At 70.8% G+C, this 57,130-nt stretch carries 49 protein-coding genes and 1 pseudogene (1 of these 50 cut by a window edge); 21 read left to right on the forward strand and 29 right to left on the reverse strand.

Annotation, left to right across the window (positions count from 1 at the left end; genetic code table 11):
- The first annotated feature begins 337 nt into the window (after positions 1–337).
- Positions 338–955 carry a hypothetical protein gene (locus AB0G10_RS40030; protein ID WP_360934641.1) on the forward strand — a complete coding sequence of 206 codons (618 nt, stop codon included), beginning with the start codon at positions 338–340 and terminating at the stop codon, positions 953–955.
- Positions 956–1,106: 151 nt separating this feature from the next.
- Here AB0G10_RS40030 and AB0G10_RS40035 read toward each other — a convergent pair whose 3' ends face one another.
- Both AB0G10_RS40035 and AB0G10_RS40040 read right to left on the reverse strand, forming a co-directional pair.
- The gene (locus tag AB0G10_RS40035) at positions 1,107–2,138 is read right to left on the reverse strand and encodes a sporulation protein (RefSeq protein ID WP_360934644.1); all 1,032 of its coding nucleotides are present in this window, start codon (positions 2,136–2,138) and stop codon (positions 1,107–1,109) included.
- Between the two features lie 115 nt (positions 2,139–2,253).
- Positions 2,254–3,042, reverse strand: a complete 789-nt coding sequence (locus tag AB0G10_RS40040; RefSeq protein ID WP_360934647.1) for an SAM-dependent methyltransferase — start codon at positions 3,040–3,042, stop codon at positions 2,254–2,256.
- Positions 3,043–3,126: 84 nt separating this feature from the next.
- Here AB0G10_RS40040 and AB0G10_RS40045 point away from each other — a divergent pair, with 84 nt between their 5' ends.
- Positions 3,127–3,591 (forward strand): hypothetical protein, encoded by a 465-nt coding sequence (locus tag AB0G10_RS40045; protein WP_360934650.1) that lies wholly within the window; start codon positions 3,127–3,129, stop codon positions 3,589–3,591.
- Here AB0G10_RS40045 and AB0G10_RS40050 read toward each other — a convergent pair.
- On the reverse strand, positions 3,575–5,653 hold the full coding sequence (locus AB0G10_RS40050) for a glycoside hydrolase family 15 protein (protein ID WP_360934653.1): 2,079 nt from the start codon (positions 5,651–5,653) through the stop codon (positions 3,575–3,577). The two genes, AB0G10_RS40045 and AB0G10_RS40050, sit on opposite strands and share 17 nt — an antisense overlap.
- A gap of 15 nt (positions 5,654–5,668) precedes the next feature.
- A complete protein-coding gene (locus tag AB0G10_RS40055; protein ID WP_360934656.1) occupies positions 5,669–7,981 on the reverse strand; it encodes a PAS domain S-box protein in 2,313 nt (770 codons plus the stop codon).
- Positions 7,982–8,043: 62 nt separating this feature from the next.
- Between AB0G10_RS40055 and AB0G10_RS40060 the strand changes: the two genes are divergently transcribed.
- The gene (locus AB0G10_RS40060; RefSeq protein WP_360934658.1) at positions 8,044–8,826 is read left to right on the forward strand and encodes an SAM-dependent methyltransferase; all 783 of its coding nucleotides are present in this window, start codon (positions 8,044–8,046) and stop codon (positions 8,824–8,826) included.
- Positions 8,827–9,008: 182 nt separating this feature from the next.
- Here the strand turns inward: AB0G10_RS40060 and AB0G10_RS40065 are convergent, their stop codons facing one another.
- Together AB0G10_RS40065 and AB0G10_RS40070 are read right to left on the reverse strand one after the other, a co-directional pair.
- Positions 9,009–9,245, reverse strand: coding sequence for a hypothetical protein (locus AB0G10_RS40065; protein ID WP_360934661.1), 237 nt, complete (start codon positions 9,243–9,245; stop codon positions 9,009–9,011).
- Between the two features lie 19 nt (positions 9,246–9,264).
- Complete coding sequence (locus AB0G10_RS40070) at positions 9,265–9,801, reverse strand: hemerythrin domain-containing protein (protein ID WP_360934664.1); 537 nt, start codon at positions 9,799–9,801, stop codon at positions 9,265–9,267.
- Positions 9,802–9,913: 112 nt separating this feature from the next.
- On the opposite strand from AB0G10_RS40070, the gene AB0G10_RS40075 reads away from it, so the two are divergent.
- Positions 9,914–10,228, forward strand: a complete 315-nt coding sequence (locus AB0G10_RS40075) for a DUF3817 domain-containing protein (protein ID WP_360934668.1) — start codon at positions 9,914–9,916, stop codon at positions 10,226–10,228.
- Positions 10,229–10,275: 47 nt separating this feature from the next.
- Here AB0G10_RS40075 and AB0G10_RS40080 read toward each other — a convergent pair whose 3' ends face one another.
- From AB0G10_RS40080 to AB0G10_RS40100, 5 genes are read right to left on the reverse strand one after another with little or no spacing between them, the layout of a single operon-like run.
- Positions 10,276–11,235, reverse strand: coding sequence for a cyclase family protein (locus AB0G10_RS40080; protein ID WP_360934671.1), 960 nt, complete (start codon positions 11,233–11,235; stop codon positions 10,276–10,278).
- Positions 11,232–12,374 (reverse strand): alpha/beta fold hydrolase, encoded by a 1,143-nt coding sequence (locus tag AB0G10_RS40085; RefSeq protein WP_360934674.1) that lies wholly within the window; start codon positions 12,372–12,374, stop codon positions 11,232–11,234. Before AB0G10_RS40085 ends, AB0G10_RS40080 begins: the two co-directional genes overlap by 4 nt.
- A gap of 3 nt (positions 12,375–12,377) precedes the next feature.
- Positions 12,378–13,310 carry a fumarylacetoacetate hydrolase family protein gene (locus AB0G10_RS40090; protein ID WP_360934677.1) on the reverse strand — a complete coding sequence of 311 codons (933 nt, stop codon included), beginning with the start codon at positions 13,308–13,310 and terminating at the stop codon, positions 12,378–12,380.
- A 3-nt stretch (positions 13,311–13,313) separates the two neighbouring features.
- On the reverse strand, positions 13,314–14,255 hold the full coding sequence (locus AB0G10_RS40095; protein ID WP_360934680.1) for a VOC family protein: 942 nt from the start codon (positions 14,253–14,255) through the stop codon (positions 13,314–13,316).
- 28 nt (positions 14,256–14,283) lie between these two features.
- Positions 14,284–15,414 (reverse strand): FAD-dependent monooxygenase, encoded by a 1,131-nt coding sequence (locus AB0G10_RS40100; protein ID WP_360934683.1) that lies wholly within the window; start codon positions 15,412–15,414, stop codon positions 14,284–14,286.
- Between the two features lie 112 nt (positions 15,415–15,526).
- Here AB0G10_RS40100 and AB0G10_RS40105 point away from each other — a divergent pair, with 112 nt between their 5' ends.
- Positions 15,527–16,456 (forward strand): LysR family transcriptional regulator, encoded by a 930-nt coding sequence (locus AB0G10_RS40105; RefSeq protein ID WP_360934686.1) that lies wholly within the window; start codon positions 15,527–15,529, stop codon positions 16,454–16,456.
- Between the two features lie 110 nt (positions 16,457–16,566).
- A complete protein-coding gene (locus AB0G10_RS40110; RefSeq protein ID WP_360934689.1) occupies positions 16,567–17,757 on the forward strand; it encodes an MFS transporter in 1,191 nt (396 codons plus the stop codon).
- Positions 17,758–18,019: 262 nt separating this feature from the next.
- Here AB0G10_RS40110 and AB0G10_RS40115 read toward each other — a convergent pair whose 3' ends face one another.
- A complete protein-coding gene (locus AB0G10_RS40115; RefSeq protein WP_360934692.1) occupies positions 18,020–18,580 on the reverse strand; it encodes a DUF2087 domain-containing protein in 561 nt (186 codons plus the stop codon).
- 152 nt (positions 18,581–18,732) lie between these two features.
- Between AB0G10_RS40115 and AB0G10_RS40120 the strand changes: the two genes are divergently transcribed.
- A complete protein-coding gene (locus AB0G10_RS40120; protein ID WP_360934695.1) occupies positions 18,733–19,146 on the forward strand; it encodes a hypothetical protein in 414 nt (137 codons plus the stop codon).
- A 202-nt stretch (positions 19,147–19,348) separates the two neighbouring features.
- The gene (locus AB0G10_RS40125) at positions 19,349–20,392 is read left to right on the forward strand and encodes a lytic polysaccharide monooxygenase (RefSeq protein WP_360934698.1); all 1,044 of its coding nucleotides are present in this window, start codon (positions 19,349–19,351) and stop codon (positions 20,390–20,392) included.
- Positions 20,393–20,923: 531 nt separating this feature from the next.
- On the opposite strand, the gene AB0G10_RS40130 is transcribed toward AB0G10_RS40125, so the two are convergent.
- From AB0G10_RS40130 to pcaH, 6 genes and pseudogenes are all read right to left on the reverse strand, one after another.
- Positions 20,924–21,790, reverse strand: a complete 867-nt coding sequence (locus AB0G10_RS40130; protein ID WP_360934700.1) for a hypothetical protein — start codon at positions 21,788–21,790, stop codon at positions 20,924–20,926.
- Positions 21,791–21,836: 46 nt separating this feature from the next.
- Positions 21,837–22,226 carry a 4-carboxymuconolactone decarboxylase gene (gene pcaC / locus AB0G10_RS40135; protein ID WP_360935197.1) on the reverse strand — a complete coding sequence of 130 codons (390 nt, stop codon included), beginning with the start codon at positions 22,224–22,226 and terminating at the stop codon, positions 21,837–21,839.
- Between the two features lie 15 nt (positions 22,227–22,241).
- Positions 22,242–22,964 (reverse strand): annotated as a pseudogene (locus AB0G10_RS40140) (alpha/beta hydrolase); the annotation flags it as partial.
- A gap of 3 nt (positions 22,965–22,967) precedes the next feature.
- Positions 22,968–24,164 (reverse strand): lyase family protein, encoded by a 1,197-nt coding sequence (locus AB0G10_RS40145; protein ID WP_360934703.1) that lies wholly within the window; start codon positions 24,162–24,164, stop codon positions 22,968–22,970.
- A gap of 28 nt (positions 24,165–24,192) precedes the next feature.
- A complete protein-coding gene (pcaG, locus tag AB0G10_RS40150) occupies positions 24,193–24,756 on the reverse strand; it encodes a protocatechuate 3,4-dioxygenase subunit alpha (protein ID WP_360934706.1) in 564 nt (187 codons plus the stop codon).
- Positions 24,753–25,496 carry a protocatechuate 3,4-dioxygenase subunit beta gene (pcaH, locus tag AB0G10_RS40155; RefSeq protein WP_360935200.1) on the reverse strand — a complete coding sequence of 248 codons (744 nt, stop codon included), beginning with the start codon at positions 25,494–25,496 and terminating at the stop codon, positions 24,753–24,755. Before pcaH ends, pcaG begins: the two co-directional genes overlap by 4 nt.
- Before the next feature lie 75 nt (positions 25,497–25,571).
- Here pcaH and AB0G10_RS40160 point away from each other — a divergent pair, with 75 nt between their 5' ends.
- On the forward strand, positions 25,572–26,312 hold the full coding sequence (locus tag AB0G10_RS40160) for an IclR family transcriptional regulator (RefSeq protein ID WP_360934709.1): 741 nt from the start codon (positions 25,572–25,574) through the stop codon (positions 26,310–26,312).
- 40 nt (positions 26,313–26,352) lie between these two features.
- Positions 26,353–27,519, forward strand: coding sequence for a 4-hydroxybenzoate 3-monooxygenase (locus tag AB0G10_RS40165; RefSeq protein WP_360934712.1), 1,167 nt, complete (start codon positions 26,353–26,355; stop codon positions 27,517–27,519).
- On the opposite strand, the gene AB0G10_RS40170 is transcribed toward AB0G10_RS40165, so the two are convergent.
- Together AB0G10_RS40170 and AB0G10_RS40175 are read right to left on the reverse strand one after the other, a co-directional pair.
- Positions 27,502–28,278, reverse strand: a complete 777-nt coding sequence (locus tag AB0G10_RS40170) for a hypothetical protein (protein WP_360934715.1) — start codon at positions 28,276–28,278, stop codon at positions 27,502–27,504. The two genes, AB0G10_RS40165 and AB0G10_RS40170, sit on opposite strands and share 18 nt — an antisense overlap.
- A gap of 1,349 nt (positions 28,279–29,627) precedes the next feature.
- Complete coding sequence (locus AB0G10_RS40175) at positions 29,628–30,974, reverse strand: TIGR04013 family B12-binding domain/radical SAM domain-containing protein (protein WP_360934718.1); 1,347 nt, start codon at positions 30,972–30,974, stop codon at positions 29,628–29,630.
- A 90-nt stretch (positions 30,975–31,064) separates the two neighbouring features.
- On the opposite strand from AB0G10_RS40175, the gene AB0G10_RS40180 reads away from it, so the two are divergent.
- The 4 genes from AB0G10_RS40180 (at position 31,065) to AB0G10_RS40195 (ending at position 34,785) form a co-directional block, all read left to right on the forward strand.
- Entirely contained in the window at positions 31,065–31,298 is a 234-nt protein-coding gene (locus tag AB0G10_RS40180) for a hypothetical protein (protein WP_360934721.1), read from the forward strand.
- 123 nt (positions 31,299–31,421) lie between these two features.
- Positions 31,422–32,522: a M14 family zinc carboxypeptidase gene (locus AB0G10_RS40185; RefSeq protein WP_360934724.1), complete on the forward strand. Its 1,101-nt coding sequence runs from the start codon at positions 31,422–31,424 to the stop codon at positions 32,520–32,522.
- Between the two features lie 82 nt (positions 32,523–32,604).
- Positions 32,605–32,991, forward strand: a complete 387-nt coding sequence (locus AB0G10_RS40190; protein WP_360934727.1) for a DUF6394 family protein — start codon at positions 32,605–32,607, stop codon at positions 32,989–32,991.
- 9 nt (positions 32,992–33,000) lie between these two features.
- Entirely contained in the window at positions 33,001–34,785 is a 1,785-nt protein-coding gene (locus AB0G10_RS40195; RefSeq protein ID WP_360934730.1) for an NAD-binding protein, read from the forward strand.
- A gap of 509 nt (positions 34,786–35,294) precedes the next feature.
- Here the strand turns inward: AB0G10_RS40195 and AB0G10_RS40200 are convergent.
- A complete protein-coding gene (locus AB0G10_RS40200; RefSeq protein WP_360934733.1) occupies positions 35,295–35,876 on the reverse strand; it encodes a hypothetical protein in 582 nt (193 codons plus the stop codon).
- Positions 35,877–36,045: 169 nt separating this feature from the next.
- Here AB0G10_RS40200 and AB0G10_RS40205 point away from each other — a divergent pair, with 169 nt between their 5' ends.
- Positions 36,046–38,148 (forward strand): AIPR family protein, encoded by a 2,103-nt coding sequence (locus tag AB0G10_RS40205; RefSeq protein WP_360934736.1) that lies wholly within the window; start codon positions 36,046–36,048, stop codon positions 38,146–38,148.
- A gap of 689 nt (positions 38,149–38,837) precedes the next feature.
- Here AB0G10_RS40205 and AB0G10_RS40210 read toward each other — a convergent pair.
- Positions 38,838–40,607, reverse strand: a complete 1,770-nt coding sequence (locus tag AB0G10_RS40210; protein WP_360934739.1) for a CocE/NonD family hydrolase — start codon at positions 40,605–40,607, stop codon at positions 38,838–38,840.
- 56 nt (positions 40,608–40,663) lie between these two features.
- On the opposite strand from AB0G10_RS40210, the gene AB0G10_RS40215 reads away from it, so the two are divergent.
- Positions 40,664–42,661 carry a M6 family metalloprotease domain-containing protein gene (locus tag AB0G10_RS40215; protein WP_360934741.1) on the forward strand — a complete coding sequence of 666 codons (1,998 nt, stop codon included), beginning with the start codon at positions 40,664–40,666 and terminating at the stop codon, positions 42,659–42,661.
- 18 nt (positions 42,662–42,679) lie between these two features.
- Here the strand turns inward: AB0G10_RS40215 and AB0G10_RS40220 are convergent, their stop codons facing one another.
- From AB0G10_RS40220 to AB0G10_RS40235, 4 genes are all read right to left on the reverse strand, one after another.
- The gene (locus AB0G10_RS40220) at positions 42,680–43,792 is read right to left on the reverse strand and encodes a hypothetical protein (protein WP_360934744.1); all 1,113 of its coding nucleotides are present in this window, start codon (positions 43,790–43,792) and stop codon (positions 42,680–42,682) included.
- Complete coding sequence (locus AB0G10_RS40225) at positions 43,792–44,289, reverse strand: SigE family RNA polymerase sigma factor (protein WP_360934747.1); 498 nt, start codon at positions 44,287–44,289, stop codon at positions 43,792–43,794. Before AB0G10_RS40225 ends, AB0G10_RS40220 begins: the two co-directional genes overlap by 1 nt.
- Positions 44,290–44,364: 75 nt before the next feature.
- On the reverse strand, positions 44,365–46,944 hold the full coding sequence (locus tag AB0G10_RS40230; protein ID WP_360934750.1) for an FtsX-like permease family protein: 2,580 nt from the start codon (positions 46,942–46,944) through the stop codon (positions 44,365–44,367).
- A complete protein-coding gene (locus tag AB0G10_RS40235) occupies positions 46,944–47,708 on the reverse strand; it encodes an ABC transporter ATP-binding protein (RefSeq protein WP_360934753.1) in 765 nt (254 codons plus the stop codon). Before AB0G10_RS40235 ends, AB0G10_RS40230 begins: the two co-directional genes overlap by 1 nt.
- Before the next feature lie 127 nt (positions 47,709–47,835).
- Here AB0G10_RS40235 and AB0G10_RS40240 point away from each other — a divergent pair, with 127 nt between their 5' ends.
- The 5 genes from AB0G10_RS40240 to AB0G10_RS40260 are packed head-to-tail and all read left to right on the forward strand — an operon-like array spanning position 47,836 to position 54,253.
- Positions 47,836–49,230: a hypothetical protein gene (locus AB0G10_RS40240; protein WP_360934756.1), complete on the forward strand. Its 1,395-nt coding sequence runs from the start codon at positions 47,836–47,838 to the stop codon at positions 49,228–49,230.
- Positions 49,227–50,597 carry a radical SAM protein gene (locus tag AB0G10_RS40245; protein WP_360934759.1) on the forward strand — a complete coding sequence of 457 codons (1,371 nt, stop codon included), beginning with the start codon at positions 49,227–49,229 and terminating at the stop codon, positions 50,595–50,597. Before AB0G10_RS40240 ends, AB0G10_RS40245 begins: the two co-directional genes overlap by 4 nt.
- Complete coding sequence (locus AB0G10_RS40250; RefSeq protein WP_360934762.1) at positions 50,594–52,456, forward strand: ferritin-like domain-containing protein; 1,863 nt, start codon at positions 50,594–50,596, stop codon at positions 52,454–52,456. Before AB0G10_RS40245 ends, AB0G10_RS40250 begins: the two co-directional genes overlap by 4 nt.
- 10 nt (positions 52,457–52,466) lie before the next feature.
- Complete coding sequence (locus AB0G10_RS40255; protein WP_360934765.1) at positions 52,467–53,567, forward strand: hypothetical protein; 1,101 nt, start codon at positions 52,467–52,469, stop codon at positions 53,565–53,567.
- Positions 53,564–54,253 (forward strand): GNAT family N-acetyltransferase, encoded by a 690-nt coding sequence (locus AB0G10_RS40260; protein ID WP_360934768.1) that lies wholly within the window; start codon positions 53,564–53,566, stop codon positions 54,251–54,253. The genes AB0G10_RS40255 and AB0G10_RS40260 overlap by 4 nt, the downstream gene beginning before the upstream one ends.
- 7 nt (positions 54,254–54,260) lie before the next feature.
- Here AB0G10_RS40260 and AB0G10_RS40265 read toward each other — a convergent pair whose 3' ends face one another.
- The 3 genes in view from AB0G10_RS40265 to AB0G10_RS40275 are tightly spaced (at most 13 nt apart) and all read right to left on the reverse strand, a layout consistent with a single transcriptional unit that may run on beyond the window.
- A complete protein-coding gene (locus tag AB0G10_RS40265) occupies positions 54,261–55,757 on the reverse strand; it encodes a tripartite tricarboxylate transporter permease (protein ID WP_360934771.1) in 1,497 nt (498 codons plus the stop codon).
- 1 nt (position 55,758) lies between these two features.
- Entirely contained in the window at positions 55,759–56,184 is a 426-nt protein-coding gene (locus AB0G10_RS40270; RefSeq protein WP_360934774.1) for a tripartite tricarboxylate transporter TctB family protein, read from the reverse strand.
- 13 nt (positions 56,185–56,197) lie between these two features.
- On the reverse strand, positions 56,198–57,130 hold the 3' portion of the coding sequence (locus tag AB0G10_RS40275) for a tripartite tricarboxylate transporter substrate-binding protein (protein WP_360934777.1). It continues 60 nt past the right edge of the window; only the last 933 of its 993 coding nucleotides appear in the window; its start codon lies off the right edge, out of view; the stop codon is at positions 56,198–56,200.

The following is a 57,130-nucleotide window of genomic DNA, read 5'->3' on the forward strand; positions in this document are numbered from 1 at the left end:
CCCACCCATCCCGAAGGACAGGCCGGGGTATTGCCATAATTGGCACTGGCTTATCAAGCACCCTGTTGAGTTCTCAAAGAACAACCGCACACCATCGTCATGACTGGGGCCATTTGTTCGACCCGCAGAACTGTACACGACCCGAAAGCCGCGATCATTTCTGGGGTTCCTCCAGGACGGCCGCTCCGGGCCTCTTTCGAGTCCCGCTCGCTCGCCCGTCTCCCTGGCGGCTTGGAAAACATTACAGGACCGTGGAGCGAACGCCAACTCGGGGCACCGGCGACCCGCGTCACAACAGTGATCGCGCGGAAACGCTAAACCGCGTATAACGAGGTCCATGCGCACAGACGAGCTCGCCGAGATGATCCAGGAGGTGCCGGGGACCGAGGTGTCCTACGGCCCCGGCCTGGTCACGGTCCACGTGCCGGCGATCGGCGACACCGTCCGCCTCGCGTTCCGCGATGTGCTCGATGCCGATTGGGTTCACGTACCCACGGGAGCTCCGGCCGTACAGATCGATCTTCGGGTCAAACAGGGCCGGAAACACGAGGCGATTCCGCTGATCGTCACGGTCGACGACGTGGTCTTCACCCCGGCCTACGCCGATGATCTCGTGGATCCCGAGGACGAGCTGCTGGTGCCGGCCATGCCGAACCTCATCTCCTACTCCGAGATGCACCGCGACGTGCGCGCCCTCGGCAAGGCCATCGACGACGGCGAGATCGAGCTGGAGCCGGAGATCCTCGCGGCGACGCTGCTGGCCCACCGCTGCTTCATCGCGGGCGCCGTCCGCGTCGGCCTCTGGCCGGTCCGGGTCGCGGCCTGGTGGGAATACACGTCGGCCCGCGCCGCCACCGAGATCCGCCTGGCCCGCTTCCGCGACGACCCGCGCTGGGACGAGCTCATGGCCGCCGTGACCGAGGCGCGGCGGCAGTCCACCCCCGCCGAGATCTGAGCGATCCGCCGCCGGCTTTCGAAAGACCTTCATCGGTACGGGAAACCGGCCGCACCCCGGCAGTTCGAGCCGTCCCCGGTCCGGCGGGCACGGGCCGGGCGAGTTCGGCGAGAAGAAAGGGGCGCGGAGAGCGCCCCTTTCCGAGTACCTGTTACTCCTCGCCCTCGAAGGCGTCGCCGATCTCGTCGAAGACCTCACCGGCGACGTAGCCGGCCGCGAGACCACCGGCGATGCCCATCGCCATGCCGCCCATGCCACCGCCGTGGTGGCCGTGGCCGTGACCCCGGTAGTGGCCGTGGTGCCCATAGCCGGGCTGACCGTAACCGGGCTGGCCGTGACCGGGCTGGCCGTAACCGGGAGCGCCGTACGCCGGCTGGCCGTAGCCGCCGCCCGGGGGAAGGAACGACTTGCGCTTGTCCAGCGCCTGCCGCACCCAGCCGTCGACGACGGCGCGCCAGTCGGTCGTGTCGGCGTCGTGGTGCGACACCGAGTAGCGCCCGTAGGTGTCGTGGCCCTGGGTAAAGAGGCCGCCGCGCTTGTCGAACTCGAGGACGACCTCGACCGAGTGCGGGCTGGTCACGAACGTCAGCTCGACCTCGTTGATGCCGTGCGCGTACTGCGCCGGCGGATAGTATTCGATCTCCTGGTAGAACGGCAGCGTCTGGTGGACGCCGTAGATCTGGCCGTGCTCCAGGTCGGCCGACTTGAATCGGAAGCCGAGCTGCGAGAACGCGTCCAGGATCTTCTGCTGGATCGGCAGCGGGTGCACGTGGACCGGGTCGAGGTCGCCCTTGTCGACCGCGCGGGCGATCGCCAGCTCGGTGCGCACGCCCATCACCATGCCGCGCAGGTTCTGCCCGTAGACCGTGGTGATCGGGGTCTCCCAGGGCATGTCGATGCGGAACGGGATCGACAGCTGCTGGCCGGGCGCGAGCCGCGTCGGGCCGGCCACGGTCACCCGGAAGAAGTCCGCGACGGTCGAGTAGTCGTTGCCGCCGGACTCGACCTCCATGCGGGTCACCAGGCCGAGGGTGATGTGCTCGATGTCGGCTTCCTGCGTCCCGCCGACCACGTTGACCTGGCCGGTCAGCGGGGCTCCGGGGTAGGTGCTGGGGTTGGACAGCACGGTGTCCACGCTCGGACCGCCCACGCCGAAGGCGCCCAGCAACTTCTTGAAGACCACTCTTATCTCCCAGTGAGGAAAACCAGCTTGATCGGAAAATTACCAACGCAGGCTGAAGGAACCCTGAGAAACGGTACGGCTCAGGTGCAACCTCATGGGACGAGTTGCCGTTCTGTCACCGGGGCTTGACGCCCACCGCCCCGTACATCGAGACCTCGGCGGCGCTGGGCCGGTCCTCACGATCCGGCCGCCATTCGCTGATCGCCACGATGCCGGGGTCGACCACCTCGAGGCCGGTGAAGAACGACCCGAACACGTCCTTGTCGCGCGGCCACGCGTCGACGTGCCCGGCCGCGAGCATCTGGTCGTAGACGGCGGCGACGTGCGGCGGCACGAAGTCCTTGGTCGAGTTCGTGGCGACCAGGTAGCTGCCGGGCGCCGCCGCGTCGAGCAGCTCGGCGACCACGGCGCGGGCCTTGTCGTCGTCCGGGATGAAGTGCAGGACGGCGATGAGCAGGATGCCGATCGGCTGTTTCAGGTCGAGCGTCTCGCGCAGCTCGCCGGACTCCAGGATCGCGGCCGGCTCGTTCAGGTCGCCGTGCACGAACGTCGTGGTGCCGGCGCTCATCAGCGCGCGGGCGTGGGACAGCACCATCGCGTCGTTGTCGGCGTAGACCACCTTGCTGGCAGGCTGAATCCGCTGGGCCACCTCGTGGGTGTTGTCCGGGGCGGGCAGGCCGGTGCCGATGTCGAGGAACTGCCGGATGCCGGCCTCGGCCGCGAGGAAGCGGATGGCCCGGTTGTGGAAGGCGCGTCCCTGCTGCGCGGCGGTGCGCACGGCCGGGTACGCCGCCGCTATCCGGTCACCGGACTCCCGGTCGACCTGGAAGTGGTCCTTGCCGCCGAGCCAGTAGTTCCACCGGCGCGCGGGCGAGACGGTCTGGTCGTCCACAGAGGGGGTCACGGCGGCAGTCTATCGAGATCCGCCGTTCTCATGGGGTCCACTTCGGACATTGAACCGGCCGCGAGTTCCGGCATATCCTGCCTCGTGGCCACGCAAGCACCGCCCTATCGCCCGGTCCTCCCCGGCTTCCCGCCGGACGATCCGGCGCGCGGCGACGGCGGCTCCACGATCGCGGTGACCATGCGGTACGCGCCCCTCGCCTTCCTGCTCGGCATGTTCACCCCGGTCCTCGAGATCGACGGCCAGGGGGTGCCGGCGATCTGGGGGCGGGTGGCCACGTCGGTGGCGCTCGGCGAGCACCACGTGCACGTGCACGTCCCCTACCTGATGCCGGCCCGGATCGGGACGGCCGAGACCACGGTGCTGGCCGTGCCGGGGCGCACGGTCGAGCTGGAGTACCGCGCTCCCCTGCTGTCGTTCCTGCGCGGCAACCTGGGGGTGCCGCCGCAGCGCTACCCGGGGCTGGCCGCCGCGGTGGCCCTGCTGCTGCTCGCGGCGACCCTGCTGGCCTGCGGCTGCGTCGGCATCGTGATCAGCGCGACGTCCTGAGATAGCGCTGTGCCACCACGTCCGGCTGCTCCAGGATCCGACCGGCCTCCAGGTTCGCGGCGAGGCGCAGGTACTGCGCGTGCGTCCAGGTCAGCGGCGTGGCCGAGGTGGTCGGCGTGCCGGCCGGGCGGTACGGCGGCTCCCTGTCCCAGACCTGCTCCGGCAGGACGCCGGAGGGGCCGGCGGCGCGGGCCATCAGGATGAGCTGCCGCCGCGCCTCCCGCTTCTGCCCGGAGGCCAGCTCGAACTCGCCGCGCTCGCCGTTGAGCAGCGGCCACAACCGGCCACGGGTGATGCGGGAGTCGGCCGGGAGCGGATAGTCCCACTGGCTGCCGTCGGCCTTCTCGCCGTAGCCGTCGAACGAGGCGCGGTACCAGTAGAGGCCGCCCCGCACCGGCACGCCGAGCTGCTCGTCGATCACGTCGAGGCTGTCCGCGATCACCGGGTCGCCCGCAGGCAGCACGCCGAGCCGGACGAGCTCGAGGAAGCCGGGGTCGACGACGCGGCGCTGGTCCACGCCGGAGGGGCCGCTGTCGCCGATGTCGTAGGTGGTGCCGCTGTCCGGCTTCCCGTCCTTGGTGAGCCGCAGGAAATAGGGCTTCGCCGAGTACGGGCCGGTGCTCGTCACCGTCCATTCCTTCACGTTCGCCCGCCATGCGTCGGCGGTCCGCTCATAGCGTTCCGCCGACGTCGCATCGCCATTGGCGCGGACGATGGCGGCGGCACAGACCAGGCCGGCGATGGAGGCCGCGATGGTGGCCGGCGAATAGCCGGACTGGTTCTCCCACCGATCCTGCGGCGACGACGGCGCGTCCGGATATCCGGCCAGGAAATCGGCGGCCTTCTTCACGCCGTTCCCGATCGGGCCGTCGGTGCGGCCGAGCTGATGAGCCAGCACGATCGGCAGCGCCACCTCGTCGAGCTGCAGGCCCTCCCAGACCGGCGTGCCGTCGAGGCGCGAGTTCTGCGGGAACGAGCCGTCGTCCTTCTGCTGCACCAGGAACAGATAGTCGAGCGCGCGATTCGCTCCGGCCACGTCGCCGGCGGCCAGAAGACCGGTCGCGATCTGATAGAGGTCCCGCGACCAGACCAGGTGATAGGGACCCGAGGGATCGTCGCGGCCGAATGCCCACGGCGCGGCCGGCGCGGCGATGTAGGCGCCGCGATGCGTCTTGTCCTCACTCGCCGCGAGAATCATCGCCGAGGCGTTCCAGAGGCGCTCGTCGGCCGCTGACGGCGGCCGATTCAATTTCTCCAAATACCGGGACCAACCTTTTTCGTACGCACGGAGCACCCGGTCGTGGCCGCGGGCCAGCACCGAGCGGGTCCCGCGGAGAGCGGCGGCGGACGACGTGCCGAAGCCGAGCGCCAGGGTCGCCGACGATCGCGTCTCGGCGGTCTGCACGAGGCTGCCCGGCGCCGCCTCGGCGTACCGCCAGTCCATCCGGCCGTCGGCGAGCAGGTCGGTCAGCCCGTCACTCACCCCGGCGTAGCCGCTGGACGTGGCCGTGAACGAGGGCGACGCCACGAGCGCGCTGCCGACCGGCCCGTCCGTGGCGAGCAGGGCGTCGCCGTCGGTGCGGCCGGCGTCACCGCCCCGGCTGTTGTTCAGCGCCGGGTCGAAGACCGTGTAGAGCCGGTGGCCCTCCCCGGTGAGCCGCACCTTCACCAGCACGACCGCTCTCGCCGGGTCGACCGTGTAGTCGGTGACCAGCTGCCAGCCGTCGCCCGCGTAGGTCTGCCGGTAGCTGAGGCTGCGGTCGCTGGTCATCTCGGTGCGCGGATCCACGGCACGGACGGCCGGCCCGGACGGCGGCGCCACCACGAATTGCAGGGCGCGGGCGCTCGGCGTACCCAAGTCGGGGTAGAAGATCTCGCCGCTGCCGCCGCCTCGCTGCAGGGTGACCCACACCTTGCTGCGTGGGTCCGCCGCGGTGAGCAGGGCGGCCTTGTCGGCGGGGAGATATTGCTGATCCCTGCCGGGAGCGCCGGGTGCTGCCGGTCCGCTCGGCACGGCCAGGGTTGCGGCCGCGACCAGTGTTGCCACCATCGGGTACGCCATGAGGTCCGTCTACCCTCAGGGCCGGGCTTGAAGCTCGTCGTGGAGCGCCCGCATCAATTCGGCACTCGTGAATGGCTTCTCGAGCAGGTGGACGTCGGCCGAGAGGGTGCCGTGCGTGGTCAGCACCGGCTGGGCATAACCGGACATGAACAACACCTTGGTCCCGGGCGAGCCGCGGAGGATCGCGGTCGCCAGGTCGCGGCCCAGCATCCCCGGCATGATCACGTCGGTGAGCAGGACGTCCACCTCGTTCTCGGCGGCCAGCCGCAACGCCTCGTCGCCGCTGCTCGCCACCAGCACGGTGTAGCCGCCGCGGCGCAGAATCCGGCTGGTCACCTCGCGCAGCGCGGCCTCGTCCTCGACGACGAGGACCGTCGCGCCGTGGCCGGTCAGCCCGGCCGCCGACTCCTCGGGCGCGGCCGCCTGCGCCTCCGCCTCGGTGGCCGGCAGCAGGATCGTGAACGTGGTGCCGATGCCGGACTCGGAGTAGATCTGCACGGTGCCGCCGGCCTGGGTGATGATCCCGTAGACGGTGGCCAGGCCGAGACCGGTCCCCTGCCCGCTGGGCTTGGTCGTGAAGAACGGCTCGAACGCCTTGTCGATCACCTCCTGCGGCATGCCAGTGCCGGTGTCCGAGACGCGCAGCCGCACGTAGTTGCCGGGAGTGAGGGCGATCCGGCCGGCGTACTCGCCGTCGACCCGCACGGGCGCCGTGTCGATGGTGAGCCGGCCGCCGGTCGGCATCGCGTCCCGGGCGTTGACCGCGAGGTTGACCAGGACCTGTTCGAGCTGGCCCGGGTCGGCCATCACCGACGGCAGGCCGGCCGTGGTGCGCACGGTCAGCGCGATGTGCTCGCCGAGGGACCGCTCCAGCATCTGGTGCACCTCGGTGACCACGACGTTGAGGTTGAGCGGGCGCGGGCGGATCACCTCCCGGCGGGCGAACGCGAGCAGCTGGTGGGTGAGGTCGCTGCCGCGCCGGGCGGCCCGGGCGATCTGCTCGGCGTCGGCGGCGGGCGGGGTGCCGGCCGCGTCCTCGACGATGAACGAGGCGTAGTTGAGGATCACGGCGAGCAGGTTGTTGAAGTCGTGGGCGATGCCGCCGGCCAGCTGGCCGAGACTCTCCAGGCGCTGGGCCTGCTGCATCCGGGCCTCGAGGCGCTGCCGGTCGGCCTCCTCGCGCAGCCGGCGGCGCTCCTTCTCGGCGGCGAGGCGCTCGGTGATGTCGCGGACCACCACGACGACGACCACGCCGCTGTCGGTGTGCAGCGAGCTGCAGGCGATGTCGACCGGGATCTCGGCGCCGCCGCGGCGCACCGCCCGGCGCTTGGCCCAGCGCTGGTCGGCCGGCTGGGCCGGATCGGCGGTGGCCCGGACCGTGTCGAGCGGGGTGCTGTCGCCGCCGGTCCGCAGCACGGCCGAGACCGGGGGCAGGCCGTCCGGCAGCAGCACCGGCAGCGGCATGTGCAGCAGGTCGTACCGCGGGTGGTCGAAGAGCCGCTCGGCCTCGGCGTTGACCAGCACCACCTCGCCGGACTCCGCCACCCCGAGCATGGCGTCCGGCGCGGCGTCGAGGATCGCCTGCACGCGCGCCTCGGCCCGTTCCCGGTCGCTGATGTCCCGGGTGATCGTGGTCGTGCCGATCATCGTGCCGTGCTCGTCGAGCAGCGGCGAGATCAGCGTGGAGACCGCGATCATCTCGCCCTTCGCGGTGAGCCGGATGCTGCGGTACCGGTCGACCCGGCCGCCGAGCCGGACCAGCAGCCGGACCTGCTCCTCGTCGCCGCGCCGCTCGACCGGGATGATCGCGTCGATGGACTTGCCGACCATGTCGCTCGCCGGGTGGCCGTAGAGCATCTCGGCGCCCGGGTTCCAGGACAGCACCACGCCGTCCAGGTCGGTCGTCACGATGGCGTCGTGCGAGGACTGCACCACCGAGGCGAGCAGCGCCCTGGTCCGGGCCGCCTCCCGCTGCGCCGTGTCGTCGCGGAGCACCGCGGTCACGTACGTCTCGTCGCCGGCCGTGACCGCCGAGAGCGACACCTCCACCGGGAACACGCTGCCGTCCCGCCGCTTGCCTCGCAGCGGCAGCCGGCGCAGCGGGGTGGGCCCGCCGTCGATGTACGCGGCGCGCTGCTCGGGATGCCGGTCCCGCACGTCGTCCGGGACCAGGTCGTCGACGGAGCGCCCGACGAGCTCGCCGGCCGGGTAGCCGAACATGTCGTGGGCCCGGCGGTTGGCCAGCGTGATGAGGCCGTCCGCGCGGCTCACGACGATGGCGTCCGGGGCGGTGTCGAGCAGGAGCCCCGGGATCCCGGCTGACTCCACCGATCCATCCCTCCCACCCTTAAAGTACGTCGTTTCATTGCGAAATCGGTCATTATTTCGTGATGAGTACACCGGCCATCGACCCGAACCGGGCGAGCGCCGCGCGGATCTACGACGCGTTGCTCGGCGGCACCCACAACTTCGCCTCGGACCGGGCGATAGTGGCCCGCACCCTGGAGCTGGTACCGGACATGGCGGTGATCACCCGCGCGAACCGGCTGTTCCTGCACCGGGCCGTCCGGTTCGCCACGGCGCAGGGCATCCGGCAGTTCCTCGACCTCGGCTCCGGCATCCCGACCGAGCAGAACGTGCACGAGATCGCGCCGGACGCCCGGGTGGTCTACGTCGACGTCGACCCGACCGCGGTGCTCTACGCCCGCCACCTGCTCGGTGACGATCCGCGGGTGGCGGTCGTCCACGGCGATCTCCGGCAGCCGGCGCTGCTGCTGGAGGACCCGGCGCTCACCGGGCTGCTCGACTTCCGCGAGCCGGTCGGCGTCCTCATGGTCGCGGTGCTCCAGTTCATCCCGGACAGCCCGGCCCTCACCGAAGCCCTGAGGGTCTATCGCGACGTGGCCGCGCCGGGCAGCGTCCTCGCCGTCTCGCACGCCACCCTCGACAGCCGGGCCGCCGAGCTGGAACGGGTGGCCGACCTCTACAACCGGACCGGGTCGTCGCTGCTCCCCCGCGACGCGCCGCAGGTGTCCCGCTTCTTCGACGGCTGGGACCTGGTCGAGCCCGGTCTCGTCCCGCAGCCGCTGTGGCGCCCGGATCCGGACGCCGCCACTCCCGACCCCAGCACCTTCCTCATGCTCGCCGGCGTGGCCCGGCGCCCCGCGACCTGACCCCGCCTGACCTTCCAGCCGACCACTCCCACCGGCGCCATCACCGGCCCCTTCACCGGCGCCGCGCCTCCAGCAGTGGCGACGCGCTCAACAACGGCCGCGACTTCACCGGCGCGGCGGCGCGCTCACCGGCGGCGGCGGCGCGCTCACCGGCGGCGGCGCGTTCAGCGGCGGCGGCGCGTTCAGCGGCGGCGGCGGGCTGAGATCGGGATGCCTCGGTCGGCCGGGCGGTCCCAGCCGTCGCACTCGTCGTCGGGCTCCACCTCGATCAGGTCGAAGAGGTCCGGCCCGGCGTGCCCGGTGTCCACCGTGCCGCCGATCAGGCCGAGCTGGGCGGCGCAGTTCCTGCCGTACCCCTGGATCATCCGATCCACCCGGGTCGGGTGACCGCACCGGCGGCAAGGGCGCATCCGTTCCATGCCGTGATTATCCGATCCCTCAGCTCTCGCCGAGTGCCTCGGCCAGCTCCTCCTTCGACATGTGGGAGCGGCCGGGGATGTCCTGCTCGCGGGCCAGGTCGTAGAGCTCGCTCCTGGTGTGCGCCTCGGGCAGCTTCCCGGTGGTCGCCTCGACGAAGCGCCGGCCCAGTTCCTCGCGCTCCTCGGCGGACAGACCCTCCAGGATCGGGAGCAGTTCCTCCTCTTCCTCCTGGATGTGGTGGTGCAGCTCGCCGATGATCGCGGCGAGGGTGCCGTCCCAGCCGGGCTTGTCCGGGTCGGAGCGCAGCAGGTTCTGCATCATCTCCTCGACCTGGTGGTGCTCGACCGCGCCGTCGACCACCTCCTCGCCCGCTTCGGCCGCGAGCTGCCGGATCCTCGGGTAGACGAAGTCCTCCTCCGCCTCGGAGTGCGGCAGCAGCATGCGGTGCACCTCGTGCAGGAGGTCGGCCTTGTCGACGCCGTCGTGGGTCGCCTCCTCGAGGAGTTCGTCGACCTGGCGATGCTGTTCTTTGATGACGTCCACGATGTCCGGCACTATGCCCCCTTTTATACTCAAAAATCAGCCTAAGGTGTTGTACCCCTCCTGTCAGCAAACACTCATCTTTAATCGCGTACGGTCGGCGTCGCCGAAATCGAGGGGGAGACACGTGCAACCGTTCCGGATCTTCAGGATCACCGCGATCGCCGAGGCGTTCTCGTGGACCGGGCTGCTGGTCGGCATGTACTTGAAACACGTCACCGAGACCACCGAGGCGGGCGTCTGGCTGTTCGGCCGTCTGCACGGCGCGCTCTTCGTGGCATATCTGGCGGCGACCCTCTGGGTGGCCCGCTCGGAGCGCTGGTCGATCTGGCGGACCCTCTTCGGTCTGGCCGCCTCGATCCCCCCGCTGACCACCCTGATCTTCGAACGCTGGGTGGCCAAGCGCCGCCCGGCAGCGGAGCCGGCGGCCGCCACCGCCTAGCTCTGCACAGGATGCGGGGCGCGCTTCTCGGAGTGCGCCCCGCATTCTCATTTCACCGCTATCGGATTGACCGGCGAGCCGACCGCGCCCGTGATCGGCAGCGGCGCCGCCGTCAGCCAGAACTCGTGGACGCCGTCCTCGGCGCAGTCCGCCGCCAGCGCTTCCAGATCCCACATCTCGCCGAGGAACAGCCCGATGTGCGGGATCGCCACCTGGTGCAGCGGCTGGAACGCGTCCTCGAACTCGTTCGGCCGCACCTCGAAGCCCCACGTGTCGGTGGCGATCGCGGCGATCTCGGTCCGGTGCAGCCAGTCCGCCGTGGTGAAGGACAGCCCCGGCGCCGGCCCACCGGCGTAGTCGCCCCAGCCGTTCCGGCGCACCCGCGCGAGCTGCCCGGTCCGCACCAGCACGATGTCGCCCCGGCCGACCTCGACCCGCTGCGCGGCGATCGTCGCGGCGAGATGTTCCTCCGTGATGGCGAACCCGTCCGGCAGCTCGCCGTCCGTCCCGATCGCCCGGCCCACGTCGAGCAGCACGCCGCGGCCGGCCACCACGTCGGCCACCGTCTCGATGCCGGTCGTCAGGTCGCCGAGGCTGGTCACCACCCGATCGGCGGGCCGGCCGTTCCAGGCCATCCCGTGGTCGAAGATGTGCCCGAGCCCGTCCCACTGCGTCGAGCACTGCAGCGGCATCGCGATGACGTCGTCGGCGCCGCCGAGCCCGTGCGGGAAGCCCTGCACGCCGGTGACCGCGTCGGTGCCGGTGTCGAGCATCGTGTGCACCGGATTCGTGCGGCGGCGCCAGCCCTTCTGCGGCCCATCGGCGTCGAATCGCTGCGACAGCGAGAACGAGACCCCGCGTCGCACCAGCTTCGCGCCCTGCGTGCGCTTGTCGGGGGTCAGGAAATTCATGGTGCCGCGTACGTCGTCAGCACCCCACCGCCCCCAGTTGGAGCACCGTTTCGCGGCCGCCGCGATCGCGCCCTCCGGGTCCTTCGGATCGATCATGCGAACTCCTTCTCGACCCAGTCGGCGATGAACGTCTGCACGTGCGCGAAGTGGTCGAGGCCGATGTGCTCCGCGCCGCCCTCCTCGGCCGTGAAGATCCGCAGCTCACGCTTCGGGCTGTTGACGGCCTGCTCGTAGGACCGATGCGCGTAGTGCAGCGGGATCTGCCGGTCGTTCTCGCCGTGCGCGATCAGGAACGGCACGGTGATCTGCTCAACCACGCCGTCCAGGTTCACCGCCTCGGCCTTGGAGATGAACGTGTCGAGGTCGGTCTCGCCCCACACCCAGAGCACGTGGTCCCAGTAGTGCGGGACCGGGTTCTCCCCCTCGCGCTCGAGGCGGCGCTTCTGCACGGCGCCCCAGTCGTGGTTGGCGCCCCAGGCCACGCAGAGCGCGAGCCGCTTCTCGAACGCGGCGGCGCGCGGGGCGTAGTAGCCGCCCAGCGACCAGCCGATCAGCCCGATCTTGGTGCTTTCCACGTCGTCGCGGGTCAGCAGGTAGTCGACGCAGGCCTTCGCCCAGTCCTCGGTCTCCACCCGGGAGGTCAGGCCGAGGAACCGCAGCGCCTCACCGCTGCCGGGGCAGTCCACCATCAGCGTGTTGATACCCCGCGCCGCCATCTCGTGCGCGAACCCGGAGGCGTACATGTGCTCCTTGGTCGAGTCGAGCCCGTTCCACAGGATGATCGTCGGCGCTGGTCCGCCGGTCTCGGCCTTCTTGAAGTAGGCCGGCAGCAACGCGCCCTCGAACGGGATCGCGACCCTCGTGGTGGCCGGGTCGATCAGGTCGAACGCTTTCTGCTGGAGGTCGAGCAGGCGCTGGTAGAACGCCGTGCGGTCGGGCGACTTGGCGCTCTGCATCCGCTCGGCCTGGGCCAGGTAGTTGGTGGCCCGCTGGTATTTCTGCCCGGCCGTGCGCAGGTTGCCGGCCTTCTCGTCGGCCGCGGCCTGCGTCGCGAGGTCTTCGGCGACCCTCGCCCAGGAGGCCATGAACTCCTTGGTCCCGACGTCGGAGCCCTGCGCCGCGAGGTCACGGATCGGGCGGCAGGCGCGGTCGACCTCGTCGATCAGGCCGCCGCTGTTCAGGGTGGCGACGACGCCCAGGTTCCAGACGTAGTTGCCGGGGAAGTACTCGAACATCCCTTACTGCCTCTCGTTTCGTGCCGTGGCCGGGTCGCGGCGCCGCACGGCCGGTAGTGCGTCCGTCGCCGGTCCGGAGATGACGGTGTTGGTCAGGCTGCCGATGCCCTGGACGGTCAGCGTCACCACGTCGCCGTCCCGCAGCGGCGGCGGCTCCTGCCGTCCGTTGCGGCCCCACAGCTCGGCGAGGCAGCCGCCGTTGCCGACCGTGCCCGACCCGAGCACGTCGCCGGGTCGCACAAGGCTGTCCCGGGCGGCGTAGGCGAGCATCGTCTCGAACGTCCAGCCCATGTTGCTGAGCAGGTCACGGCCCACCTCGGCGCCGTTGACCGTGACGCTGCACCAGAGGTCGAGGAAGCCGCCGGCGTCCTTGAACGGCTCCAGCTCGTCGGCCGTGACGATCCACGGGCCGAGACTGCTCGCGAAGTCTTTGCCCTTGGCCGGCCCGAGGTTGACCTGCATCTCGCGTTTCTGCAGGTCGCGCGCGGACCAGTCGTTGAGGATCGTGTAGCCGAAGATCGTCTCGTCCGGTCCGGCGACGGCGGCCACCTCGAGCTCGAAGTCACGGTTCACGCTGGCCGCCGGGAACGGCACCTCGTCGCCAGGCCCGAAGATCCGGTGCGGGTTGGTGAAGTAGAAGGTCGGTGCGTCGAACCACGCGTCGGGCACGCCGCCGGTGCCGTCGATGCTGCGGCGCACGCCTGCGACGTGCTCTTCGAACGCGACGAAATCGCGGAGCGAGGCCGGGTGCAGCGGCGCGAGCAATCGCACACTTTCCATGGGTACGATCTCAGCGCGCTCGCGCTCGTGAACGGCGTCGTGGCCGTCCGCGACGATCGCCTCGATCGGCGGGGAGCCGGCGAACACCCGTACCCCATCGCCTTTGATCTCTCCGGTCTTGATCTTTCCTTCGTGCCGGAAGCGTGCGATCCGCATGGCTCAGACCGGCGGAGCGACGAACACGCCGCGGTCGACGTCGTTGAAGGACTGCTTCGCGACGAACTCGTTCATCGGGTTCGCGGTGCCCCACTGGTCACTGACCGTCGGGTCGGAGAAGTCGTACAGATGAGGATGCCAGGTGTCCTCGTCCAGCTCTTCCAGCTCGGTGGTGTATTCGATGGTGTTGCCGTGCGGGTCGAGGAAGTAGCTGAAGGTGTTGTTGCCCGCCATGTGCCGGCCCGGGCCCCAGACCTTCTCGACGCCGCCGCGCAGCAGCCGTCCGGTGCCGCGCATGTATTCGTCTATGCCGCGCATCTCGAACGACGCGTGGTGCAGCGAGACGTGCGGGCCGCGGGCGATCGCGAGGCTGTGGTGCCACCGGTTGGTCCGCAGGAACCACATCATCTCGCCCATCCGCGGGTGCATCAGGGTGTCGGAGAGCGCGAAGTTGAGGTGCTGGTGGTAGAAGGCGACGGTGGCCTCCGGGTTCGGCGAGTTGATCACCACGTGCGAGAGCTTGACCGGGACCGACTCGCCCTCCTCCAGCCTGCGGTGCTTGCGGACGGCCACGTCGGAGGAGACCTCCACGGTCCGGCCGTCGATGTCGAAGAACCGGAAGCCGTAGCCGCCGCCCGGCGTCCGCAGCCTGCCCGGCTCGCTGACCAGCGTGACGCCGGCCCGGCCGAGACGCTCGGCGAGCGCGTCCACGTCGGCCTCGCTCGCGGCGCCGAACGCGATCAGGTCGAGCCGCTTCTCGGCGGCCCTGCGCAGGCGGACCGAGTATTGCTCGGGCGAACCGGCCGCGGCCAGGAACGCGATGCCCTCGTCGTCCGTCTCCGCGTCGAGGCCCCACATGTCGGTGTAGAACTCGAGCTGCTTGTCGTAGTCGGGCACCGCCAGATCGACGTGCCGCAGGTGGGTGATGAGTCGTTCGTCGTTCATCGCTGTTCCTTTCGGGCGGGCTGACGGCTCACGCCGGCTCGGCGACGAGCCGGGAGACGCGGGCCATCAGGCCGGGGACGTCTCCGCGCTCGTGGGCGAGCTGCCACGCGGCGAGTTGCAGGGAGGCCTCCACGACCGCTGTCGCCCGCGGGAGGCGGCGGCCGGTGAAGTCGGACCAGAGCGTTTCGGTGAGGCTGCCGCCCGCGAGCAGCAGCTCGGCCAGCACGGACGCGTCCTCGAGGGCCTGCGCGGCGCCCTGGGCCAGGGTGGGCGGGCAGCTGTGCGCGGCGTCGCCGATCACCACGACCCGGCCGCGGTGCCACGGGCCGTCGAGCACGTGGCTCTCGAACGCGGTGTAGTTGACCCGGCCCGGGTCGGTGAGGTGCTCGCGGATCTCGTCCCACGGCCCGTGGTAGGCCAGCGACAGCCGGCGCATGGTGGACAGGGCCTCCTCGGGCGTGAGGCGGAACCGGTCCTGGGCGTCCTCGACCAGGTAGGCGTAGAGCGTGTCCGCGCCGGTCGGGCAGTAGCCCGCGATGTAGCAGGGACCGCCGTAGATCAGGTCGGTCCGGGTCACGCTCGCCGGCCGTTTCGTGAAGGTGCGCCAGATGCCCATGCCGACCGGCTGCGGCTCCAGGTCGATCCCGATCTGCCGGCGGGTCCACGACCGGATGCCGTCGGCGCCGATCACCAGGTCGTAGCGCCCGTCGGTGCCGTCGGCGAACCGCACCAGGACCGAGTCGCCGTCCTGCTCGAGGCCCTCCGGGCAGGCGCCGAAACGGACCTTCACCCCGGCCGCGCCGGCGCGGTCGATCAGGATCCTGGCGAGGGCCGGGCGGTACATGCCCAGGGTGGCCGGCAGGTCGGGCCCGCCGGTCCGGATGTCGGTGAGCTCGGCGACGAGGGTCCCGGCCGGGTCGGGCGCGCGGATGCCGAGCGTGTCGAACGCGAACCCCTCGGACCTGACCTGGTCCCAGACGCCCAGCTCGCGCAGCACGCGCAGCGCGTTGCCCTGCAGCGTGATCCCGGAGCCCAGGGCGGCGACGTCGGGCTTCACGTCGACCAGATCGACGGCCACGCCACCCTCGGCGAGCAGGATCGCCGCCGCGGCGCCGGCCGCGCCCCCACCGACGACCAGTACGTTACGAACTGCCGGCACGGCCGTTTCCCCTCTGTTTCGCGTTGTGATGGGCACCACTGTGACCCCTGCGGTGGTATCAGGGAAGCTCGACTTGGTGATGCCTGCCATAGGTCATGCTTATAGTGGCCGCATGGCCGTCGATCGCGTGCTCGCGAACCTGGATCTGAACCTGCTGGTGACCTTGGACGCCCTGCTCAGGGAACGGAACGTGACCCGTACCGCCGAGCAGCTCGGGGTCAGCCAGCCGGCGGTGAGCGGCGCGCTGAGCCGGCTGCGCCGCCACTTCGGCGACCAGTTGCTGATCCGGGTCGGCAACCGGTACGAGCTCACCCCGCTGGCCGCCCGGGTCGCCGCGCTCACCGGACCGGCGCTCGCCGGCGTCCGCCGGGTCTTCGACGCCACCAGCGACTTCGACCCCTCCGACCTCGATCGCGAGTTCACCCTGGTCTCGTCGGACTACGCCGCCGCCATCGTCGGGCCGCTCATCGCGAAGGCCCTCGCCGAGCAGGCGCCGAAGGCCCGCCTCCGCCTCCAGCAGACCACCCCGGACGCCGTCGACCACGCCGCCGACACCCTGCGCACCGCCGACGGCCTGCTGATCCCGCACGGCTTCGTCACCGGCCTGCCCTACGTGGAGCTCTACGAGGACCGCTGGGTCTGCATCGTCTCCGCCGACAACGAGACGGTGAAGGAGGCCGTCTACATGGAGCACCTGGCGAAGCTGCCGTGGGTGGTCCTCTTCGACCGCCCCACCGCGTACGCCCCGGCGCTCCGGCAGCTGCGCCTGATCGGTATCGAGGCCCGCGTCGAACTGGTCGTCGACGGCTTCCTGCAGATGCCCTTCCTGGTCGCGGGCACCCGGCGGATCGCGCTCATCCAGGAGAAATTGGCCACGCTGATGGCGCCGATCGCGGGCATCCGCATCTGCGAGGTCCCGTTCGAGGTGGTGTCGCTGCTGGAGTGCCTCTGGTGGAACCCGCTGCACACGAACGACCCGGTGCACGCCTGGTTCCGCCGGCTGGTGCAGGGCGCGGCCGACGAGCTGTGGCCATCAATCTGAGTGATGGGTGGCATCAGCTTTTTCGCCTTCCGCTCTTGGGCCGCCGCCGCCCATAGTCACAGCCACCTCCTGTGACCTGCACCACCACTTCTCTCGTGGAAGGCCGCTCCATGTCCTCCATCACCGACGCACCCCCGCGTCAGGCCGGCCTCGCGCAGCTGATCCTCCTGCTCGCCGGCAGCTGCCTCTCCGTCCTCGGCGCCGTGCTGATCGCACCCGTGCTGCCGCAGATGACCGACCACTTCGCGTCGGTGCCCGGCGCCGACGCGCTGGTGCCGATCGTCCTCACGGTCCCCGCCCTGATCATCGGCCTGACCGCGCCGTTCGCCGGGTTCATCGCCGACCGCATCGACCGCAAACGGGTCCTCATCGTCGCGATGGTCGGCTATTCGATTTTCGGAACCGCCCCGCTCCACTTGGACTCGCTGTCCACGATCATCGGCAGCCGCGTCCTGGTCGGACTCTGCGAGGCCGCGATCATGACCTGCTGCACCACGCTGATCGCCGACTACTGGTCGGGTTCGCGGCGGAGCAGATACCTCGGCCTGCAGACGCTCCTCGCCTCGGTCTCGGCGACCGTGTTCCTCGGCATCGGCGGCGCCCTCGGGTCCTCCGGGTGGCGCACGCCGTTCTGGCTCTACACGGTCGCGGTGCTCCTCGCCGTACCCATGGCGCTCCTGATCTGGCAGCCGGCTCGCGCCGCCTCGGCGGCCCTGCCACCGATCCCCTGGCGCAGGCTGCGCGTGCCGTGCCTGGTCACGCTGGCCGGAGGGGTCGTCTTCTACGCGCTCATCGTCGAGCTCTCGTTCGTCCTCGACGAGGTCGGCGTCACCGCGACCGCGACCATCGGCGCCCTGAGCGCCCTGATGTCGCTGGCCACGGCGGTGGCGGCGGGCTCGTTCGCGAAGCTGTCCCGCCAGACGCCGCACACGCTGCTGCCGATCGCTTTCGGACTCGCCGCGGCCGGCTTCCTCGTCATCGCCGCCACTCCCTCGGTCCCGGTGATCACGTTCGGCGCGGTGCTGACCGGCGCCGGCACCGGCCTGCTGCTGCCGACGCTGCTCACCTGGGCGACGAACGGGCTGTCCTTCGAGGAGCGCGGCCGGGGCACCGGGCTGTGGACCGGCACGCTCTTCATCGGCGAGTTCCTCTCCCCCGTCCTGATCACCGGCGTCGGCGCGGCGGTGGGCGGGCTGCGCCCGGCGCTCGGCCTGCTCGGCGTCGTGGCCGCGATCCTGGCGGTGGCGATGCTGGCCGTGGTGCCGCGCGACGCCCCGCGCCTGGACGTCACGCACGGCTGACGGTGTTCGTCGTCGCGGTGCCGCCGACGGTCGAAGGCCGCGATTCTGCCGGCGGTGGTCGCCGGCTGCCGGCTGTTGCCGCCGTGCTCGAATCCGCGATCTTGTGACTTCGCGCAGGGACGGCCCTGCCGACCTTCACAAGATCGAGGGCAAGCGTCGCTCGCCGGCCGCGGCGCTGCCGCCTGACTGCTCGTACGTTCGCCGGTGCGGCCTCTCGCTCTCCTGCTGGACGCGGGACGGCGCGAGGCCACGGCGCCGCGTGTCAGGCTTCGGTGGGGACTCGGGCGGAACCGTAGGAGGTGCCCGCCCTGTCCCTCTCCAGCCAGCCTGTTTCGACGAGCATGCGGCGGACCGCGGCCACGTCGTCGGCGGCTACCGCGATCTTCGCGTTCACCTCGTCCTCGGTCAGCACGCCCTCGATGGCCAGGAAGCGGGCGAAGAGCTCGGCCGTCTGCTGGTAACGCTCGCTCATCGTCGGCGGGAGGCTGGTCAGGCGACCGTGCGCGAAATATGACTTGAGCTGCGGAAAACCGGCCAGCAGCGGCGCGATCGGCTGTGTCCTGTCGAGCGCCTGGGCGGCCTCGCGGAGGATGTCGGCCCGGGCGCGGTAGTAGCCGTCGCCGCTGCCGGTCGCCAGGCCCGCGCCGACGAGGCGGCCCAGCAGTTCGCCGGTCTGCGGCTTCGTCAGGTCCAGGCGGTAGGACAACTCGCCGATCGAGGCGCCCTGGTCGCCGAGGCGTACCAGTTCGGCGAAGGCCTGCAGCCGGGCCGGGTTGGACAGCTGCATGAGGAGGTCGGCGGCGTGCGCGGCGGGAACGGACATCCCGCCACCGTAGGCGCGGACCGCCGCACCGGCATCCGAATAACCGGCTTCGTTTCTCCGGGCTCGTGCCGGGTATTTCTCATATGAGCGCTTCCCTCCGGTTGGGGCGACGCGGCGGACCGGCCGCGGCGTATCGGCACGATCTGGGAGGCATGATGAAGCGCATTCCGATCCTCGCCGTGTTCACGGCCGTGGCGCTGCTTCCGGGCGCCGGCCCGGCCGCCGCGGAGGGCGATCGCGCGGGCGGGCGCGGGCTCGATGCCGTCGCTCGGGTCTTCGATCCGGACAGCCGGGTGGTGGCACTGGCCCGGTTCGTCGCCGAGGGGGATCGCTTCGAGCTGACGAAACGGGTGGACGGGGGCGGGCGGGCCTATCTGCAGTACAAGTACATCCGCACGGACGGCACGTTCCAGGGCGGGGAGCACTGGGGGCTTGCCGAGGCCGGCGGGACGGTCGTGTTCGATCACGACTTCGGGGAGGGGCGCAAGGTGCTCTTCCGGGTCTGCGCCGGCGCGCTCTGCAGCGGCACGAGTTCCGGGGAGAACTGGACCATTGCGTACGCCTGACGTCGATTGACTTTGATGAATTCATAAAGGAGGCTGTGGGCCAGCACTAGCCGCCGGAGCCACGCGGTCACGGGAGCATGGGCAGCTCCCGGCGAGTCCCCGCAGTGCGGCCGTCAACAGGTGACGGCCCGAGCTTCCGGAGTGCTGATCGCACATGACTTCCCCCGTACGCAAAAAGCTCTTGATCTCCGTTTTCTCCGCAATGATCCTCGCGGCTCTCGCCGTGCTCGTGGCGCCGAGCAGCCCGGCAGCGGCACACGGCAACGTGGTCGGCCCCGCGTCGCGCAACTACGGCTGCTTCGAGCGGTGGGGCTCGAAGTTCCAGGACCCGGCGATGGCGACCGAGGACCCGATGTGCTGGCAGGCCTGGCAGGCCAACCCGAACGCCATGTGGAACTGGAACGGCCTGTTCCGCGAGGGTGTGGCGGGCCAGCACGAGACCGCCATCCCGGACGGTCAGCTGTGCAGTGGCGGGCGCACCGAGGGTGGCCGCTACAACGCCATGGACACCGTGGGTGACTGGAAGGCGACCTCGATCGGCAACTCGTTCACGGTGTCGCTGTTCGACGGGGCGCGGCACGGCGCCGACTACATCCGCGTCTACGTGACGAAGCCCGGGTTCAATCCGACGACGACCGCGTTGAAGTGGTCGGATCTGCAACTGATCAAGACGGTGCCGAACACGCCCGCCGCGCAGTGGACCCAGCAGCTGTCGAACGGTGTGCAGATGGAGATCCCGGTGAGCGTCTCCGGGCGTTCCGGGCGGGCCATGGTCTACACGATCTGGCAGGCCAGCCACTTGGACCAGTCGTACTACTTCTGTAGTGACGTCAACTTCGGTGGCAGCCAGCCGTCGACGCCGCCGTCCTCCTCGCCGTCGTCGTCGCCCTCGTCGTCACCGTCCGTGTCGCCTTCGGTGTCTCCGTCCGTGTCGACTCCCCCGGTCACCGGCTCCTGCGCGGCCTCCTACGCGGTGACCTCGCAGTGGTCCGGCGGCTTCCAGGGCGAGGTGAAGGTGACCGCCGGCAGCGCGGCGATCAAGAGCTGGACGGTGGCTCTCACCTACCCCGGCACGCCGCCTGTCCAGCAGGCCTGGAACGCGACGATCACGACGAACGGCAACACGGTCAGCGCCGTGAACGCGGCCTACAACGGCAGCGTGGCGGCGGGTGCGAGCACGAGCTTCGGCTTCCTCGGCTCGGGGACCTCGACGACGCCGACCCTCACGTGCAACGCGACCACATGACATCTCGCGCGACGCATTGAACTTTGTTACATTGGCGTTAATGGGAGCGCTCCCAGGTTGTTGGACAGGTAGCTGAACCGTCCCCATCACCATCCCCCGAAGAATGGAGGCGAACACCACCCGCGTGGCACGGCTCCGTCCACGCCAGTGCTGTGACTCCAGACGGGAATGAGGATGCCCCGCCCATTCCCGTCAACCAATCCCCATAGGCGTGACTCGATGCGGCGTTTTCCACGTCGGCAGTCGGGTGCGCCCGCTCCGAAGCGCTGTGGCCCGGCCCCCTCCATCCGGTCGGGCCACAGTGCTGCACCCAACCCGGCCGGTCCGGTCGAGGCCAGCGGCGCCCCCACCGCGGCGAAAGCGGGCCGGTCAGGACGGCCGGCTGCACGCCAGGGCTGTCTTCGCGCCCGAAATGTCGCCCGCTGGTACAGCCAGGCCCGACTGGCTGAACCACAGGGCTGCCTGAGCGCCCGAAATGTCGCCCTCCCGTAACAGCCGAGGGCTCGGTGAGGACGAACGGCGAGGGGTCGGTCAAGGGCGGGGACTCAGGCCCAGGGTGCTCTGGCGGGGCAGGACGCCGGAGGCCGCTATCTCCCCCGCGAGCGGGCCGGCCAGCTGGACGAAACGACCCACGTCGGTGCCGAGGGCCTTCCACGGGCCGGCGGCGAGTTCGCTGGTGCGCTGCTCCAGCTCGGCCCGGGCCTTGACGCCCTGGTCGGTGGCGGTGCCGTCGGGGTGTACCCAGCCCCGGGTGAGCAGGCGCTCCCGGGCCGCGTCCCACTCGTCCGGGGTCCAGCCCCGGCTCGCGAAGACCGACTCCGGCGCGGCGCCCACGGCGGCGAACGACACGAGCAGCTCGCAGGGATCGAACCCGGACACCAGCGCGGCCGCCACGTGACCGTCGCCGCGGTGCTCGCGCAGGATGGTCGCCGCCTGCCAGAGCACGAGGTGGGGCCGGCCGGGCCAGGGCAGGTCGGCGTTCGCGGCGGCGAGCGGACGGCCGGCCGTGTCCGCCGCCGAGGCCGCCCGGCGGGCCAGCGCGGCCACCTCGCCGAGGGACGCCACCCGTTCGTCGCCGAGGAGGGAGCGCAGGGCACGGTCGACGGCCACGAGGCGGCGCTCCAGCAGCACCCCGGGCGCGGCCACCTCCCACGCCGCCGGCACGTGGGCGGCGACCACGCGCGGGCTGAAGCTGTAGAACGCCGAGGTCACGGCGGTCGCGCCGACCGAGCCGAGCGGGGCGGCCCGCCAGGCGAAGTAGCTCGGCCAGCGGGTGTCCACGTCGTATCCGAGCTTCGCCGCCTCCTCGGACACCTCCGGCGCGTAGTAGAGGATCGCGTGCAGCGGCTCCACGATCCGCCAGAGCTGTCGTGCGAGGCCGTCCACCGCTGCATTCATGGCGCCGATCAAAGCACAGGAATGCGACAGCCGCCCGCAACAGATGTCATCCGTCGATGTCGGTCAGGACCTTCTGCGCTATCCGGAAAGCCGTGTTCGCGGCCGGGACGCCGCAATAGATGGCCGTCTGGAGAATGAGCTCCTTGATCTCCTCGTTCGAGAGGCCGTTCGTCCGTGCCGCCCGCACGTGCATCGCCAATTCCTCGTGATGTCCGAGAGCGATCAGAGCGGTCAGCGTGATGAGGGAGCGGTCGCGGCGGGCCAGGCCGTCCCGGGTCCAGATCTCGCCCCAGGCGTACCGGGTGATCAGATCCTGGAAGTCGCGGGTGAAGGCGGTGGTGCCGGCCGTGGCGCGGTCCACGTGGGCCGGCCCGAGCACCTCGCGGCGGACCGCGATGCCGGCCGAGCGGGTCGGGTCGAAGTGCTGGTCGAGCAGGAACGCGACGACCTCCGGGGACTCGGCGGGCGCCAGGTGGGCGACGTCGTCGAGGACCACGAGGCGGCCGTTCACCACGGTGTCGGCGATCAGTTCCAGTCCTGAGGGCGGCGTCGGCTTGTCGTGCGCCCCGGCCACCGCGAGGACCGGCGCGGCGATCTCGGACAGCCGATCACGGACGTCGAAGGACGCGAGCGCCTCGCAGGCCCGGGCGTAGCTCTCGTCGTCGGCGGCCCTGAGCGCATCCAGCAATTCGCCCGAGACGTCCGGGGAGGAAGCCACGAAACCGGGCGCGAACCACCGCTCGATCGACCCGGAGACCACGGCCTCGGTGCCGGACGCCCGGACCAGCGCCGCCCGCTCGTGCCACGCCGCCGCCTCACCGATCCGGGCGCCGGTGCAGAGCAGGACCGCGGCCGGGACCCGGGCCGGGTAGTCGAGCAGCAACTGCAGGCCGATCGCGCCGCCGATCGAGTCCCCGGCGTAGAAGAACGACGAGGACGGCCGAATCTGATCAGCCAGTTCGATCACCTGAACGGCCAGGTCGGCGATCGTGAAGGGCGCGGCGGACGGCTCGCTCGCGCCGTGGCCGGGCAGGTCGAAGCCGACCACGTGGTACCGCCCGTAGAGCCGGGACGCGCACCGCCGCCAGAGCGACTCGACGCTGGTGCCGACGGACGACCCGAGCAGCAGCAACGGCCGGTCGGGGGCATCCGAGAAGACGGTCACGCTGAGCACGAGCTACTCCTTAGCGCGGGCGATCGCCGCGTCGATGATCTGGTCGGTGGCCCCGCGGTAGGAGGCGGCGCCGGGGGCGATCGAGCGCTGCTCGGCGTCGATCCCGGGGCGAGCCGCGGTCAGGTTCGCGGTCATCCAGGCGGTCTCCACGCGCAGGCCGGCCAGCAGCTCGGTGGTCTGGCCGGCGGCCACCGCGGTCCGGCGGGCGAGGGTACGCAGGGTGTCCCACTCGACGTGCCAGCCGCCGTCCGGCCGCTCGTCGACGGCGCAGGCCGCGGCCGTGTGCATCAGCGCGGCGAGCGGCGGGCCGGCCAGCGCGGCCCGGCGGATCAGGATGCTGAGGACCGGGTTCTGCTTGTTCGGCATGGCGGACGAGCCGCCCCGGCCCTCGACGGCGCCCTCGGTGAGCTCGTGCACCTCGGGGCGGGCCGCCACGAGGACGTCGCCGGCGATCCGGCCCCACGCGTCGGTGCAGGTCACCAGCGCGTCGGCGGCGCCGGTGAACGGCGACCGGGCGGTGTGCCAGGGTTCGCGGACCCGCAGGTCGAGCGCGCTCCCGACGGTCTCGATCAGGTCGCGGACCACGGCCGGGGAACCGGTCAGCGCGACCGGCGCGGCCAGCGAACCGGCCGCACCGCCGATCTGCAGGGGCAGGTCGAGGGCGGCGAGACGGTCCCGGGCGTCCAGCACGCCGGTCAGCCAGGTGGCGGCCTTGAGCCCGAACGTGATCGGGATGGCGTGCTGGGTCAGGGTGCGGCCGGCCATCGCGGTGTCCCGGTGCCGGTCGGCGAGCCGGACCAGGGACGCGATCTGCCCGCGCAGGTCGTCCCGCACCTGCCGGAGGGCGTCGCGCAGGCACAGCACCAGGGCGGTGTCGAGCACGTCCTGGCTGGTGAGGCCCTTGTGGAGCCATTCCGCGGCGGCCGGGTTGCGCGCCTTGAGCCGCTTGCGGACCAGCTTCAGCAGCGGGATCACCGGGTTGCCGCCGGCCTCGGCGTCGTGCCCGAGGGCCGGTACGTCGTCCGGCCCGACCAGGCCGGTCAGGTGGTCCCGGGCGTCCGGCCCGGCGACGCCGTGCAGGACGAGGGCGTCCAGCCAGGCCGCCTCGACCGCGACGAGAGCGGCCAGCACCGCCGCGTCGCTGAACAGGTCACCGGCACGGTCGTCACCCGGCCAGAGCACGCCGCTCACGACGTACACCGCAGCATTTGATCTTGAAAGAGACCGATCAGGCCCATGCGTCCTTCAGACGGGGGTAGGTGAGGAAGACGGTCTCGGCGGCGCCCTGAAGATGCACGTCGAAGACCAGGCCGTCGGGCTCGCGCCGGCAGATGAGCGTGTGCCGGCGGTCCGGGGCGACCGACTCGAGCAGCGTGTCGGAGGCGAGCACGTCGGGGTCGTCGGGAAGGTAGGCCCGGGTGAAGAGGCGGTCGAGCAGACCACGGGCGAAAACGGTCACGGCGAAGAACGGGGCCCGGCCCGGCTCGGTCGCGCCCGGCTCCAGCGTGAAGAACTGGTAGTGGCCGTCCGGGTCGGTCGCGGCGCGGCCCCAGCCGGTGAAGGTCCAGCCGTCGCGGCGCAGCGAGCCCGGCCGGCGCAGGACGGCGCCCTGCGGGTCGGCCTGCCAGATTTCCAGGACCGCGTCCGGAACCGGATTGCCGGCGCCGTCGGTGACCCGGCCGTGCAGGCGGACCGCGCGCGGACTGGCCGGCGGGACCAGCTCGTTCATCTGCGGATATTCGAGGCCCAGGTGGAAGAAGGGGCCGACGGTCTGTCCGGGAACGGCGCTCATGCGTCGTGCTCCTCGTTGTCGAGCGGCGTGCGGTGGGTGCCGGTCAGGACGATGTCCCAGCGGTAGCCGGTGCTCCACTCCGGGGTGGTGACGTCGTGGTCGTACTGCGCGATGAGCAGCTCCCGCGCCTTCGGGTCGGTGATCGACTGGTAGATCGGGTCGTACGCGAAGAGCGGGTCGCCCGGAAAGTACATCTGCGTGACCAGGCGCTGCGTGAAGTCGTGGCCGAACAGTGAGAAGTGGATGTGCGCGGGCCGCCAGGCGTTGATGTGGTTGCGCCACGGATAGGGCCCCGGCTTGATCGTCTGGAACCGGTACGACCCGTCCGGCCCGGTGATGCAGCGCCCCACCCCGGTGAAGTTGGGGTCGTGCGGCGCCGGGTGCTGGTCGCGCTGGTGCCGGTAGCGGCCCGCCGCGTTCGCCTGCCACACCTCGACGAGCTGGTTCGCGACCGGCCGGCCGTCGCCGTCGAGCACCCGGCCGGTCACCACGATCCGCTCGCCGAGCGGGGTGCCGGCGTGCTGGATGGTCAGGTCGGCCTCGTCGACCGCCACGTCGCGGTGGCCGAACGCGGGCGCCCACAGCTCGACCGACTCCGGGTCGACCAGGTGCGCGGGCTGTTTCGGGTGCCGCAGGACGGAACTGCGGTACGGGGCGTAGTCGACCTTCGGTTGCGGACCGCCGGGATGCCGCGCTGCCGCCTCGATCTCCTGGTTGATGTCAGCTTGTGACGACTCCATGTTCACGTCCCGGACGCTAGGCGGTCCTCGTGGTCACAGCGACAATAGCCTTCCACTGAACGGAAGGGGGAGATCATGGGTGCCTCCGTCACGTCCCGCGCGCTGGCCATCCTCGGCGCCTTCGACGGGGAGAACCGCGCCCTGTCGCTGACCGATCTGGCCCGGCGCGCCGGGCTGCCCCTCGCCACCACGCATCGCCTGGTCGGCGAGCTGCACCGGTGGGGCGCGCTGGCCCGGGAGCCGGGCGGCGACTACGTGATCGGGCGGCGGATCTGGCAACTCGGGCTGCTCGCGCCGGTGCAGAGCGGGCTCCGCCAGGCGGCTTCCCCATTTTTGCACGATTTGTACGGCACGACGCTCGCCACCGTGCATCTGGCCGTCCGCGAGGGGCTCGAGGTGCTCTACGTCGAGCGGCTCGCCGGCCACGTCTCGGTACCGGTGGTGAGCCGGGTGGGGTCGCGGCTGCCGATGCACGCGACAGGCGTCGGGAAGGTGCTGCTCGCCTATGCGCCCGACGACATCACAACGGACGTTCTGAAGAGCCTGACCAGGATCACGGCGTACACCATCACCCAGCCGGCCCGCCTCCTCGACCAGCTCAAACGGGTCCGCGCCGAGGGCTATGCGACCACCGGGGAGGAGATGAGCCTGGGCGCCTGCTCGGTGGCCGTCCCGGTCCGGCACGGCGACACCGTGGTGGCCGCGCTCGGCATCGTCGTCCCCGATCTGCGGCGTCAGCTGCCCCGCCTCGTCTCAGCCCTCCAGGTCGCGGCGCACGGCATCGGACGGACACTGGCTTCCGTCCAGTGGAAATAGGGTATTGCTCTCGGCCACGGCACTCGCCGACGCTGAGGGCATGCGTACCCAGGTCGCCATCATCGGCGCCGGCCCGGCCGGCCTGCTTCTTTCCCACCTCCTCGCCCAGGGCGGCGTCGAGTCGGTGGTCCTCGAGACCCGATCCGAGGAGTACGTCGCGGCCCGGATCCGCGCCGGCATCCTGGAGCACTCGAGCGTCGAGCTTCTGGAGTCGGCGGGGCTCGGCGACCGGATCCGGGCCGAGGGCGACCACCACCGGGGCATCTATCTGCAGTGGCCCGGGGAGCGGCACCACCTCGACTTCATGGATCTCGCCGGCCGCAGCGTGTGGGTCTACGGTCAGACGGAGGTTCAGAAGGACCTCATCAAGGCTCGCGCCGCACAGGGTCAAGAGATCCACTACGAGGTGCAGGACGTCGCACTGCACGACCTCGAGGATCGACCTTTCGTGACATTTACCGATAAATTCGGGCAGAGCCAGCGCATCGACGCGGAGGCGATCGCCGGCTGCGACGGCTCCTTCGGCCCGAGCCGCAACGCGGTCCCGGCCGCGGAGAAATACGAGAAGATCTATCCCTACTCCTGGCTCGGCATCCTCGCCGACGTGGCCCCCTCCACCGACGAGCTGATCTACGCCTGGCACCCGGACGGCTTCGCCCTGCACTCGATGCGCTCGGCCACGGTGAGCCGCCTCTACCTGCAGGTCCCGAACGGCACCGACCCGCAGTCCTGGTCCGACGACCGGATCTGGGACGAGCTCGCCACCCGCCTCGGCCACGGCCAGAACGGCTGGAAGCTCACCCCCGGCCCGATCACCGACAAGAGCGTGCTGCCGATGCGCAGCTACGTGCAGACGCCGATGCGGCACGGCTCGCTGTTCCTGGCCGGCGACGCCGCGCACATCGTCCCGCCGACCGGCGCGAAGGGCCTCAACCTCGCGATCGCCGACGTGGCGCTGCTCAGCAGGGCGCTGGTCGCGCAGATCCGGGAGAGGTCGTCGGCGCTGATCGACAGCTACTCCGAGGACGCCCAGCGCCGGGTCTGGCGGTGCACCCACTTCTCCTGGTGGATGACGACGATGCTGCACACGTCCGGCGACCCGTTCGACGCGCAGCTCCAGCTCTCCCAGCTCAAGTGGGTGGCGAACAGCGAGGCCGGCGCCACCGGCCTCGCCGAGAACTACGCCGGCCTACCGATCGGGTACTGACTCCTCCGAGCGGGCCAGGAGAGCCCTGATGGCCGCCCCGATCCCGGGATGCACCGGGTAGCGGTGGCTCAGCCACTCGAAGGTGGCCCGGGCCGCCGCCACGTTGTGCGCGTAGCCCGGGACCATCGCGGCGAGCGGCAGCGCCGAGGCCGGGTAGGCGCGCTCCACCCGCCGGGTCACGTCGAACGGATCACGGTAGGGCGCGTCCCCGCTCGCCAGCCGGAGCAGCGAGATCACCCGGTCGACGGCGTGCGACTGGATGAGCCGGGACGCGCTCAGATGCTCGCCGCGCAACTCCCGGTGCAGGCCGGCGTAGAGGTTCGTGAGCGCCTCGTTCAGGTGGAAGTCGACGGTGTCGTAGGGCGTGCGCGGCATCGGCGCCTCGGACTGGGCCAGGCCGGGCGGCGCGTCGGCCCGGCGCCACACCACCTTCGCGGCGCAGAACGGGATCCGGGGCAGCTCGGCCGCCGTGAACACCGCGTACTCCGCGAAGACGCCGTCCTCGTAGAGCGCCTTCCGGCCGTTGCGCTCGTGGGCGAAGCTGAACAGAACCGGACAGGGCGCTTCGAGCCAGTCGAGGCGGTCGACGTACCGGGAGCGCGCGCCGTCCTCGACGATGACGAAGAAGTCCAGGTCGGAGTGTTCGTCGAGGCGGGCCCGCTGAGCACCCGCCGAGCCGAGCCCGAGCACCGCGATGGTGTCGTCCCGGCGGGCGAGGTGGGCGGCGAGCTCGTCCAGGCGGCGCAGCGTCGGTTGCATCGTGCCTCCGGAGATGTCGGTGGATACCTAAGGAGCATCACCGATCCGTAGCCGCATCCCAACCCCTAGCGTCGAGCCCATGATCGAGGAATTGCTCGGGGGACTTCCGCCGATCGTCGTCTACCTGGTCGTCGGCGCGCTCGTGACGCTGGAGACGGCCCTGCTCGCGGGCGTGGTGCTGCCGTCCGCGACCGCGCTGATCGCGATGGGCCTGCTCGCCAACGCCGGCGTCGTCCCGTTCGTGCCCGCCCTGATCGTGGCGGTCGCGGCGGCGCTGCTGGGCGGCAACATCGCCTATCGCCGAGGCTCGTTCGCCGCGATGGGGCGGCACGCGCAGCGCACCGAGAAGCTGTTCGCCCGGCATGGGGGCCGCGCGATCTTCTTCGGTCAGTGGGTCGTCGGCGCCAGGACGCTGATGCCTCGTCTGGCCGCGCGGAACAACGTACCCATGAATCGCTTCCTCGCGTGGCACACGCCGGCGGCAAGCCTCTGGGCTGCATGGATGGTGGGCGCGAGCTATGCGGCAGGCGCGAGCTACGACGTTCTCGCCGCGCGCGCAGGACGCGCGGCAGGCGCGCTTGCAGCGCTGACGCTGATCATTCTGGGACTCATTCTGGCGGGCCGTTGGTTGGGGAAAAACCCCGATCCGGTACGAAGGATTCCCGTCGCGCTGCGTGATCTCCGGCCGTTCCGTGGTCTCGGGGGTGCGGAACCGCGGCCCACCCGGATGGCCATGCTGAGCCTCGCCGTCCTGATCGTCATGGCCGCGCTGCTGGTCACCGTGGTCCCCGCGGTGGTCCGCTTCAGCGGCCTCGCGGCCACCGACGAGACGATCCTGACCTGGGCGCGCGGCCAGTGGACCTCGGACGGCTACCTGTTCGCGCTGGAGACCGCGACGACGCTGGTCCCGGAGGCCCTGATCGCCCTCGCCGTCGTGGTGTCCCTGCTCCGGGCCCTGCTGGCACGCCGCCCCCTCACCGCCGCCCTCTGGCCGGTGTCACCCGCCGTGATCCTGGCCGTGGCGCTGGAGATGTCCATGCTGCCCGGCTGGCAGGCCGTCGACGCCGTGACGTTCCCCGGTCCCGACGAGTTCGACGGCCTGTTACCGCAGGACGCCCCGGCGATCGCCCTGGCCACCATGTCCGCCGGTCAGACCGCCCAGGTGGCCGCCGCGGCGGGCCTGCTCGCCTGGCTGGTCGCCCTGAACCTGCCGTGGAAGTGGAAGGTCACCGTCTGGACGGCCGCCGCCACCCTGGTCACCCTCGGTGCCGGCTCCTGGATCTACCTGGGCTGGAGCCGGACCAGTGAGACCGTCGCGGCCGTGGCGCTCGGGGCGGCGTGGGCGGCCCTCAACGCGGCGATCTGGTCCCGGCGCCCGGCTCGTCCGTCGGCTTCGGGATGGTCGGCAGCAGTGTCCGGCTGCGGCCCGGACGCGGGTACGCCTCGGCCGCCGCGGCGAGCCGGACCGCGTGGTCACGCTGCTTCTGCCAGTGGCCGTACAGTGCGCCCCGCCGCGAAAGCCGGTCGACCTCGCTGATCGTCTCCGGGTCGACGTCGCCGGCCGGGGCGTCCCGCCACGGCGTGCCGGGCAGCGGCATGAACGTGTGCGCGTGGATCCGGGCGCCGATGTCGGCGAGATCCCGGGCCAGGGCGAGCGACGCCTGCACGTCGGCTTCACCCTCCCCCGGCATCCCGAAGATCATGTCCACGTTGATCCGGAAGCCCTCCTCGACGGCGAGCCGGGCCGCCCGCCGCACCTCCTCGACGTCGTGCCCCCGCTTGGCAGCGCCGAGCACCCGATCAGAACCGGACTGCGCCCCCACGATGATGTTGTTGTTGGCGCAGTGCTTCTTGACGATCCGCAGCGCCTGCCGGCTGACGTGCTCGGGCCGGATCTCACTCGGGAACGACCCGAAGAACACCCGCCCGTCCGGCCCGATCCCCTCCTTGCAGGACGCGAGCATCTCCTCCACGGCGTCGAGGTCCGGCTCCTCGGTCTGGGTGCCCCAGGACAGCGCCGTCGGCGTGATGAACCGGACGTCCCGCAGCCCGCGCGCCCGCATCTGATCGACGTGCCACCGGATGTTCTCGAGACTGCGATGCCGGAATCGGGCCGAGAACATGAACGGCGTCTGACAGAACCGGCAGGCGTAGATGCACCCGCGCGTGATCTCGAGGGCGTTGAACCTGTCCCACTTGAGGGCGAAGCCCGGGAACTCGTTGAGGTCGCGCTGCTTCGCCTTGCCCGTCCGCTTCACCTCGCCGGCGGCGTCGCGGTAGGCCAGGCCCGGGATGCCGGTCGGGTCGCCCTTGGCGTCGACCAGCGCGGTCAGGGTGGTCTCGCCCTCCCCGATCGCCGCCATGTCCCACCCGGCGTCGAGCGTCTGCACCGGCTCGGCGGTGGCATGCACTCCTCCGGCAAGGTGGGTGACGTTCGGGCCGTCGGCGAGGGCTCTGATCTGCTTCAACTCCTCGGCGAGTGCGGCGGCGTCGGGTGAGTAGAAGGACCAGAGCACCAGCACCCGCGTGGACCCGGCCTCGCGGATGTGCCGTGCGGTCTCCTCGACACTCTCGCCGAACTCGACCTCGTAGCCGGTGGTGGTCTCGTGCTCGCCCAAGGCGCCCAGCAGCACGTGGAAGCCGTAGGTCACCGCCTTGCGGTAACGCAGCACCAGGACCAGCTCAGGAGCACCCATGCCGGAATTCTGCCAGCCGCCTCACTGCTCACGCCGTCGCGGGCGCTCGGGGGTGGACCACCGACGCACCGATTGGCGACCATCACTGCCATGACACCCGACCAGCATCGCGCTCGCGCCAAGGAACTCACTGAGGCCGCCGACGGCCTGTATCGGACCATCGTCGAAGGTGAAATGCCGGTGGACGCCTTCGCCGACCGGCGGCTGACCGTCACGATCGCCCTGGCTCAGCTCCACGCCACCCTCGCCCTGGGGCCTGCATCCGGATGGCCGTCGCCCGTGCCGGCCGACGAGGTCGTCGACTACGGCGACGGCTTTCCGTAGTGACGTTCTCCCGGCATCGCCCGCCCGCGGGTGCTCACGTCCAGCCAGGGAGCCCTGGCCGCCGGGTGCGGACGACCGTAGGGTGAACGTCATATATCGGCGCATCTCGATGAAGGGGAACCGATGAGGATCTTCGCCACAGCTCTGGCCGCTCTGATCGGCACCGCGCTGGCCGCCACCCCGGCCCAAGCGGGTCCGGCATCATCCGACCGGCTCCCCTCTTCGACCGGGCAGTCCGCGCCCGCCGCGGAGCAGCTCGCGGCACCCTCCGCCGCGCAGCTCTCGGCGCTGGCGCCGGCCCGGCTCATCCCGGCTCAGCCCAGCCCCGACGACGTACGCCGCGCGCTCGCCCGGATCGCCCGCGACAGCGACGGCCGGGTCCGGCTGGGCGTCATCGGGCGCAGCAACGATGGCCGGGCCTTGCGGCTCGCCTCGGTCGGGCATGGACGCACCCGGCTGCTCTACGTGACCCAGCAGCACGGTGACGAGCCGCTCGGCACCCCCGCCGCGGTCCGCGCCCTGTGGGCGCTCGGCGTACCCGACACCGCCTGGCACCGCTGGCTGCGCGGCCGGGTGACGATCGACGTGGTGGTGCAGGCCAACCCCGACGGCGCGGTACGCGACCAGCGCTACAACCACGACCCGAGCGCCACCGGCGACTACGCGGAGCCCGGCGTCGGCTACGACATCAACCGCTTCCACAACCCGCTCACCCCGATCGCGGACAACCCCGTGCCCGAGTCCCGCGCCATCCTGCGACACTGGCACGCCACCCACCCGCGGATCGTCGTCGACTATCACATGCAGGGCCGCTACCTGCAGCCCGACGGCCAGGAGACGACCGCGTCGATCCTCTGGCCGACCAGCCCGCTGGCCGAGGACCCGGCGGTCACCTCGGGCCGGCAGCTGGCGGTGCGGAACTACGACGCGATGACGCTGCTGGCCCGCGCCAACGTGACCCGCTATCCGGGCGGTGACTACGAGGGCATCGCGCGCAACGCGTACGGGATCCTCGGCAGCGCGTCGCTGCTGGTGGAACTCTCCGCCCTGCCCGCGGCACAGACCGATTTCCAGATACGCACCGCGTTCGTTTCCATGATCGCCACCGCGCAGGGCGCGGCGGACGGCTCGCTGTGGCGCGTCGACCCGGCTCGGGCCGATGTGATCCCGGAGCGGGGTTCCGCACTGCCGCAGGCCGCGACCGATCACCAGGACGCAGCCTGAAGGCGCTCCGCACCCGCACCCAGGCCGTTCATCCTGCGATTTTGCCGGGGTGATGCGGCACACTGACCGGCAGGGGGTGCCGATGAGTCTGGAAAAGGTGATCTTCGGGTTCTTCGTGCTGCTCGCGGCGACGCTGAACTTCGGCTTCTTCATCGGTGACCTCGCCGATCCGAAGCTGCACAACGAGTACGAACTGTTCGCCGCCGTCGTGGTGAACCTGATCGCGACCGTGCTGAAGTTCGGCGACCGCACCCAGATCGGCGCCGTGCACCTGGCCACCAGCCTGGTCGCCGACCTGCAGCTGATCGCGGCCACCCTGGCCTGGACCTGGGCGACACAGGTTTCGGCGGACGGCCTGGACGGCGAGTCGATGGCCGCCGTGGTGTCGCTGTCCGGCGGCGCCCTGCTGGCCAACATCGTCTCGGTTGTCCTGCTGGTCATCGAGACCGTCTCCTTCCAGCGGCGCTGAGCGGCAGCCGTGCCCGGATCACGACGGTGGTGGCGGCCCGGCCGCGACGAGCAGCGGCCCCGCGAGGCGCGCCGCTGGACGCGGATCGCCGTCGCCGTGCAGGGTCCGCCCACCGTTTTCCTGATCCTGCGCCGGATGCGGGCACCGCTGATCGTTCTGATCAGCATCTTCGCGGTCAGCGTTCTGGGCCTGACGCTGATTCCGGGTCGTGACGACGCCGGGCAGCCGACCCGGATGGGGTTCTTCGACGCGTTCTACTTCATGAGCTACACGGCCACGACCATCGGGTACGGCGAGATCCCGCACGCGTTCACCGGCGCCCAGCGACTGTGGGTGACGGCGGCCATCTATCTCACCGTCATCGGATGGGCCTACGCGATCGGCTCGCTGCTGACGCTGCTGCAGGACCGCGCGTTCCGGCAGGCGCTCGCGCTGCAGCGTTTCACGCGTACGGTCGCCCGGCTCCGCGAGCCTTTCCTGCTGATCGCCGGGTACGGGCAGACCGGCCGGCTGCTGGGCCGCGAACTCGACGCGCTCGGTCGCCGGCTCGTGGTGATCGACACCGACGCGGAACGGGTGGACGCGCTCGACATCGACGCCTACCGCTCCGACGTGCCGGGGCTGGCCGGTGACGCCCGCAACCCGCAGACGATGGAGCACGCCGGGCTCGGCCACCCGTACTGCGAAGGGGTGCTGGCCCTGACCGACGACGACGAGGTGAACCTGGCGGTCACGATGACGGCCGCTCTGGTGCGCCCGGACCTGCCGGTGATCGCCCGCACGGTGTCGCCGGCCGTCGAGCACCGGATGGCCGCGTTCGGTTCACCCACGGTGGTCAACCCGTTCGACCGGTACGGAGATCATCTACGGCTCGCCCTGCGCGCGCCGGCGTCGTACCAGTTGATGGCGTGGCTGGAGAGCGGGCCGGGCGCCGCACTGCCGGAGCGGGCCCAGCCGCCGCGGGCCGGGCGCTGGGTGCTGTGCGGCTACGGCCGGTTCGGCCGGGAGCTCACCGAGGACCTGCACGCCGAGGGCCTCACCGTCACCGCGATCGACATCCAGGCTGTCGCCTGCGCCGAGCCGTGGGTCATCCCCGGCGACGGGTCCGAGCCACAGGTCATGGCCGCCGCCGACCTGGCGCACGCTGTCGGCTTCGTGGCCGGCACGGACAACGACACCACCAACCTGTCGCTGGTCGCCGCCGCCCGCCACATCAACCCCGGCCTGTTCGTCGCGTCCCGGCAGAACCGGCCGGAGACGGCGCCGCTGTTCGCCGCCATGCGGATCGACTCCCTGCTGGTGCCGGCCGAGGTGGTCGCGCACGAGATCTACGCGCAGCTGAGCACCCCTCTGCTGTGGCGCTTCCTGCGGGAGATGCCGGCCCTCGGCGACGAATGGGCCCGGACCATGGTGGAGCGCCTGCAGCGGCACTGCGGGCGCCGTCTGCCCGGGCTGTGGCGCACGACGCTGGACGCGAGCGAGACCCCGGCACTCGCCCGCCGGCTACGCGAGGGGCGGGCGACACTCGGCGATCTCCTGCGCCGTCCCGTTGACCGGGAGCAGCGCCTCGACATCGTCCCGCTGCTGATCCTGCGGGACGGACAGGTGACGCTCGGGCCCGCCGACGACCACGTGCTGCAGGCCGGCGACCAGCTCCTGCTCGCCGGGCAGCCGCCGGAACAGCGGGCGCTGACGGACACGCTGACCATCGATTCGGTGAGCCGATACGTCTTGTACGGTCAGCGTGTGCCGTCGAGCTGGATCTGGCGGCGCCTGACCCGCTCGAACCCTTAGGGCTCGCTTCAGCTGCGGCAAGAGCCGGCTACGAACATGCGATTTCCCGGCCTGATCTGTAGTAGTTCCGGTTGCTACGAGCACCGACAAATATCCCGCGCGATTCTCGAGGGCGCTGAGATCGTCGAGGCCGACTCTTCGGGCGTCCAGTCTTGACGATCCCGCCCACCACGTCGCGGTAGACCAAGCCGGTGACGCCGGTGGACCGCCGACGGCGTCGACGAGCTTGAGGAAATGGTCTCGCCCTTGCCGACCGTCGCGATGTCCCGGCCGGCGTCAAGGGTCTGCACCGGCTCGCTGGTCGTGACTCAGGGCGGCCCAGTGCTTCGGCCGCCTGTCCATTGTCGGCGGTAACTACCGTGATCTAGTGCCGGGAGCAAGCCGCTCCGACCGACGCAGCTTCAGGGGACGATCTACTTCAAACGGCCGGTTTCTTCCGGGCGTTCGGCAGCGCACCCGCCGCTTGACGTCTCCGGTCGCGACAGCCCGAGAGAGCATGCCGGTCCTACTCACTCGCGTGGCGGCAATCCCGCTCGCACGGCGTCGGCAAGAGCAGCACGCTGAGGCGCCCGGAGGCCCCTAGCTCCAGTAAGCCGATCCAACGCTTCATGCGGAGGAAGGCTGCGCAAGCCCACATATCGATCGATCGGCACGTCGCTCCACGTATGGCTGTCACTGCGGATCTGGATGTGTGGATCAGCGCGAAGCGCCGCCCTCGATGCCGCATAGCTGGTGGCGGCGTGGCCCTCAGATACACCAGCTACGACGACGCGCCTGAGCAACATCATCTTGGTGATTTTGCGGCTGTCACGGATGAACTCGGTGAACACATGGACTGGATCGGAGTCGAACACCTCGACGACGGAACCAGGATCCAAGAGCCACTGCGCACATACCGTGTCGTCACTGGCATAGCCGACGGTCTGGTCGCTTGGTCTGATTCGTTCCTCGCTGCCGCCATCCCAGCGCACCGCGATAGATGAAGCAGCTGATTTACCGCGCTGGACGACTATTCCACGCTGCGGAAGCTCTCCTGGAAGCACTCTGACGGCGATCTCTTGACTTCCCACGGTGTGCACCGTAACCGCCATCCAAATATCAAATCAAGCATCGGTCTAGATCGAACAAGATTCAGTTATCACGCAGTTACGCAAAACACTGGAACATGGACGAAAGAGGCAATCTCGCCACGATACCCTTCTCCGATATCGCGGCTCGGAAGACATTCGTATAACGTGTCCCCGAGAAGGGGGTCCCCAGGTGAACAAGATTCATGTGCGTCACGTTCGGCAAGTGTTGATGAAGCGATTCACCGGCCTGATCGACCTCGACGACCTCTCCAACCGGCCCGAGAAAGACCGGCAGCAGTCATTCCTTTCCCGCGCCTTGGCGGCTCAGGCAATCCAGCATCTTGCCGGCGTCGACGTAAAACGCGCCGCTAGATCAGTGATCGACGGATTTGACGACAATGGAATCGACGCAATTCTGGCGGAAGGTGACCCGCCACAGGTTTGGCTCGTTCAAGCCAAGTGGAGCGATGAAGGACGGGCAGCCCTCGCGCTCGGCGACCCCGGCAAAATGCGCATAGGACTCGATTGCCTGGTCAACGGCGAGTTCGAGAAGTTCAACAGCAAATTCCAACCACTAGCCGGCGAGGTCAACGCAGCAATCGATACAGCGGGCGTGAAGATCACACTAGTCGTGGCTCAGATGGGGTCGAGTCTGCTATCCCGGCGTGTGCAGGACGCATTTGATCGGATATTGTCCGGATACAACCAGGCAGATGCCGAGGAGATGGTGTCCCTAGAGGTTGTCGGACTACCGGAGTTCTACGACATCGCCCGAGCAGGCGGCGACGAGCCGCGCATCGATCTTGCCGTGAGACTCGACAACCCCAGTTTTGTCGCCCAGCCATACATGGCCTACCAAGGCACTCTCGGCGCGGAGGTCGTGTCCGGATGGCATCGGAGACACGGGCAACGGCTCTTCGAGCACAACATTCGCAAATCACTCGGCGTGACGAATGTCAACAAAGAACTAATCCGCACGGTTTTAAATGAACCGCAGCATTTTCTTTATTTCAATAACGGCATAACAGTGTTGTGCGACTCGATCCAGAAGAGCGCGAAGTGGGCCGGAGGACATGGAACGCCGTTCGATCTAACTCTTCGCGGCGCGACTGTAGTCAACGGCGCACAGACGGTCGCGTGCATGCACGAGGCCATGCAGTTGAATCCGGAGGTTGCCAGCAATGCCCGAGTCTGGGTGAAGCTCATATCCCTCGAGGACTGCCCGGACGGGTTCGCTTATCAAGTGACCCAAGCAACCAACACGCAAAATGCCATGAAACTGCGTGACCATTTCTCCATGGATGCAACGCAGATCCGGCTACGCGATGAGTTCTCCGTCTTCCTGGATATGACGTATGCGATCAAGCGTGGCGACATCGACCCCGCTCCCGCCTCGGGTTGCACCCTCATGGAAGCGGCCATCGCGCTCGCCTGCACACACCGAAGCGCAGAATACGCCGTACGCGCGCGAAATGGCAGCGAGGTACTCTTCGAGACCGGCGAACAAGGCGCCTACTCCATACTATTCAACCCCGATACCGACGTCCATCGGACCTGGCGGTCCGTCCTACTACTGCGGGCTTGCGGTGAACTTCGGGACGGGCTTCGTGGAGAACTGTCAGGCCGGGCCGCGCAGGTATTGATGCAAGGCGACCTGCTGGTTACACACATCCTGGCCCGCATTATCGGGCAACGGACGCTCAGCGATGCCGAGCGGAACTGGGACGACGTCATGAAGACTGTGCCTGGCCTGGCAAATGAGGTATTCCTTCGCCTCGTGGCCGCAATCGACGAGCTATATCGCCGGACGCCAGTGCACACGTTGTTCAAGAACAAGGAACGCGCGACAGCCCTGGCCGACAGGATCACGCGAGAGTGCCGCCAGGCGCTGCCAGTACCCGAACTGGCGGTCGACTATCGAGCAGCCCGTACTGAGCCTAGGATCAACGCCGTCGCCGTGATCGTGGACCGCTCCCTGATCGCAGAAGGAACGATTCTTGAATTTAGGCCAGGGACAGCGCCGCAGAGAAGCAAATTCGCGTCATGGCTCGCTCAGGAACCACGGCGCGGGCGTGCCACCTGGACGAACGATCGAGCCAAGCCGCTGATCTGGGAATTCGACCGCGAGCAGTACTCACCGGACGGCCTGGTCCAACATATGACGTCGCAGATCACGGGCAAGCCCTCCGGGGCGCGGCAAGGGGTCCGCCGCTGGTATCTGGCCCGCCAGGGCTGCCTGGCCGACATCGCAGAGACCGCCCTGGTTGACGAGACTGAACGCCCCGAGCTGTAGGCGCTCAGCCAACACGTCGTCGCTGCTGCACAGACGCGGAGAGTAGTCACGGGTTTTAATGATCAGTGTCGCTGCTGACCGAACCTGTACGACCAGTAGCAGCGACGGCGATTCATGACCCCGCGTCTGCTGCCGGGCAGTGCTCGTAGCGGCACCCTGACGGTTCTCGGCGTCCCAGGTACTCATGGTCACTACTCCCTGATTGCTCCGTCTACGAGACTCAACACCGGTCCTGACACGTCTGCGTGCCGAGACCAGTAATGATTAGCACTTTGGAGCCTTGACCAGCCGTCCATGCTGCGGGATCCACGTCCGCAATCACAGATGGGCGCCCGCAGACCGCGTCCGGCGGGCATGCCCGAGCCCTCTGGACGGACCTCCACCTGCCCACACAGTCCAAGACGTCGCGCAGTCCCGACCAGGCTCAGTAAGGCGGACTCGCCCTCCGATTGCTGCCAGGTCCCGGCCTGCGTCCAAGGTCTACGTTGCCGGCCTCGCGGATGCGCCCGCCGTCTCCTCCACCGACTCGCCGGAGCGGACCTCGTCGCGGGTGGACGTCTTGTGCTCGCCGAGCAGCACGTTGAAGCCGTACGCAGCACCAGGACGAGGTCAGGGTCACCCGTGGCGCGATCTTGTTGGCTACCTGCCCGGCCGATCGAGCGGCCGGGCAGGTCACGGATGGTGGGTCGTCAGGGGCGGTGGCGCAGGGCGAGCGTGAAGGTTCCCTCGCCGACGTCGGTGAGGGTGCGGGTGTACTGCCTCAGGTAGGTGTCGAGGAACGGCGACCGGTCACCCTGAGTCGGCACGTCGAGCCGCGGGTTCTGCAGCGCGAGCTTGAGCCGCGCGCGGGTGATCGCGATCGTGTTGCCGCTCGGGGTGTCGCGCCAGCTGCCGCTGCCGATGGTCCCGATCTGCACACCCAGCTGGTGGCCCGCCTCGAGGGTCCAGTCGGTGGATTTCAGGTCGAACGCGACGCGGCCCGCCCGTTCGATCAGCGCCACGTTCTCGTCGAACATCACGCCGGTCCCGTCCGGGGCGACGTCCCACAGCCGCACCATGACGTTGCCCGGCGCGCTCGCGTGCAACGTGATCCGCGGGGTGGCGGTGATCCGCAGCCGCGATGCGACCGGTGTCGACCAGGTGAAATAGCTGGGTTCCGGCGCCAGGCTCTTCAAGGCGGGCGGAGCGGGATCCGTGTAGTGCTCCATGTCCCACTCCTGACCGGCGGGCGCGGCCAGTGCCGAGGGAACGCCGTCGTCGACGTACTGCCCGTCGGCCAGGGGTGCGCTGGTGACCGAGGACGGCGTCGGCCACGTCGGCTGGGCGCGCCACGCTCCGGTGTTGTCCTCGATGGCGTACGCCGGGTCGTGCACCGCCGGCCGGGCGCCCCGCAGGTAGCGGTCGTAGAAGCGCATGACCTCGTCGAAGAATCCGGCGCGGCCCATGAGCAGCTGACCCTGATCGTTGGTCTCGTTGCCGCGGACGTGCTCCCACTGCCCCAGCCAGCCGCGCTCGACGCCGTGGTGGTTGTCCAGGAACTCCTCCATGTCCTCGGGCTTGGTGTTGTTCTCGATGAAGCCCTGCGTGACGAAGAGCGGGGTGTTCGTGCCCCTGGCCTGGGCCGCCAGGTTGCGGGCGCGCCAGTAGGGCGAGCCGGCATCGGGATTGTTGTTGTTGGTGAGGTTGTCGGAGAGGCATTCGGGGTGGCTCTGCTCGTACGCCGCGTTGGCCCGGTAGCGGGCGGTGTCGTCGGGGAGCTGCGGCATCGTGGCGATGCTGTTGTAGGCGTTCGGGGTGCCGGTCACGTTGGGGCGGGGAACCCCGTTGCTGAACAGGTAGTTGTACATGTCCCACACCGGCTCCTGGGCCACGACCGCCTTCAGGGCCGGCAGGCGCAGATTGTTGCCGACGAGCCCGGTGACGGCGTCGTACGACTTGCCGTACATGCCCACCTTGCCGGTGGACCACGGCCGGCTCGCCGCCCACTGGATCGCGGCCTTGACGTCGGCCTGCTCGCCCGGCCCCACCCAGTCGAGGCAGCCGGTGCTCCCGCCGAAGCCGCGCAGGTCGACCATGACGTAGGTGTAGCCCCGGGCGAAGAGGCCGGTGCCGCTGGTGAAGTCCGCGAACCGGTTGGACGGGCCGGTCTGTTCCCATCCCTCCGGCCCGGTCTGGCCCGCGTGGCTGAAGTACGAGCCGACGGCGAGGATCACCGGCGTCCGGGCGTGGGACGGCAGGTGGGCCGGCCGCAGCACGTCGGCGTGGAGCTCGACGCCGCTGCCGTCGGCGGACGGGAAGTAGGCTTCCGTCCACACCGCGCCCTCGGGCACGCGGGGGTTCTCCTCGTGGGTGACGCCCGGTGGGGAGACAGCGGCGGCGTCCGCCGGGCCACCCACCCCGAGAGCGCCGACCAGGATCAGCGCGCCGGCGGCGACAGCTGCCCTTCTCCGTGGACTCATCCGACCTCCAAGGATCGTCGATTGATTGCTGTCGATAAGTTTGCCAGGATGGCGCCATGACGACAGGGCGACGGTTGTTCTCGGCACTGTCGGTGGCGGCCCTCGTGGTGGCCGGCGCCCTCAACGCGCTGCCGGCGGCGGCGGCGCCACCGGCCGGGGATCCGGACACGCCGTGGCGCATGCGCCACTGGCCGCAGACCCAGCCCTGGCAGGTCGACGAGGCGGCCACCCTCGGCGGCCCGGCCGGCGCGCCGCAGCCGATCGACCCGCAGCGGTACGAACTACCGGACACGATGACCTGGGACGACTACCGGCCCGTGCCGGGCACCGACTGGGCCGACCCGGCGGTGCGCGGCTCGGAACGCACCTTCAACGGGGCGCTGGTGCTGGTGGACTACGCGAACCAGCCGTTCGTCGTCACCCAACCGGCGAACTCGACGATCTACGGGAATCCTTCCGGCGTACAGAATCTTGATCGTTCTGAAGTTCCGGCGTTCTATCGCGACTTCCTGAACAAACCGGGGACGCTCAACCGCGGCCACACCATCCACGAGTACTGGATGGAGGACTCGAACGGGCGCTTCGGCATCGATCTGAGCGCGTTCGGCGTGTACCGGATGCCGCACGCGAGCCACGAGTACGGCATCGAGAACTCCATGCAGCGCGGCCAGGGTTGCCCGGCCGGCGACGTCTGCGGGCGTGACCCGCGCGCCGCCTGGATCGCCGCGGTCGGCGAGCAGGAGGCGGCCTCGTACGATTTCGTCTTCTTCCTCTCGGCCGGCCAGGACGAATCGGCCACCTGGCAGGAGTTCGGCCCGATGAAGTTCACCACCAAGGAGGACGTGAGCGACGAGTTCGGCCCGCCGGACCCGGCGCTGCCGAACTGGAACGCGACCCGGTACGTCGAGTGGACCTCCTGGCAGGCCTCGGCGAACATCTGGCCGAACGCCACCCAGGGCAGCTCACTGCAGGCGGAGAGCTCGGGCATGTCGACGTACGCGCACGAGTTCAGCCACATCCTCGGCATCGGCGACAACTACAACAACCCGTACTCCGTACCGGCCCGCCGCGACTACAGCGGACCGTGGGAGATGCTGAGCCGCGGCACCTTCAACGGCCCCGGCGGACCGCACAGCCGGTGGCTGATCCCGGCGACCGCGGGCGCGTCGATGGGCGCCCAGCACATGCTGCGCAACAAGATGAAGCTCGGCATCGTCGACGACGACGCGGTGCTGAAGCTCTCCCGCGCGGCCCTGGCCGAGTCCGGCGTCGTGGTGACCCGGGTGACGGCGCGCGCGGTCGATCCCGGCCGTCGCGGGCTGGCCGGCATCAACGTCACCCTGGACGGCGGCGACCGCAGCCCCGCCTGCGACACCGCGACGGATCCGTACTGCGACGGCGGCGGATACGACAACTACACCCTCGAGGTCGTCGACCGGATGGGCTTCGACTCGTTCACCCCGGACTCCGGCGTGCTGCTGGCCAAGACGAAGAACGCGGACGCCGCGCCGTTCATCTGGACCGTCGACGCCAACCCGCAGGACATCGACAAGGTGGACTTCGTGCTGCCGGACGGCACGCCGCAGAAGATGACGATCGGGGACTACCGGCAGCTCTCCGACGCGCTGTTCCACGCCGGCACCGGATCGGGCAGCCTCTTCGAGTACGCGGACACGGCGAACCGGCTGCACTTCTACGTTCTGAACCGCGAGCGGGACCGGAAGGGCGTTCTTTCGTACGAGGTAGCGGTCCGCTCCCTCGACGGGGCCGGGCCGTCCGCCCGCGGCGTGAAGGCGTCGCCGGCCACCGCCCGCCGCGGGCCGTCCGGCTGGGCGCGGTGCACGATCCCGATCCGCAACACCGGCCGGGACGCCGACGTCTTCCGGATCTCCGCGCCCGGGGCGGTGCTGCCCCGGGCGGTCGTCGGGGTGGCAGGCCGGCAGCCGGCCGCGGTCGAGGTCTACGTCAAGGGCGCGTCGAAGGTGGCGGTCGAGCTCAGGTCGGAGAGCGACCCGGGCGCGACCGCCGTGACCTCCTGCACGGTGCGTCAGTGAGCGATCGACCGCGGCGGATCAGCCGGCCAGCGGCATCCACGTGCTCACATCGGCGCAGTCGGTGGCGGTGAGCTCCTCGGCCATCCGTACCGCGTCCTGCTTCGGGATCCGGGTCCGGTCGGCGATGTTCAGCTGGATGTGACAGCGGCCGGTGTCCACCACCACGATGCTGCCGCCGTCGACCGGCTCGAGCGCCCTGTTCGGCTCCTCCAGGTACCAGACGTCGTGTCCGCCGGCCTTCCGCGGCGTCGTCAGTTCCTTGTCGATCATTTCCCAGTCCCGGTCGCCCGCGGCGGCGCCGGCGTAGACGATCATCGCGGGACGGCCGGCCGGCCGGTCGTCGCCGTAGTCGTACGCCACCGTCGCGGCGCCGCTGAGCTGCCGCAGGTCGCGCACCTGCAGCCCGGCGACCCGCAAACCCGGGGCGAGCCAGCCGAATCGGTACGGCGCGGCGACCTGCCGGAGCGGATCCTGGATCCGTACGTTGCGCGCCACCTCGATCAGTTCTGCCCGCGTCGACGCCGTCAGGTGGCGCCGGAACAGCAGGACCCAGGCGCCGGACGTCTCCTGCCAGCCCAGCGCCGGCCCGGTCGACCCGGCCGGCGCGGAGACGCCGTCGAACGGGGTCATGTCCTCCTCGATCGGCAGGTCCGGCACGTACCACGCCTGCCGGTCGGCGACGGTCACCGGTGTGCCCGCGCGCAGGTTCGCCGGGTCGTAGGCGCCCGGGTCGAAGACCTCGAACCCGGCGCCCTGGTTGACGGTCAGTTCCTCCGGCCGTTCGGCGGTCAGCTCGGCCCGGTGAGAGACCAGACCGCTCTCCTCGCCGGGGACGCTCTGGCGCCACGGAACCACGAAGTCGGAGCCGGGCACCGTGGTGAGGGACAGTTGCGTCACGTCCCGGAACGGCGGCGCCTCGGCGGCCGGCGGCGCGGTGTCCTGGCGCAGGGCCAAGGGCACGGTCACGGCCGCCACGGCCACGGCGACCACGGTGGCGGCGCCCTGCAGGACCCGGCGGCGGCGCCGGATCCGGACGGCGCCGTCGCGGGCGCGCTCCACCATGCCGGTTCCGTCCGGCGCGGCCCCGGCGCGCTGTGCGAGTGACTGCTGAAGATCTTCGATCGTACGCATTACCGCACCTCTACAGGCTGAACGGCGGACGGTTTCAACTCGACGCGGAGGGCGGCCAGAGCCCGGCTCGCGTACGCGCGGACGGTGGTGGGCCGGCACTTGAGCACCTCGGCGATCTCCGGGTCGCTGAGTCCCTCGTAGTAGCGCAGCACGATCACCGCCCGCTGCTGCCGGGGCAGCCCGCCGAGCAGCAGCCACAACTCCTCGTCCGGCCGGCCCGATGCGGGCTCCGCGGCCGCGACGGTGTCCGGCACGTTCCCGCCCAGCGGCACGGTCGGTACCCGGCGCCGCCGGAGGAACGACAGGTACTCATTGGTCAGCATGGTGCGCACGTAGGCGTAGGGCTCGTCCAGCGCACCGATGCGCCGCCACTTCAGCAGCGCCTTCGTCAGCACGTCCTGCACCAGATCACCGGCCGATTCCCGATCACCGGACAGCAGCACCGCGTATCGCAGCAGCGCCGGCAACCGCGCCGCCGCGAACTCCTCGAACCGCACATGTCCCTCCCCCGTCGATGTGTCCCTCTCTGGAAACGCCACCTCGTCTCGATTTGTTGTGCGGATCCGACGGGCTCATTCGTACGCGATGGCCTCCAGCACGTTGAGCCGGGCCGCCCGCCAGGCCGGCCACAGCGCGGCGACGACCCCGGCCAGCGCCGCGATCAGGACGAAGACCGCGAGGCTGACCCAGGGCACCGAGATCGTGGTGAGGAAGTCGATGTCGATCAGGGCGGCGGACAGGGCGACGCCCAGCCCCAGCCCGACCACGATGCCGAGCAGGCAGCCGAACACGGCCATCACGACCGACTCGGTGCCGATCATGCGCACCACGCCGAACCGGCCGAGCCCGACCGCCCGCAGCATGCCCAGCTCCCGGGTCCGCTCGTAGATGCTCAGCAGCAGCGTGTTCAGGATGCCCAGCAGGGCGATCAGGATCGCCAGGCCGAGCAGCACGACGACGATCGTCAGGGCGATGTCGACGAACGAGTTGAACTGCTCGACGAGGCTGGACCGGTCGCCGACGGTCACCAGCGGGAAGTCCGACATGATCTGCTCGATGTCGCCGGTGACGGCCGTGGCGTCGGCGCCCTCGGCGAGGTCCACATAGCCCTGGCTGGCCAGCGGCCCGGCGAAGTCGTCCACCGCCGAGCGCGGCAGGAACAGCGTGCCGGCCAGGATCGGCGTGCTCTCGAACGTGCCGGCCAGCCGGTACTGCCGCTCGCCACCCCTGCTCAGCGCGATCGGCACCGGCTCGCCGACCTCCCAGCCGCGCGCCTCGGCGGTGTTCGCGTCGGTCACGAACTCGCCCTCGCCGAGCGCGCCGAGGTCGCCGTCGACCGGCGACATCCCGAACATGCCGGCCGCCACCGGAAAGTCCTGGTCGACGGCGCCGAGCGCCAGCGACTGGTTGGTCTGCCCCTCGATCTCGGCGTCGACGGTGACGAACAGCGACAGGGCCCGGTCCACCCCGGGCAGCTCGCGGACCTGCTGCATCGCCGCCGCCGAGAAGCCGGTCGCGCCGGTGGGCGGGCCCTGCGTCTGGTTGGTCTGCACGATGACGTCCGCGCCGATCGACGAGTTGACCTGCTGGTCGATCGTGGTCTTGAACGAGGCGCCGACCACGCTCGCCGCGCTGACCAGGGTGACGCCGATCATCAGGGCCGCCGCGGTGACCGCCGTACGCCGGGGGTTGCGCAGCGCGTTGCGGACGCCCAGCTTGCCGCTGGTCCCCCAGCCGACCACCCGGCCGATGAGCCCGGCCAGCGGCCGGGTGAGCAGCGGCGACAGCAGCGCCACCCCGAGGAAGATCAGCCCGACGCCGAGCAGCAGCGCGGGCAGCGTCAGGTCGCCCGCGCCGGTCAGACCGAAGCCCACCAGGGCGGCGCCCGGCACCGCCAGCGCGGCGCCCGCGATCGACAGCGTCCGCAGCGGCTTGTCCGGCCGGGCGACCTCGCGCATCGCCGCCAGCGGCGGCACCCTGGACGCCTTCACCGCGGGCACGAGCGCCGCGAGGACCGTGACGAGAACACCGACCGTGTACGCCAGGACGACCGGTGTCGCGCCGACGCGCACGCCACCGCCCGGCAGATCCACGTTCAGCAGGCCGGTCAGCAGGGCGCTGCCGGCGTACCCGAGGCCGATGCCGGCGAGCAGACCCAGGGTGGCGCCGACCAGCCCGACCAGGACGGCCTCCACCAGCACCGAGCCGGCCACCTGCGCCCAGCTCGCGCCCATGGCACGCATCAGCGCCAGCTCGCGGGCCCGCTGCGCGACCACGATGTTGAACGTGTTGAAGATCAGGAAGACGCCGACCAGCACCGCGACGATCGCGAACGGCCCGAAGAAGTACCTGCTGAGCTGCGACAGGCCCTCGTTGACGGCGTTCGCCTGCTCCTCGTTGGCCTGCTCCCCCGTCATGGCCCGGAACTCGGCCGGCACCAGCGGGGCCACCCGGTCGCGCAGCTCCTCCGGGGAGACGCCCTGCTCGGCGGCGAGGAACGCCCCGGAGTACAGCCCGGTCCGGCCGTAGAAGATCTGCTGGGCCTGCGCCTCCGGGAACAGCACGAGCGTCTCGCCGGCCAGCGAGTCCCGGTCGCCGCTGTACGTGACGACGCCGACCACCGTGAACTCCCGGGCCTCGTTGACCCGCGGCAGGTAGATCTTGAGCCGGTCACCGACGGCGGCATGCGTCTGCTCGGCGGTGAAGCGGCTGATCGCCGTCTCGCCGGCCTGTGCCGGCCACCGTCCCTCGGCGGCCCCGACCAGGGAGAACGGGTCGTCGCCGGTCACCCCGCCGCCGATCTGCGGCGCCCCGGAGGTGGTGACCGGGTCGCCGTCGCGTACGTCGAAGGGGATCACACCGAGAGCGCTCACGTCGCCCTGGACCGCCGCCGCGCCGGGGACCCGCAGCCGGTCCAGCTGCTCCCGGGTCAGCAGCGGCGGCTCACCGTCCCCGGCCGCGTCCTCGGTGGCGCCGACCTGGACGTCCACGTTCTGGTTGATGGTGGTGAACAGCTGCTCGAAACGGGCGCCGAGCGAGTCGGTGAGCACGAACGCCCCGGACAGGAAGCCGGTGCCCAGCAGGATCGCCACCAGAGCCAGGGTCAGCCGCAGCTTGCGGGAGAACAGTCCGCGCAGGCTGGCGCGCAGCATCAGCGGTCACCGTGAACCGTCGCGGCGGCGGGACTGTCCAGGCCCTTGAGCCTGTCGAGCACCGTCTCGGCGGTGGGGTCGCGCATCTCGTCGACGATCCGGCCGTCGGCCAGGAAGACGACGCGGTCGGCGTAGCTCGCCGCGTTCGGATCGTGGGTGACCATGACGATGGTCTGGCCGTGGTCGCGTACCGATCGGCGCAGGAAGCCGAGGACCTCGGCGCCGGAGCGGCTGTCCAGGTTGCCGGTGGGCTCGTCGGCGAAGACCACCTCGGGCCGGGCGACCAGGGCACGGGCGCAGGCCACCCGCTGCTGCTGTCCCCCGGAGAGCTGGGCCGGGCGGTGGCCGAGGCGGTCCCGCAGGTCGACCGTGTCGATGACGGTGTCGTACCACTGCCGGTCCGGCTTGCGGCCGGCGATGGACAGGGGCAGCAGGATGTTCTCGGCGGCGGTGAGCGTGGGCAGCAGGTTGAACTGCTGGAAGACGAAGCCGACCTTGTCGCGGCGCAGCCGGGTCAGGCCGGCGTCACCCAGCCCGGTGACCCGGGTGTCACCGATGTGCACCTCGCCGCGGCTGACCGAGTCCAGCCCGGCCAGGCAGTGCATCAGCGTCGACTTGCCGGACCCGGAGGGCCCCATGATGGCGGTGAAGCGGCTGCGCTCCAGCGCGACGTCCACCCCGCGCAGGGCGACGACCTGCGCCTCTCCGCTGCCGTATGTCTTGTACAGGTCGGTCGCGCGGACCGCCGCCTCCGTCACGTCCATTCGGCCCAGGCTAGACACCGGCACGGCGGCCGGGGACCACCCGCCGAAATCAGACAGTAGACAAAGGACAGCGAAGAGTAGCGTCAATTGCCGTCGCCGTTCGGCACACGCGATGAAGGAGTTCCGCGTGATCGAGTCGATAGAGATCCTGCCTCCGCTCGGTTTCGGCCGGGTCGGGCCCTCCCGCACGCCGTGCGACGGCTACACCTGGGGGCCGAACGACCTGCACCCGCGGGGCACCGGCAAGACCACGATCCGGCCGGCCGAGACCCTCGCGGTCGCGGCCGACGGCACGGTGACCGGCAGCGTGCCGGCCACGGTCACGTTCAAGGACGCGACGGGCTGGCGCCCGGTGGCGCCGTTCTTCGAGCTGCACGGCCGGTGGACGCTGAACGGCCGGACCGAGTCCGGTCCGCTGACCGCCGACGTCCTCGCCGCATCCGGGCTTTCCCCCGGCGATCTGCGGTGGCGGATCGAGGTCGCGAACCTGAAGGCGTTCCACTACACCCTGGACGACGGCGACCGGGTGGCCGCCACGCTGGAGCTGCGCGGCGACGACACGGCGGTGCATCCGCTGCCCGGCGTCTCGCCGTCCGGCGCGGGCCGGCCCCTGGTTCCGGCCGGCCGGAACGTTCCGCTGGGCGCGGTGCAGGTGACCCGGCCGACAGCCGAATTCCCGGAGCTGCGGATCCGCTTCACCCCGGCCGCCGGCAACGTCTACGGCCCCGCCGACCTGCCGCAGCGGTCGTCCGCGTTCGTGCTCCCGGCCGACCGGCTGATCCTCGATCCGCAGGCGACCTGGTGCGGCTTCCGGCTGACCGGCGATCCCCGGACCAACCCCGGCGGGCTGTTCGCCGGTGGCGCCGACCAGGAGAGCCTCGGACTCGTCGACGACGTCTGCGACGGCCTGATCCGGTGCACGCTCCCCGGCGTCGGCACGGCCGTGGCCCGGATCGTGGTCGGCCCGCCCGACTTCGCGCCGGACCGCCGGCCGTTCACCTCGATCGCCGACGGGCTGACCGACCGGGTGCGGCGGGAGGACGTCCACGATCCCTCCTATGTGGCCGACGAGGAGACCACCACCCGGGAGGTGCAGGATCTCCTCGAACGTGTCCTGGAGACCATGGAGAACGTCAACGTCGACGCGCAGAACGACCGGGCCCGCGCCGAGAACGCGGCGATCGCGCGCGCCCGATCACTGCCCGAGGCCGACGCGGAGGGCGCCACGTTCGACCTTCCCGGCTCGATCCTGTCCCGCACCCTGCCGCTGACCGAGGCCGGGCGGCAGCGGCACCGCCGGTTCCTCGCGCTCGAGGTGATGGAGGACCTGCTGCGCGAGCAGCCCGATCTGATCGACCGGGTGGTCCGCGCGCCGGCGACCGACGACCGCTACTACGACCGGCGGATGCCGGCCATGATGCGCGGCTCGGACCGCTACCCGATGCACCTCACCCGCCGCCAGTTCGATCTGCTCCAGCAGTGGGCGCGGCAGCTGCGCAGCCGGATCGAGGAGGGCACGTGACAGTCCTGCTGCAGATCGGCCGCCGCCCGCCCGACGAGCCCGTCACCGACGCAAGCCACGCCCGCCTCTTCCGCAGCGCCGGCGGCGCGCACCTGTTCGTCGCCGACGGCAGCCGCGTCTACGACCTGCCCGACGAGACCGCCGAACGGGTACGGACCTGGCTCGACGGCGCCGGGGCGATGCCGGAGGAGATCGCCCCGCTGATGACCGGCGGCCCGCCGCGGATCGACGGACGCCCGCTCGACCCGCCGCCGCTGGCCTCGATCTCGCTGAACGTCATGCAGAGCTGCAACATGTCGTGCGGCTACTGCTACGCCGACGAGGGCCGGTTCGGCGGGCGGGCGCGGGCCATGCCGGAGGAGGTCGCCTTCGCCACGGTGGACCGCCTCATCGCCGAGTCGGCTCCGGGCGCCGACCTCGTGGTCGGCTTCATGGGCGGCGAGCCGCTGCTGGCGCGCCGGCTGGTCCACCGGGTCACGCGGTACGCCGACCGGGCCGCCCGCGCCGCCGGCCACACCGTCCGGTTCGCCGTCACCACCAACCTCACCACTGTCACCCCGGAGGACGCCCGCCTCTTCGCCGAGTTCCCGTTCACCGTGTCGGTGAGCCTCGACGGCCCGGCAGAACACCAGGATTCGGTACGCCGGATGCGCGACGGCTCCAGCTCCTACCAGAGGCTCCGCACCGGCCTGGACGTGCTGCGAAGGCACGGGCGCCCGCGGCACCTGAGCGCCCGGGTCACGGTGACGTCGCGCAGCGGACCGCTGCTGCCGATCCTCGAGCACGGCATCGGCCTCGGCTTCGACGAGGTGGGCTTCAGCGCGGTGCTCGTCTCCCCCGACCCCGCGCTGGCGCTCGGGCCCGCCGACATGGCGCCGCTGCTGGAGCGCATGGTGGCGTGCGGCGAGGTGGCACTGCGCGAGATCGGCGCCGGGCGGCGGTACCCGTTCGGCAACTTCGAGACCGCCGTGCACCAGATCCATCGCGGCACCCACCGGCCGTATCCGTGCGGCGCCGGTGCCGGGTATCTCAGCGCGAACGCGGAAGGCGACCTCTACGCCTGTCACCGATTGATAGACGATCATGCGTACGCCATGGGCGACGTCACCGCCGGAACCGACCGCACGGCCCGTGCCCGGCACCTCGCGGCCTCGCACGTGGACCGGATGGAACCCTGCCGTTCCTGCTGGGCCCGCTACCTGTGCGGCGGCGGCTGCCATCACGAGGTGAGCCGGCGCGGCCGGGTGGCATGCGACTACATCCGCGGCTGGCTCGCCTTCACCCTCCGCGCCTACGCCGAGCTCCTCGACACCCGGCCGGACTACTTCACGATCGACCACCCGCTCGACACAGGGGGCCTGGTATGACCGGCGCCGACAAGATCTATCCGCGGAATCTGACGGCCCGGGCGGACCATCAGGTCCGCGGCAACCCCGCGTCGACGCGGCCGGAGAGCGGGGTGGACAACTGCTACCCCGGCCTCGAGTTCGACCAGCGCAACCTGGACAAGCAGTTCTTCCCCGGCCTCGTCGTCGAGTTCCACCGCAACGACGGCGCCCTGATCACCGGCGTCGCCGCCACCGGGCTGCCGGCCGAGCGGGGCCTGACCGCCGCCGACCTGCCCCTCGCCGTGTGGGCGGTCGGCGGCCGCACCGAGGCCGGCCAGTCCGAGGCCGCCGCGCCGACCTTCTCCTGCACCGGGTTGAACGGGCTGGAGGTGTGGCGGCGGGTGCACGACCTGATGCCCGGGCGCATCGCGCTGCTCCTCGGCCCCGGACCCGGGTTCTCGTCGCCGGGCAGCGATCCGGTCGGCGGCAACCTCAACGGGTTCCGGCTCCAGAACCGCAGCCTCGTGCAGCGCGACCAGGCCGGGCGGGTCGAGGCCGCGGTGCTGGTCGCGGACCGGGCGCGGTACCTCGACCCGGACGGCGTCATCGATCCGGACGCGTACCCGCCGGGCGAGCTCACCCGCAGCCTCTGCGCGCCCTGGCAGTTCGACTTCCGGGACTGCGGCTGCTTCTACTGGGCCGCCAGCAAACCGGACATCGTCACCAGCTCCGACGGCCGCTTCCCGAACCTGAACTTCCAGCGCCGCGACCGGACCAGCGTCCCGCCGCCGGCCGATCAACCGACCATGGCCGGGCGCCGGGAGCAGGAGCTGGACTACCCCGAGCTGATCCTCGACTGGAACGTCCTGCCGGTCGTCGTCAACGACCGGGAGAGCGACGCGGTGGCCGCCCCGCCGCCGGTCGACGTACCCGAGATGACCCGCGACGAGGTGATCGAGGAACTGACCTATCTCGCGACGGTCGAGCACGCGCTCGCCGTGGAGTACCTGTTCGCGCACCTCTCGCTGGACGCGCCGATGCGGCTGCCGGAGTCGCCGGACGACCGCACCCGCCGCATCCACGCCGCGGCCACCGAGGTCTTCTCGATCGCCGTGGACGAGATGCGTCACCTGCGGTGGGCCAACGAGGCGCTGACCCTGCTCGGCGCACCGCCCTCCCTCGGGCGCGCCGAACGGATCGGCCGCAGCCTCGACCGGCCGTTCGCGCTGGAGCCGCTCACACCCGAACAGCTCGCCTGGTTCATCGAGGTGGAACGGCCCAGCCAGGTGATCGGCACCGGGGTGGACGGCATGTACGTACGTCTGCACACCACCGTGGATCGGCGGCCCGACCTCTTCCCGGACCGCGAGCGGATCGTCCACCTGCTGAAACTCATCATCGACGAGGGGGACGACCACTTCCACCGCTTCACCGCCGTCCAGGGCCACCTCGCCGGCCTCGACCCGGCCGACTACCTGCGGGAGTTCGTGGAGAAGCCGGCCGACGAGCTCGCCGTGCAACTGCAGGAGCTGGCCGACCAGAACTACACGGCGCTGCTCACCGCGCTGCGGCTGACGTTCGCCCTCGGCGATGCCGCCGGCGGCCTGCTGATCGAGCAGTCCCGGCGGGCCATGTTCAACCTGCACGAGACGAACCACGTGCTGGCGGCCCGCGGGATCCTGCCGCGGTTCGCCCTCCCGGCGTCGGTGACCCAGCCCGGGCCGCCCGCCCCGGCAGGCATGGTCGCCGACCTCGCCGCGTCGCTGCGGTCGGCGCGGGACGCTTTCGCGGCCGTGGGTGGCCCCGGGGAGCGCGCGCTGGTCCTGCGCCAGGCCGCGGACCACGAAGCCCTGGTCGATCAGATGCTCCGCCTCACCGATGAGCACGACCTCGGCTGAACCCGGTTCGATGAGCACACCCGAGGCCGCAACGGGTTCGGCGAGCACGCACGCGGCCGCAACGCGGGTCACCGTCCACGGCGCCGGGCTGGCCGGGCTCACCTGCGCGGCGCTGCTGGCCCGCGCGGGCTGCCGGACGACGCTGACCGGCGGGCCGTCCGCCGGCGGGCCCCGGCACCTGGTCCTCAACGAGCCGACGGTCACCGTGCTCACCCACGTCTGGGGCGACGACGTCCTCGCCGGCAGCCACGCGCTCACCACCCGCCGGATCCGCTGGGGACCGGGCGCCGCCGAGCAGGACCTGCCCGCGCCGGCGATCGTCGTGGACGCCCCGCGCCTGCTCGCCATCCTCGACCGGCGGCTCACCGGGGTCGACCGGCTGGCGGACCCGGCTCCGAGCGACTGGGAGGTCCACACCATGGCCGTGCACGGCGCGGGCGGCACGGAAGCCACGGGCGGGGAGGAGGGCGCGGGCGGCGTGGCGGTCGGGCGGCGGTGTGCGATGGTCGGATACGCGCCGCTGGCCCCCGGAGTGCCGGCCACCGCCTGCCGGATGGCGACCACCGTGGACAGCTGGCTCTATCTCACGCCGCTCGGCGACGGGCGGGCGATGATCCAGGCGATGACGCCGACACCGCCGCCGGACCCCGACGGGTTCCTCGCGGCTGAGCTGGACGCCTCCGGTCTGGGCAGCCTGTTCGCCGGCCCGCCGGAACGGGTCACCGTCGTCCCGGCGGCGCCCTGGCTGGCCGAGCACCGGGCACAGCGGGGACGGCTCCGGATCGGTGGTGGGGTGATCCGGCTGGATCCGGTCAGTGGTTCCGGGGCGGGGCACGCCCTGCGTACCGCGGTCCTGGCCGCCGCCGTGATCACCGGCATCCGGGACGGGCTGCCGGCTGACACAGCCCTGGACCACTACGCACGACGGCTCGGCGCCGCGTTCCTCGACCACCTCACCGCGTGCGCCTCCCATTATCGGGCCGCGTTCGACACTGCCGCGTGGGCGGAGGAGGTGCGCGTCACGGAGGCTGCGATCACGACGTACGCCGGAAGCCCTCACGGGTTCGGCCTCACGCTGCACGCGTCCTCCACAGTAGACTTGCGCGGGTGACGGAGGTATCGGTCCGGTTCCTCGAGGGCGAGGCGGACGCCGGCGTGCTGCGCCGGCTCTACGACACGGTGATCGGGCCGAGTTTCGCGCCCGAACAGCGGGAGCCCTTCGAGCGGCTGCGCCGGGTTCTCGCCGCGGACGACCTGCGCGGCGCCGTCGCCCTGGCGGCGGACGGGGAGCCGGTGGGCGCGCTCTTCCTGGAGTGGTTCCCCGACATCCGGGCGGCGCTGCTCTGCTACTTCGCCGTCCGGCCCGACCTGCGCGGCCGGGGGATCGGCAGGGAGCTCGTCGCCGTGGCCGGGCCGCGGTGGCGGGCGGCGCTCGAGCCACGTGTCGTCCTCGCCGAGGCCGAGGATCCAGCGATCTTCGACGACGCCGGAGAAGGCGACTACGGCGACGGCGGCGCGCGGCTGCGGCTCTATGCCGGGTTCGGGGCGCGGCGGCTGCCGATCCCCTATCTGATGCCGGAGCTGGCGCCGGGCGCGGGACGGCTGCCCGGCCTGCTGCTGCTCGTGATCGAGACCGAGGAGCCCGGCGATCGGCTTCCCGGGGAACTCGTCGCCGGCTTCCTGGAGCGGTACTTCGCGCGCCTCGAAGGCGACGCCGCCGACCCGGCGGACACCCGGCTCCCGGAGCTGCTGACCACCTGCCGGAGCATCGGGTCCCTGCCGATGACGGAGACCTGACGGACGGTCACTCCTCGGTGAAGACCTCGTCCCGGCGCCGGCGGACCGCCGGCAGCACCGTGACGACCAGCGCCGCCGCAGCGAGGAACAGCAGCGTCGCGGAGATCGGGCGGGTCAGGAAGACCATCGGGTCGCCACGGGAGATGATCAGGGCCCGCCGGAGGTTCTCCTCCAGCAGCGGCCCCAGGACGAAGCCGAGCAGCAGCGGCGCCGGCTCGCAGCCGCAGGTGATGAGGACGTAACCGAGGACGCCGAAAACCGCGATCGCGTAGACGTCGAAGGCGTTGAACGCCAGCGAGTAGGTCCCGATCACCGCGAAGAGCACGATCATCGGGAAGAGGACCTGGTACGGGACGCGCAGCAGCCGCACCCAGATGCCGATCAGGGGCAGGTTGAGCAGGACCAGCATCAGGTTGCCGATCCACATCGAGGCGATCAGGCCCCAGAACAGCGCCGGCTCGTCGTCGATGACGTTCGGGCCCGGGGTGATGCCGTGCACGATGAACGCGCCGACCATGAGGGCCATCACCGGGTGGGCGGGCAGGCCCAGGGTGAGCAGCGGGATGAACGAGGTCTGCGCGGCCGCGTTGTTGGCGGACTCCGGGCCGGCCACGCCCTCGATCGCGCCGTGGCCGAACTCGGCGGGCCGGCGGGACACCCGCTTCTCCACGGCGTACGAGGTGAAGGACGCCAGCACGTGACCGCCGCCGGGGAGGACGCCGAGGGCCGAGCCGAGCCCGGTGCCGCGCAGGATCGGCGCGACGATGCGGCGGCGGTCGGCGGCTGTCGGCCACAGGTGAGCCACCCGGCCGGCCAGGGCGGGCGGCCCCGGCGAGGAGGACGACAGGTTCCGCAGGATCTCCGCCACGCCGAACAGGCCGACCGCCACCGACACGAAGTCGATGCCCCCGTACAGCTCGCGCCGGTCGAGCACGAACCGCGGCGTACCCGTGTAGATGTCCTGGCCGACCGTGCCGAGCAGGATGCCCAGGAAGATCATGGCGAGGGCCTTGAGGGTCGAGCCCCGGGCCAGCGCGATCGAGATGATCAGGCCGAAGAGCACGAGCGCGAAGTAGTCGGCCGGGCCGAACCGGAGTGCCACGGCGGCGAGCGGCGGCGCGGCGACGGCGAGGATCACGGTCGCCACCGTGCCGGCCACGAACGAGCCGATCGCGGCCGCGGCGAGCGCCGGACCGGCCCGGCCCCGGCGCGCCATCTCGTGGCCGTCGAGCGCCGTGACGGCCGCCGACGACTCCCCCGGCAGGTTGATCAGGATGGCCGTGGTGGAGCCGCCGTACTGGGCGCCGTAGTAGATCCCGGCCAGCATGATCAGCGCGGTGACCGGCTCGAACCCGAACGTGATCGGCAGCAGCATCGCCACCGTGGCGGTCGGTCCGATGCCGGGCAGCACGCCGACCGCCGTGCCGAGCAGCACGCCGGCGAAGCACCAGACGACGTTCTGCACCAGCAGCGCGGTGGAGAAGCCGAGAATCAGGTTCTCCATCTCAGAACCACCACAGCGGGAGGCGCAGCTGCAGCCCGACCACGAAGATCAGGGTGGCGGCGGCGGTCAGGCCGGCCGCCACGGCGAGCGCCGTCCGGAAGCGCGCCGCGGCGAGGGCGGTGAGCAGGGCCGCCACGAACGACGCCGGAACGAATCCGATGATCCGTACGGAATAGCCGAAGAAACAGATGGCGGTGACTATCAGGATCATGGCCCGCCACGGCACCGTCCCGAACGCCGGGCCGGACGACGAGAAGACCATGATGGCGATACCGAGACCCGCCACGATCACGCCCACCACCAGGGGGAAGTAGCCCGGTCCCATCCGCAGCAGGGTCCCCCGATCATGACCGAGGGCCCCCGCCACGAACCCGCCGCCGATCACCGTGAAGATCCCGCCGGCGATCAGATCCGGACTCCGGCTCATCTACGAGGCCTGATCATGAGGCCGGGACACCGGCGTCGGCGATGACCTTCGCCCAGGTGTTGATCTGCTCTTCGAGGTGGGCCTTGTGCGCCTCCGGAGTGGCATCCGAGGAGGAGACCGGCGCCGTGCCGAGTTTCGCCATCTGATCGATGACGGCCTGGTCCGCCAGTGCGGTCTTCAGAGCATCGGAGAGCTTCTGTACGACGTCAGCGGCCGTCCCGGCCGGCACGTACAACCCGTGCCAGACGCTGACCTCCAGTCCCGGCATCCCGGCCTCCGCCGTGGTGGGCACCTCGGGCAGGGACGCGACCCGGGACGGCGTGGTCACCGCGTACGCCTTGACCTTGCCCGCCGTGATCTGCCCGGTGGTGTTCGTGGTCTGGTCGCACATGACGTCGACCTGCCCGCCGACCAGGTCGGTCAGCGCCGGCCCGGTCCCCTGGTAGGGCACCTCCTGGACCTTGACGCCGGCGGCGGCCTGGTAGAGCAGCCCGCACAGGTGGGACGCGGCCCCGATCCCGGCGTTGGCGAGGGTGACCGTGCCGGCGTTCGCCTTCACGTACGCGGTGAGTTCGGCGAGCGTGGCGGGCGGGAGGTCGGGCCGGGCCACGACCGTCATCGGCACCTCGGTGACCAGCCCGACCGTGGCGAAGTCCTGGAGCGGCTCGTACCCGAGGTTCTTGTAGAGGGCGGGCGCCGTGGACATGCCGATGTGGTGCATGAGCACGGTGTAGCCGTCCGGCTCGGCCCGCGCGACCTCGCCGGCAGCGACCGTGCCGCCGGCGCCCTCGACGTTCTGCACGACGATCTCGCCGCCGAGGGCCTTCGCCATCGGCTCGGAGATCATGCGGGTCACGGTGTCGGTCGGGCCGCCGGCGCTGAACGGCACCACGATGGTGATGTTCCGATCGGGATACCCCTCGCCGCCGCCGGAGTCCGAGTCCGG

Origin of the sequence: Actinoplanes sp. NPDC023714 (assembly GCF_040639855.1) — a bacterium.
Lineage (GTDB): Bacteria > Actinomycetota > Actinomycetes > Mycobacteriales > Micromonosporaceae > Actinoplanes.

Bases quoted from the DNA above. Each gene is read 5' to 3' on its own strand.
- AB0G10_RS40030 (WP_360934641.1), top strand. From the start codon at position 338: ATGCGCACAGACGAGCTCGCCGAGATGATCCAGGAGGTGCCGGGGACC.
- AB0G10_RS40050 (WP_360934653.1), bottom strand. From the start codon at position 5,653: ATGGCGTACCCGATGGTGGCAACACTGGTCGCGGCCGCAACCCTGGCC.
- AB0G10_RS40060 (WP_360934658.1), top strand. From the start codon at position 8,044: ATGAGTACACCGGCCATCGACCCGAACCGGGCGAGCGCCGCGCGGATC.
- AB0G10_RS40065 (WP_360934661.1), bottom strand. From the start codon at position 9,245: ATGGAACGGATGCGCCCTTGCCGCCGGTGCGGTCACCCGACCCGGGTG.
- AB0G10_RS40080 (WP_360934671.1), bottom strand. From the start codon at position 11,235: ATGATCGATCCGAAGGACCCGGAGGGCGCGATCGCGGCGGCCGCGAAA.
- AB0G10_RS40085 (WP_360934674.1), bottom strand. From the start codon at position 12,374: ATGTTCGAGTACTTCCCCGGCAACTACGTCTGGAACCTGGGCGTCGTC.
- AB0G10_RS40090 (WP_360934677.1), bottom strand. From the start codon at position 13,310: ATGCGGATCGCACGCTTCCGGCACGAAGGAAAGATCAAGACCGGAGAG.
- AB0G10_RS40095 (WP_360934680.1), bottom strand. From the start codon at position 14,255: ATGAACGACGAACGACTCATCACCCACCTGCGGCACGTCGATCTGGCG.
- AB0G10_RS40105 (WP_360934686.1), top strand. From the start codon at position 15,527: ATGGCCGTCGATCGCGTGCTCGCGAACCTGGATCTGAACCTGCTGGTG.
- AB0G10_RS40110 (WP_360934689.1), top strand. From the start codon at position 16,567: ATGTCCTCCATCACCGACGCACCCCCGCGTCAGGCCGGCCTCGCGCAG.
- AB0G10_RS40115 (WP_360934692.1), bottom strand. From the start codon at position 18,580: ATGTCCGTTCCCGCCGCGCACGCCGCCGACCTCCTCATGCAGCTGTCC.
- AB0G10_RS40120 (WP_360934695.1), top strand. From the start codon at position 18,733: ATGATGAAGCGCATTCCGATCCTCGCCGTGTTCACGGCCGTGGCGCTG.
- AB0G10_RS40125 (WP_360934698.1), top strand. From the start codon at position 19,349: ATGATCCTCGCGGCTCTCGCCGTGCTCGTGGCGCCGAGCAGCCCGGCA.
- AB0G10_RS40130 (WP_360934700.1), bottom strand. From the start codon at position 21,790: ATGAATGCAGCGGTGGACGGCCTCGCACGACAGCTCTGGCGGATCGTG.
- pcaG (WP_360934706.1), bottom strand. From the start codon at position 24,756: ATGAGCGCCGTTCCCGGACAGACCGTCGGCCCCTTCTTCCACCTGGGC.
- pcaH (WP_360935200.1), bottom strand. From the start codon at position 25,496: ATGGAGTCGTCACAAGCTGACATCAACCAGGAGATCGAGGCGGCAGCG.
- AB0G10_RS40160 (WP_360934709.1), top strand. From the start codon at position 25,572: ATGGGTGCCTCCGTCACGTCCCGCGCGCTGGCCATCCTCGGCGCCTTC.
- AB0G10_RS40165 (WP_360934712.1), top strand. From the start codon at position 26,353: ATGCGTACCCAGGTCGCCATCATCGGCGCCGGCCCGGCCGGCCTGCTT.
- AB0G10_RS40170 (WP_360934715.1), bottom strand. From the start codon at position 28,278: ATGCAACCGACGCTGCGCCGCCTGGACGAGCTCGCCGCCCACCTCGCC.
- AB0G10_RS40175 (WP_360934718.1), bottom strand. From the start codon at position 30,974: ATGGGTGCTCCTGAGCTGGTCCTGGTGCTGCGTTACCGCAAGGCGGTG.
- AB0G10_RS40180 (WP_360934721.1), top strand. From the start codon at position 31,065: ATGACACCCGACCAGCATCGCGCTCGCGCCAAGGAACTCACTGAGGCC.
- AB0G10_RS40185 (WP_360934724.1), top strand. From the start codon at position 31,422: ATGAGGATCTTCGCCACAGCTCTGGCCGCTCTGATCGGCACCGCGCTG.
- AB0G10_RS40190 (WP_360934727.1), top strand. From the start codon at position 32,605: ATGAGTCTGGAAAAGGTGATCTTCGGGTTCTTCGTGCTGCTCGCGGCG.
- AB0G10_RS40200 (WP_360934733.1), bottom strand. From the start codon at position 35,876: ATGGCGGTTACGGTGCACACCGTGGGAAGTCAAGAGATCGCCGTCAGA.
- AB0G10_RS40210 (WP_360934739.1), bottom strand. From the start codon at position 40,607: ATGAGTCCACGGAGAAGGGCAGCTGTCGCCGCCGGCGCGCTGATCCTG.
- AB0G10_RS40215 (WP_360934741.1), top strand. From the start codon at position 40,664: ATGACGACAGGGCGACGGTTGTTCTCGGCACTGTCGGTGGCGGCCCTC.
- AB0G10_RS40220 (WP_360934744.1), bottom strand. From the start codon at position 43,792: ATGCGTACGATCGAAGATCTTCAGCAGTCACTCGCACAGCGCGCCGGG.
- AB0G10_RS40230 (WP_360934750.1), bottom strand. From the start codon at position 46,944: ATGCTGCGCGCCAGCCTGCGCGGACTGTTCTCCCGCAAGCTGCGGCTG.
- AB0G10_RS40235 (WP_360934753.1), bottom strand. From the start codon at position 47,708: ATGGACGTGACGGAGGCGGCGGTCCGCGCGACCGACCTGTACAAGACA.
- AB0G10_RS40250 (WP_360934762.1), top strand. From the start codon at position 50,594: ATGACCGGCGCCGACAAGATCTATCCGCGGAATCTGACGGCCCGGGCG.
- AB0G10_RS40255 (WP_360934765.1), top strand. From the start codon at position 52,467: ATGAGCACACCCGAGGCCGCAACGGGTTCGGCGAGCACGCACGCGGCC.
- AB0G10_RS40265 (WP_360934771.1), bottom strand. From the start codon at position 55,757: ATGGAGAACCTGATTCTCGGCTTCTCCACCGCGCTGCTGGTGCAGAAC.
- AB0G10_RS40270 (WP_360934774.1), bottom strand. From the start codon at position 56,184: ATGAGCCGGAGTCCGGATCTGATCGCCGGCGGGATCTTCACGGTGATC.